Origin of the sequence: Povalibacter sp. (assembly GCF_036520495.1) — a bacterium.
Classification (GTDB): domain Bacteria; phylum Pseudomonadota; class Gammaproteobacteria; order Steroidobacterales; family Steroidobacteraceae; genus Steroidobacter.
In genome coordinates, this window is record NZ_DATDJO010000060.1 from 1 (window position 1) to 56,468 (window position 56,468).

A 56,468-nucleotide genomic window follows, 5' to 3' on the forward strand; every position below is an offset into this window, starting at 1 on the left:
TCAAGCGCGAGCGCGATCGACGTGCCTTGATCGAGGCGGTGACCAGCGACGATCCGCGCTTTTTTCTCGGCACGGACAGCGCCCCGCATGCGAAACACACGAAGGAGCATGCGTGCGGCTGCGCCGGAATTTTCTCCGCGCACGCCGCCATCGAGCTGTATGCAGAAGCATTCGAGCTGGCTGGCCGTCTGGATCGACTGGAAGCGTTCGCTTCGCTGCGCGGGCCGGATTTTTACGGCCTGCCGCGCAACACCAGCCACATCACTCTGGAGCGGTCCGCCTGGACCCCACCGGCCAGCTATCCGTTCGCGACGGATGAACTGGTGCCGTTCCGCGCGGGCGAATCCATCGCCTGGCGCCTGACCTGAAGGAATCGTCCCCTTGATTGAACAGTTGCCGATGGCGCGTCGTTTTCGCGGCTTTCTCCCGGTCGTCGTCGACGTCGAATGCGGTGGATTCAACCCGAATACGGATGCGCTGCTGGAAATCGCGGCGGTTCTGGTGGAGATCCAGGGCGACGGCTCGCTGCGAACGGGTGAAGGCTGGCGCTACCACGTGCAGCCGTTTCCAGGCGCCAAGGTCGAGGCGGCGTCGCTCGCGGTGAACGGTATCGATCCCTATCACCCGCTGCGTCCTGCGATCCCCGAGAAGGATGCGCTCGCCCGCCTGTTTCGCGACATCCGCCAGGCGATGAAGGACAACGACTGCACCCGCGCCGTACTGGTCGGCCACAACGCATCCTTCGATCTGAATTTTCTCAATGCGGCGGTGACACGCTGCGGCATCAAGCGCAATCCATTCCATCCCTTTTCGAGCTTCGACACGGCGACGCTGGCTGGCGTCGTGTACGGGCAAACGGTACTGGCAAAGGCGCTGAACGCCGCAGGGATCGCGTGGGATTCGAACGAAGCGCACTCGGCACTGTACGACGCTCAGCAGACGGCCGAGCTGTTCTGCAAGATCTGCAACCGGATGGGAACCGAGGTGCGGTGATGTGATGAAGTGACGCTACCGTCACCTCATCACCCGGCCGCCTGACTACTTCGCTTCGGCGAGTACTTTCTGCAGCTCACCGCTGTTGTACATCTCCATGATGATGTCCGAACCGCCGATCAGTTCGCCGTTCACATAGAGCTGCGGATAGGTCGGCCAGTTCGAGTACTCCTTCAGCGCTTCGCGCACTTCCGGATCTTCGAAGATGTTCACGTGACCGAACGTCACGCCCGACGCAGAAAGCGCACGCACGGCTGCCGCGGAGAAACCGCACTGGGGAAAGTCCGGCGTGCCCTTCATGTACAGCAGGACGGGGCTGGAAGAGAGCTGGGACTTGATGCGTTCGATGACATCCACTGCAATCACCTCGACGGAATTTCTCAAACTTTCAGGCGGGAACGTTCGCGCCGCTCGTGCGCGCGACGACATACATCCGATTGCTCGGTCGCGGACATGCGCGGCCAGTTGGCAATCTCGCTGAGCTCCCGGCCGCAGCCGATGCAGATGCCCTGCGGATCCAGCGTACAGACCTTGGTACACGGCGAAACGACAGGGGGCTGGGGGGGCTGCAAACTCATGGATACCAGACGCTGGGGCGCGAGGATTATGGGGACGCCACGGTCATTGTTCAATGGACGGGAAAATCAACGGCTTGCGCTGATCATACAGTGTCGTGAGCGCACAGGTTCTGGCCGAGCGGGGCCTATGCTCTAATCCTGCGCATGAAAACCCCTAACCTCCCGGCCGACCTCGGCGAACAGGTCGCCCGAGCCCTGGCTGAAGACAGCGGTACAGGCGACCTGACCGCATCGCTGATCCCGGCTGAAAAGAACGCTCGTGCCACAGTGATCTCACGTGAAACCGCCGTCCTGTGCGGCTGCGACTGGTTCAACGCGGTCTTCAGGCAGCTCGACCCTGCTATCCACATCCAGTGGTTCGCCAACGATGGCGACCGCGTCAATGCCAATCAGACGCTCTGCGAGCTCACTGGCTCGGCAAGAAACCTGCTGACCGGCGAACGCACTGCACTCAATTTCCTGCAGACACTGTCAGCAACCGCCACCAGTACGCGCACCCACGTGGAGGCCATTGCAGGCACGTCCACGCGCGTGCTCGACACTCGCAAGACGGTACCAGGCCTGCGGCTGGCGCAGAAATACGCTGTGGTCTGCGGTGGTGGCGTTAATCACCGGATCGGCCTGTTCGATGCGATCCTGGTGAAAGAGAACCATATCGCCGCCGCCGGGTCGATCGCAGCGGCCGTGGCACATGCACGGCGTGTCGCAGGTGATCGCGTGGTCGAAGTCGAGGTGGAGAGTCTCGACGAACTGCGGCAGGCGCTGGCGACCGATATCGATCGCATCCTGATCGACAACTTCACGCTGGCGATGATGCGCGAAGCCGTCGCCATCAATCGTCAGCACGGCGGGCGGGTGAAGCTCGAAGCCTCGGGCAACGTTTCACTGCAGACGATTCGTGGGATTGCCGACACGGGGGTCGACTTCATCAGCATCGGCGGGCTGACCAAGCATGTGCAGGCCGTCGACCTGTCGATGCGCTTCAGCATGTAGACCCGGACCGGCAGAACGCCGATCCGGATCTCAAAGGATCCTCAGGCCGACTGCAGATTCGCCGCGGCGAATTCGTAGTTGGCAAGACGGTTGAGGAAGTTGTCCGTGAAGTCCGGACGGCGATTGCGGAAATCGACGTAGTACGCGTGTTCCCACACGTCGAGGACCAGCAGCGGCTTGCCCTCGCCCGTCGCGATCGGTGTGCCGGCATTCGGGGACTTGGTGATCTTCAGCTTGCCGTCTTTGCCGAGCACGAGCCAGGCCCAGCCCGAACCGAACTGACCGAGCGCCGCCGCCTTGAACTGCGCCTTGAATTGATCGACACCGCCGAAGTCCGCGGTGAGCTTCTGCTCCAGTGCCGCAGGAATGGCGCCACCGTTCGGCGACAGCGAATTCCAGAAGAAGCTGTGATTCCAATGCTGGCCGGCATTGTTGAAGACGGGCGTCAGGTCGTCCTTGCCGTACGACAGGGTGACCAGCTCTTCGAGTGACTTGCCCTTCAGGGCATCGTTCTTCTCGACCAATCCGTTCAATGCCGTCACGTAGGTCTGATGATGCTTGCCGTGATGCAGCTCGAGGGTTTCCTGGCACATGCCGCGTTCGGCCAGCGCACCGTAGGCATAGGGAAGTGTCGGCAGACTGAAACTCATGGCGATCTCCGATAGGTTTGAAGCCGCGGCACCTGCGAGCCGCAAGCAGATCCTTCTCACGAACGACATGTCCGCAACGGATTGCGTCAACGCATGAACTGTCGGGCGAGAGTGGGAGGTCGGCGCGGAAGGCAGGTGCGCCGGGTCGATCTCCGCAGAGCAAAATAGCAGCGCCCCTCTCATGCCGCAAGCAAAGAAGCCCGAGGCATGTGGGCATCAAACTCGCGCATCGTCCGATGAATTGGCGTAAATTCGCCCGCGATCGTGCCGTTCATCCACGAATAGACGAGCCTCAACGTAAGGCAGCGCATGTATCGGAAGAACGACTGGCATTCAATGCAATTCGTCGACAGCCGAAGCCCCGCCACCCAGCGCGTCCTGATCGTGCGCTTCGGTGCGCTGGGCGACATGGTGCTGCTGACTCCCATGATCCGTCGCCTGCACGAACGATTTGGCGTGCCCGTCGACATCGTGAGCTCAGGCGGCTGGACGCGCCCCCTGCTCGACGGACAGCCGGGCGTGGGCGACATCAGGATCATCGGCAGTAGACGCCGACCGTATCTGCTGAGTCCCGATCAGCAACGCCTAGTGCGCTGGCTGCGCGCCCGCGGCCCGACCCCTACGTGGTTCGCACACCCGCACGATGTGGGTCGCGACCTGCTACGCCGCGGCAACGTGCCGGACGAATTCGTCTGCGACTTCACTAACACCATCCCGGGCGAGCACGACGCCGATCGCTGGGTGCGTTTCGCCGATGAGACACCCGTCGCGCTGGGTAATGTTTATCCACCGGCGCAGCACACCCGTTCGGCGCACGCGTTCCTGCAGGTTACTGCCTCCATGCGCAGCGACCTGCAGCCCTGGCTGGTCCGCCATGGGCTGGAGAGTCAATCGCTGATCGCCATCCAGGCGGGCAACAAGCGCACCATGCGCTCCTGGAAACGACGGCGCGTGACCAACAAGAAATACTGGCCGGAAACGCGCTGGGCCCAGGTGATTCGCGCAGTGCGCAAAGACCGCCCGCATAGTGCCATCGTGCTGCTGGGCGTTCCCCAGGAACACGAACTCAACCAGGACATCATTCGCGAAGCGGGCATCACGAACATCCACAACGTCGCCAACGATCTGCCCGTCCCGATTCTGGTCGCCCTGCTCGAACGCACCGACAGCATGATCTCCGTAGACACCGGCCCGGCCCATGTCGCCGCCGCGGTCGGTTGTTCCGTAGTGACGTTGTTTGCCGATGCCGATCCGCAACGGTATCGGCCAGGAGGCAGAAACACTTTTGCCATCGCGCTGCAGGGCAAGGTTGAAGGACAGCTCAATATCCTGGGGATCGATGCGTCACGGGTGATTGCCGCGTGGCGCCAGCTGCCGAAGCGAGCGCGCCGTTACGGCGCTGAGCAGGAGCTGACTGCGGGCGTCGGGTAGTCAGAAGGAATATTCCACTGGCGCTACGAAGAGATTTTGATCTCCCCGTGCACTCTGCTCGCTGCGTGAAATCCCGTTTCTAACTCGCTACGGCTCGCAACACGCGCTGCGGCGTCGCAATACCGTAGCCCTGTGCATAGTCGACGCCCAGGCTGCGCAGCATCTCGATGATTTCGGCGTTCTCGGCGAACTCGGCGATCGTCTGCTTGCCGGTGAGATGGCCGATCTCGTTGATGGAGCGCACCATCTCGCGATCGATCGGGTCGTGGAGGATTTCCTTGACGAAGCTGCCGTCGATCTTGAGGAAGTCGACGGGAAAGTGCTTCAGGTAACCGAACGAAGACAGCCCGGTACCGAAATCATCCAGCGCAAACCGGCAGCCGAGCTCCTTGAGCGCGTGAATGAAGCGGTTCGCCTGCGAGAAGCTCGCGATTGCCGCCGTCTCCGTGATTTCGAAACAGATCTTCGAGGCGTCGATGCCGCTGCGATGGAAGTGATCGATCACGAACGGCAGGAATTTGTCGTCGCCCAGACTCTGGCCTGACAGATTGATCGAACACATCGAGAGCTTTTCACGCTCGTCGGCTTCCGACACCAGCCAGCGCAGCGCATGCTCGATCATCCAGCGATCGATATTCGGCGTCAGGCCGTAGCGCTCGGCCGCGGCGATGAACTGATCCGGCGTCACGATCTTGCCTGCCTCGTCGCGCATGCGCAGCAGCAACTCGTAGTGCAGGCCGGGGTCTGGTTTCTGCAGCGGCTGGATCACCTGGCGATAGATTTCGAAGCGGTTGTCTTCGAGCGCGTTGTTGATGCGGGCCGCCCACTGCATTTCGCGACGCCGACGCATCAGGTCGATGTCGTTTTCCTGGAAGCTGTAGATGCGGTTGCGGCCGCTTTCTTTCGCGGCGGCGCAGGCGCTGTCTGCCGCCGACAGCAATGAGGCCACGTCTTCATTCTCGGTCGACAGCGGCACCACGCCGATACTCGCGCCCAGCCGGAACGTGCGCTCTTCCCACACGAATTTGTAGTTGCGGATCGCCTCACGCAGCGCTTCCGCATTCCGGACCGCCTCTTCCAGGGAACAGCTTTCGAGCAGCACTCCGAACTCATCACCGCCGAGACGCGCGACCGTATCGCGCCAGCGGATCTTGGATTTCAGCAATGCGCCCACCTGGCCGAGCAGGGCATCGCCGGCGCTGTGTCCGCAGTTGTCGTTGATGATCTTGAACTGATCCAGATCGATGTGGCACAGCGCGAACGAGGCCTCGCGCGCCTTGGAGCTTTTCATCGCGCGTTCGAGCCGCGACTCGAATTCGCGCCGATTCACCAGGCCAGTCAGGATGTCGTGGCTCGCGTGGTAGGAGAGCTTGCGATTCAGTTCGCGGCTCTCGCTCACGTCATGGAACACCAGCACGCCCCCGCAGACGACGCCGGAGCCGTCGCGGATGGGCGAAGCGCAGCTTTCGATGTACAGCTCGTTGCCATCACGACGGATCAGCAACGTCGGCCGGACGGACTTGATCGCGCGCGTGCGGCGAATCGAAACGGCGAGAGGATTCTCCAGCGGCTCGCAGGTTTCCTCGTGGAAGCTGCGGAAGATCTCATCGATGACGCGGCCCTGCGCATGTTCGAGCCGCCAGCCCGTGAGCTGCTCAGCCACCGGGTTCAGATACTCGATCCGGCAGGTCGAATCCGTCGTGATCACGCCGTCGCCAATGGATTGCAGCGTGATCTGGGCGCTTTCCTTTTCGCGGAACAACGCTTCCTCGTAAAGCTTGCGCTCGGTCACGTCCAGATCCACGCCGACGATGCGGCGCGTGCGACCGTGCTCGTCGACGCGCGCCTTGGCGCGACTCACCACCCACAGCCAGAAGCCGTCGCGGTGTTTCAGGCGATGCACGCTTTCGAACATCGGCTCCTTGCCCGACAGATGATCGCGCAGCGCACCCTGAACCCGCGGCAGGTCCTCGGGGTGAACCAGCGGCTGCCAGTCGACCAGCGGCTCCACCTCGTCGTCGGAGTAACCGAGCATCGATTTCCAGCGCGGCGAGAAATAGGAGGAGTTCTTCTCGAGATCGAAATCCCACAACCCGTCGTTGGCCCCGTGCAGGGCCAGTTCACTGCGCTCTTCGAGGTTGTCGAACTGCGCGCGGTATTGTTTGCGCTCCAGGCCACTGGCATAGCTGGAGGCCAGCAGCTTCATCGCCAGATGCAGGTTGGCATCCCAGCTTTCGCGCGGTCGCGTGGAGCACATCGCGAAAAAGCCCCTGATCCGACCCGCTACGGCGAATCCCACCACCAGTACGGCGCCGACCTGGATCGAGGCGAAGCGTGCTGCCTCCGCCGCCAGCTCACGGCGCGGCTGCTGCGTATCGCGGATCTCGATGATGCGGATGTGTTCGAGACGGTCGCGCAGGTACGGCAGCGTCTCGAGCGACTGGCCGCTGAAGACGTCGGGATTGAACGTCGCGAACAGGCTCGCCGAGCCAATGACCTTGCGGATGGTCGGTTCCTGTTCGTCGATCAGCGCGACCAGGAAGGCATCGATGCCAGTCGCGTCGCGCAATGCATCGAGGTTCTGACGCACGAGCTGATCGACATCGGAGGCAGGCGGATTCTGAAAATCGACAGCTGCCTTGGTGAGCAGCACATCCAGCCCCGCCTTCGAACGCTGCTGGGCGCTCGCTGGCGGTCGAGTCACGAACAGACTGCCGCCTGCTGCTCGCGGGATGGGATCAATGACCTTGGTCGGATCGCTCGCCACTGGGTGGAGCCGAATGGATGATCGCTATCGGAACCGCGCGCTCACGCGAATGCTGGCGCAATGGCCGCGCGTTGCTACCCGAAAACTGGTGTGTCGATCCGGCATGCCGGATCGGTCGGTGGCAGTCATTGAACAATCCTCCCGCCGTGTCGCCCGACGGTTTGAATTATGGGCGAACGAAAGCTGCGACCGATTGTGGCACGGCCTTCTGAAGGATCATAGCCGTCAATGACATACGGCGTTTGATCGTGATGGCGACAGCCATTACCCTGAGTCAATGATCAGGGGCATTTGCCGCCTGCTCTTCCGTCGGGTTCGCACGGCAATTGCTTTGGGGAGCCAACGTTGCAGAATTTTCCCGTCGGGCAGGCAGCCCGGTCGCGATCCTGCGACAGCTCCGGCCGGCTACCTATCGCTCGCTGCCCTGCTCCACCACCGTCGGGCGAGGCGGGTTGCGCTTCAATATCCAGCGCACTCCAAACAGATCGACGATTCCGACCCACAGCCTGTTGCGCAGCCCGTACTTCGATACCCCGTGTGAACGTTGGCGGTGACGAACCGGCACAGAGATCACTTCCCACCCGGCATTGAGAAACAGGGCCGGCAGAAAGCGATGCATGTGATCGAACCGCGGCAATTCGAGAAAGGTCGCACGATGCATGAGCTTGATGCCGCAACCGGAGTCGGGTGTGCCGTCGTTGAGAAACCAGCTGCGCACGGCGTTGGCGACGCTCGAGGACACCTTGCGTAACCAGGTGTCCTGGCGCGAAGCCTTGCGATTGCCCATGACCAGCTTCACGCGTTCGCCCCGTGCCTGCCGGGCAGCGACCAGCGCAGGGATATCCGCCGGATCGTTCTGACCGTCGCCGTCGAGGGTTGCAATCCAGTCGGCGTGCGCCGCACGAACGCCATCATGCACAGCGGCGCTTTGCCCGCTGCGCTTCGAATGACGCAGCAGTCGCAGCTCGGGAATTCCCTGAACCTGCGCGGCCAGCACGGCGGCTGCCGTACCGTCGGTGCTGCCATCATCAACGAAAATAATTTCGAAGCGCCGAAATCCGGCGAGTGCCTGGCTGACCTCCCGGGCCAACGAACCGACATTCTCCTCTTCGTTGCAGACCGGGATGACTACCGAGATTTCCATGATTCCTGCGCTGATGGCGTGTGGGGCGTGTCCGTGGAGGGTGGCAAAGAAATAACGTGAGATCGGAAGCGCCGGATTGCGGAGTTGTACGTAGACGCTCCGATCCCATCAGATCAATCGCGACGACTCGCCCGACCCTTGTAATGCCCGAGCGTCGACCTATGCTCCATGGCATGCACGCGCCTCACTCCCACGATGGCCATGGTGACCGGCACGGGTCGCACTCCGGACACGCCAGCGATCATCACGCTCACGATCATGCGCACGGATCGTCCCTGAAACTGCTGGGATTCGCGCTTGCCCTGACGTTCGTGTTCATGCTGGTCGAGTTTGCCGGCGGCCTGATCGCAGGCTCGCTGGCGCTGCTGGCCGATGCCGGGCACATGCTGACCGATGCCGCGGCGCTGGCCCTGGCATGGGCCGCCATCCTGATCGCAAAACGGCCTGCCGATCTGCGTCGCACCTTCGGCTATCAACGCCTGCGCGTGCTCGCGACGTTCATCAACGGCTGCGCGCTCATGTTCATCACGGCCTGGATATGTATCGAAGCCGTGCAGCGATTTATGCAGCCGGTGCCGGTCGACGGGTTCACCATCCTGTGGATCGGGACCATCGGACTGGCGGTGAATCTCATCGTATTCGCCATGCTGCGGCGGGGCGACTCGCACGACATCAACATTGCCGCAGCGACGCTGCATGTGCTCAGCGATCTGCTCGGATCAGCGGCCGCCATCGTTGCGGCCCTGGTGATCATGTACACGGGCTGGACCCCCATCGACCCACTGCTGTCCGTCTTCGTCTGCCTGCTGATCGTGCGCAGCGCCTGGTCACTGATCCGACGCTCGACACACATTCTGATGGAGGGCTCGCCCGACGACCTCGACGTCGCGGAATTACGCAGCACACTCGAAGCGCGCGTACCCGACATTCACGACGTGCACCACATCCACACCTGGCTCGTAGGGCCGCACGACGTGCTGCTGACGATGCACGCAGCGGTCAGCACGACCGCGGATCACGCGCAGGTACTGCGGCAGGCCAAGGCGGTGCTGGCAGAACGCTATGGCATCACCCACGCGACGATTCAAATCGAGGCCGAAGAGTGCGCCGACCCCGATTGCGCCGACGTGTCACCAGCGCACGCCACCAAGGGATGATTATTTCCTGAGTTCGGCCGCGGCCAACCGGTATGTCGCCAGCATGCGGCGTTCCATTTCGCGCTGCGCCTCTGCCATCTGTTCGCCATTCATCTCCGCCGGCGGATAGAACGGTTCGCCGATCGCAATGCAGATACGCCCGAACGGCACCGGGATCACGAATTTGTCCCAGGTTTTCAATACCCAGGCTGGCCTCGCTGCGAAGGCCAGCGGAATGACCGGCTTGCCGGTGGTCTGCGCCGCAAAGATGGCGCCGGGCTTGAACTTGAATCTCGGTCCCTTCGGCCCATCGGGCGTCATGGCAGCGGAAATGCCGTCCCGTTCGATGGCCTGCTTGGCGCCGCGTACGGCACGCAGCCCCGAATAGGTTCCGGAGCCGCGCACGACGTGAGCCCCATACAAGCGGGCGAGCATCGTCGGCGCCTCGCCGTCCACTGACGGCGAAATCATGAAGCCCGCCTTGAGCGGCGGACACACCCGCTTGCTCACCAGAAACCGCGCGCAGATGAGCAGGTGCTGATGCCAGCACACCGGCACCACGGCGCCATGCTCCTGAACCAACTTGTTGAAGGAATCGAGCCCGACGTAGCGGATGCGGCACGTATGCCAGAGGACTTCGAGGATGCCGGCTGCGAGTCCAACGGCGAGCCGGTACAGCAATATCCGACTACGGGTCAGTTTGCGGCTGGATCTGGAGCGTGCAGGTTTGGTCACGTCGCTGCGATGTCCCGAAGGTCGAGCCGGCCGGCGATCCAGCTTGCAGTTCCGGATTCCGGCGCCGGAACGCAAACGCCGCGCAAGGCGCGGCGTTTACGAAAGGGTGGTGCCGGAGAGAGGACTTGAACCCCCGACCCGCGCATTACGAATGCGCTGCTCTACCAACTGAGCTACTCCGGCCCGCGAGGGGGGCGAAGTATAGAGAAAGAATTCCACCAGAGGTAGCGGACGGTTGAAAACCGTGACGTATCAGCGACCCGCACTCCGGCGGCGGATCCGGATCACGACCTCGACGGCCTCGGCCTCCATGCCGTCCGGCAAGGCCGGGAAACGACTGAAGGTGATCTCGTCCGGGTGAATGTCGCACAACTCACCCGTGTCCAGATCATGGAAATGATGATGCGGCGCCCGGGTGGAGTCGTAGACGGATCGCTCCGGATCTACATGGATCTGACGAATCAGGCCGGTCCGGGCCAGCACATTGAGCGTGTTGTAGACCGTCGCCTTGGACACGCGCTCCCCACCCTGCCTGACCGCCGCCAGGATCTGTTCCGCGGTCATGTGGGTGGGCGTCTGCATCAGGATCTGGGCCACCCGTACGCGCTGTCCGGTGGGCTTGAGACCGTGGAGTTGCAGCTCCTCGACGATCGTCTCGCGAGTCATCGGGGACTGCGGATAGGCCTGAAACAAACTGGTCACGGCGGGATGCACTGGGGTTCGGACAACTGGCCGGGAGCATACCCCCGGATGTGGCCGCGTGGGTATGGCATGCGTCTGCGGGCGCACAACGCAATACTGGCTAAATGCCGACAAAATCGGCGTCTTCCGGCCACCGTGCCGCCTAGTCTGGCTGCCACCGCCACCTCAGGAGCACATGGATGCGTGCCAGTCGACGTCGGTCCACCGGAGTCACCCTGCTCGAAATGCTGACGACAGTGGCCATCGTCGCCATCGTAGGCGGCATAGCCGCCCCGTCGTTCGCCGGCATCCTGCGCGATAGCGCACGGACGACGGCCGTCAACAGCTTCGTCCATGCGCTGTATCTGGCGCGCAGCGAAGCGATCAAACGTGGCAAGACGGTCAGCCTCTGCAAATCCTCGGACGGACAAACCTGCAGTAATCGTGCGCAGACATGGAGCAGCGGCTGGATGGTATTCGTGAACAGCGACAGCGACGACCTGCCGCAACGAGACGCCGGCGAGGACATCCTGGTCGCCTACCCGGGATGGCCCAACGGCGAAATCACTTCCAATCGGCAGGCGTATTCATTTCGCGCCTACCGGCAGGGAGTCGTGAATGGCACGCTGCTTTTCTGCGACGATCGCGGCAGCGCACAGGCGCGGGCCATCATCATCAGCCAGACCGGGCGGCCGCGAGTCTCACAACGAGATTCGAGCAACAAGCCTCTGCGATGCGGGTGACAAGCGCTAAGGCCGGGCCGCAGGCTGTCCAGCGGGACTTCCGTTGGTCGTCCGCGTGGGACTTCCGTTGGTCGTCCGCGCGGGACTTCCGTTGGTCGCAGGCTGTACGCTGTAGGCTGTAGCCAGACCAAGAGTTAGATCTTGCAGATTCGACGACTTATTGCTGGTGCTCTCAGCGGCGAGCGGAATATTGAATCCAGCCCACGTCCGTCACGCCTCCAGCCTCCAGCCTCCAGGCTCCGGCCCACAGCCTTTCCCTCCTCCTCCGGCTTCACTCTCGTCGAGGTCATTACGGCGCTGCTGGTCGTCGGTATCGGGCTCATCGGCATCGCGGCTCTCTACGGAGAAGCGCTGCAGACCGATGTCGATACGCACCCTCAGGCGCAGGCGGCGCGACTGGCTCAGGTAATGGCCGACAAGGTGAACACCAACACGGCGGGCCGCACCGGCTATGCCAATGTGATCGGCGTGCTGTGCACGGAGACGCGCGACCCGCGCCCCATCAATGCCGCCTCCCAGGAAGCCGCGTGCTGGCATGAGGAGATCCGCAAGACGCTGCCGAACGGTACTGGCGCCATCACGCGCGACCTGTCCACCAATCCGGCAACGTACGTAGTCTCGGTCAGTTGGTCAGCGGCGGGCGCAGGCGCCGCTTCCTACGTCATGCGCGTTCAGCCCACGAAGTGAGCCCGCGCGGCGTCAGGACATCGACCGTACGAGGCGCAGTTCCCGCGGCAGGCTGAAGACGATGTTTTCCTGCTGGCCGACCAGGTTCACCGGCGCTTCCCCACCCCACTCGCGAATCCGCGCCACGACGCGTTCGACCAGAATCTCCGGCGCTGAGGCACCGGCCGTGACCCCGATGCACTTCCTGCCCTCGAACCATTCGCGCCTCAGGTCTTCAGGTCCGTCGATGAGATACCCCGGAATGCCGGCCTTTTCGGCGATCTCGCGCAATCGATTGGAATTGGAGCTCGTTGGCGAGCCGACCACCAGGATCAGGTCACAGCGTTCAACCAGTTGTTTCACCGCGTCCTGGCGGTTCTGTGTGGCGTAGCAGATATCTTCCTTGCGTGGATTCGCCAGCGCCGGGAAGCGGCGCCGCAGTGTGTCGACCACCAGCTGCGTGTCATCGACTGACAGCGTCGTCTGTGTGACGAAGGCGAGCTGCTCGGGATTGCGCACATCCAGGTGCTCGACATCATCCGGCGTCTCGACCAGCAGGATGCGACCGCCAAACGACGTATCGAACTGTCCCATCGTGCCCTCGACCTCGGGGTGCCCCTCGTGCCCGATCAGGATCACGTCGCGTCCCTCGCGGGCATAACGGGTCACTTCCATATGCACCTTCGTCACCAACGGGCAGGTGGCATCGAACACCTTCAAACCGCGACCGCGGGCCTCGTCCTGAACTGCGCGCGAAACGCCATGCGCGCTGAAAATCACGGTGGCGTCGGCGGGCACTTCGTTGAGTTCCTCGACGAAGATCGCGCCCATGTTGCGCAACCGGTCGACCACGTAACGGTTGTGGACCACTTCATGGCGCACATAGATCGGCGCGCCAAACAACTCGATGGCGCGCTCGACGATGTCGATGGCCCGATCGACGCCGGCACAGAAGCCGCGGGGATTGGCGAGGAGGATCTGCACTACTTTTTCTCCGCCTGTGCGGCTGCATTCACCGCTTTGTCCTTCTCTCGTCCGCTCTCGAAAAATGCGTCGATCAGCAGGCAGACAGCGCCGATGGAAATCGCCGTGTCCGCAATGTTGAAGGCCGGGAAATCCCACGTTCCCCAGTGAAAATAAATGAAGTCGACGACGTAGCCGTGCCACACACGGTCGATCACGTTGCCCAGCGCGCCACCGAGCACCAGCGACAGGCCGACCGCGAGAACGGTCTGCTCAGGAGTGCGCAGCTTGCGTAGCCAGAGCATCAGCACCACGCTGACGACCAGCGCCAGCATGATGAAGAACCAGCGCTGCCAGCCGCCGGCATCGTGCAGGATGCTGAATGCGGCGCCGCGATTCTCGAGATAGACGATCTCGAGAATCGGCAGCAGCGCAAAGCTCGCCTTGCCCTTGACCGATCCCACGACCAGCGCCTTGGTCACCTGATCCATCAGCACCACGAAGGCCGACAGCCACAACCAGTTGCTGGCCCCGCGGGTGGGGTGAAACCAGACTTTCGATATCGATCCGTTGCTCATGCGGGTCCGTCTATCAGGAGAAGCGGCGTGATTCGCCGGGGCCGTCGAGATTCGTCACACAACGTCCGCAGAGTTCCGGATGTTGCGCGCTGACGCCGACATCGGGGCGCTTGTGCCAGCAACGCACGCACTTGGTGGACGTCGTTGGCCGCACGAGGATCCATGCATTGTTGCGATCACCCTCCTGTGCCGGCGCCGCATCGGCCGGCCGCTCCTGCGCAGGATGCACGCGCGCAGCGGACGTGATGAACACGAACCGGAGTTCCTCACCGAACTCGCTCAGCGTGTTCAGCAACGCCGGTGCACAGTAGAGATCGACCTCCGCATCGAGCGGAGCGCCGATGGCGCCGCTGTTGCGCACCTTCTCGATCTCTCGCGCCACAGCACTACGCGCCTCGAGTACCGCATCCCAATCGACATTCGGGCGCACCGCCGCGCCCTGCGGCAGCTGCGCCCAGGTCTCGAAGAACACGGATTGGCCGCGCGGACCCGATCCCGTGGACGCTGGAAGATGACGCCAGATTTCCTCGCTCGTGAACGAAAGAATCGGCGCGAGCCAGCGCACCATGGCTTCGGCGATCCAGAACATCGCCGTCTGCGCCGAACGCCGCGCCGCACTCCTGGCTGGCGTGGTGTAGAGGCGATCCTTGAGCACGTCCAGATAGAAGCCGCCGAGATCGACGCTGCAGAAGTTGTGAACCTTCTGGTAGATCAGGTGGAACTGATAGTCGCGATAGGCGGCGATGACTTCGTCCTGCAACTGCTGCGTGCGCCACAGCGCCCAGCGGTCGATCGCGACCAGTTCGTCCAGCGGCAGCTGATCGGTCGCCGGATCGAAGCCCGTGAGATTGCCGAGCAGGAAGCGCGCCGTATTGCGCATGCGGCGATATGACTCGCCGACGCGCTTCAGGATTTCGTCCGACAGGCTCATTTCATTGGCGTAGTCGGTCGCGGCAATCCACAGTCGCAGCACATCGGCGCCGAGGGCGCCGATCACCTTCTGCGGCACGATCACGTTGCCGAGCGACTTGGACATCTTGCGTCCCTTCTCATCGATCGTGAATCCGTGCGTGAGCACCGCACGATACGGCGCACGATCGTGCAAGGCGGCCGACGTCAGCAGCGAACTATGAAACCAGCCGCGATGCTGGTCGGAGCCTTCGAGATACAGGTCGGCGGGTGCGGTGATTTCCGGGCGCGCCGCTGTCACGCAGTGATGCATCACACCGGAATCGAACCAGACATCCATGATGTCGATGACTTTCTCGTAGTGCGCCGCCTCGTCGCCGAGCAACTGGACGGGATCGAGATCGGCCCAGGCATCGATGCCGTCCTTGTCGACGAGCTTGGCCACTTCATCGACCAGCTCCGGGGAGCGCGGATGCATTTCGCCGGTCGTCTTGTGCGTAAACAACGGGATCGGTACGCCCCAGACGCGCTGCCGCGAAATACACCAGTCCGGCCGATCCGCGATCATGTTGCCGATGCGGCTTTCGCCCCAGGCCGGCATCCATTTCACCTTGCCGATCTCGCGCAGCGCTGACTTGCGCAAACCTGCCTGCTCCATGCTGATGAACCATTGCGCCGTCGCACGGAAGATCACCGGCGTCTTGTGGCGCCAGCAATGCGGATAGCTGTGGCGGAGCGATTCATCGTGCAACAACGCGCCGTGCTCCTTGAGCACTTCAATGACGTGCTTGTTGGCATCGAAGACTTTCTCGCCTTCGAAGAACTGCGTGCCCGCGACAAATCGTCCGTTGCTGCCGACGGGATTGTCGATCCTGAGCTTGTACTTCATGCCCACCGCATAGTCTTCCTGACCATGTCCCGGCGCCGTGTGAACCGCACCCGTACCGGCATCGAGCGTGACGTGATCGCCCAGGATCACGGGCACCGTCCGCTCATAGAACGGATGAGCGAGCTGCAACCCCTCGAGTTCCGCACCGACCACTTCGGCCAGCTGCTTCGATTCCGCGATATTCGCGCGCTTGAGCACGCTGGCCACCAACTCACTTGCAAGGATCAGCAATTCCGATCCGGTGTCGATCAGCGAATACTTGATCTGCGGCCCGAGCGCGACGGCCTGGTTGGCTGGCAGCGTCCACGGCGTGGTCGTCCAGATCACGACGCTGGCGGCAGACGCATCCTCGAGGCCGAAACGACTTGCCAGATCGGCGGGGTCCTTGACGCGGAAACGCACATCGATCGCAGGCGAGGTCTTGTCTTCGTACTCGACCTCGGCTTCCGCGAGCGCCGACCGGCAATCCAGACACCAGTGCACAGGCTTGAGGCCCTTGTAGACGTGGCCGTTGCGCACGATCTGCGCGAACGCACGCAGCTGCTCCGCTTCGTAGCGCGGCTGCATGGTCATGTACGGACGATCCCAGTCGCCCATTACACCCAGACGCTTGAAATCCTCACGCTGGATGTTGACCTGCTCCATCGCGTACTCGCGACAGGCCTGACGGAAAGCGCGCGGCTCCAGCGATTTCACTTCCTTGCCACGGGTTTTCTCGATCTGGTGCTCGATCGGCAGGCCATGGCAATCCCAGCCCGGAACGTAAGGCGCGTCGAAGCCATCGATCGTGCGCGATTTGACGACGATGTCCTTCAGCACCTTGTTGATCGAATGACCCAGGTGAATCGCACCGTTCGCATACGGCGGACCGTCCGCCAGGATGAACGTCGGGCGGCCGCGGGCGACCTCGCGTAACTTCGCGTAAATCGCATTCTCTTCCCACCACCTGAGCATGTCGGGCTCGCGACGGGCGAGATCGGCTTTCATGGGAAAGTCGGTCTGCGGAAGATTGATCGTGTCTTTGTACTCAGCCATATCGTTTCGTTGCCGCGACTCGCGGCATATCGCTACCTCTGTTGCTCGGACAATCGCTGACGCGCCAGCGTCGCATCGCGATGCATCTGCTCGACCAGCGCGTCCATGCTGGGAAACCACAACTCATCGCGCAGCCGGTCGATGAAGTCGACATGCAGATACTGTCGATACAGGTCGCCGCTGAAATCGAACACATGCGCCTCCAGCAGCAATTCCTTGCCGTTCACCACGGGGCGCGTACCCAGACTCGCCACACCCGGCGCATCCTTCAATCCGGCACCGGACACCCGCACGGCAAACACGCCCGCCAGCGGTGTCGCTCGTCTATGCAATCTGAGGTTCGCCGTGGGAAACCCAAGCTTGCGGCCGAGCTTCTGACCATCGACGACCTTGCCAGTGATCCGATACGGCCGACCCAGGAGCTTCCGGGCACTCAGCATGTCGCCCACATCGAGCGTCTGCCGGATCAGGGAACTGCTCACTCGCTCGCCATCGATTTCGAAGGGCGGCACCTCCGTCACCTCGAACCCGTAGCGCGGCCCGGCTTCGCGCAGCGTCGCGACGCTGCCGTCGTTGTCGCGCGCGAAACGAAAGTCGTGTCCGACCACCATGTGTCGCACACCGAGCCCCTGCACCAATACCTGTTCGATGAATTCCTCGCGGCGCATCGCGCGGATTCTTTCATTGAAACGCAGGCAGACGAACCGGTCCAGCCCATAGCTGGCGAACGCCTCGAAACGTTCGCGAAACCGCGTCAACCGTGCCGGTGGCGTGCCACGGGCAAAATACTCGCGTGGGGTCGGCTCGAACGACAGGACCACGGCCGGCAGACCATGGTCGGCGCCCTTCTCGCGCAGGACCCGGATCATCTCCTGATGCCCGCGGTGTACGCCATCGAATGCACCGACGGTCAGTACGCAACCGCGATGTCGTGGACGCAGATTGTGCAGGCCCCGGATCAATTCCATCGTGGCCTCTGAACCCCCGGATCGTCATTGAGAGGGGGCGGATTATAGGGGCCCGCGCTCCCTTGCCTCATGCCGATTTGCCCGGACTGCGAGCCCGATTCAGTGCCTGGCGTGCAACCGAAACTGACCCGGCCGCACACCCATGACGGCCAATGCCACAAAGTAGACGGCGGCGCCGCCCACGACGATCGCGGTCAGCCAGCCGATTCGCTCCATGGTCGAGGCCGCGATCCAGACTGCCACATCGCCGCCGAACCACCACAGAAAGGCAGCCATCAAGGCACTGGCCAGCACGACCCGCAGCAGAAATCGGCGACGGCCGGCCTGCGGCTCGAGGACTCCGGAACGCGTCAGTCCACGGTACAGGAGCGCGGCGTTGAAAATCGCACCGATGCCGTTACTCAGCGCCAGCAAGGCGTGCATGCCGGGATCGGCGATACGACCGGTCAGCCAGAGCGCGACGACGACGATCAGGTTCAGCACCATCGTCAGCCCCAGGGCGCGCATGGCGACCTTCACGGGCCCCTTCGTGTCCTGACGCGCGTAATACCCCGGCGCGAGCACCTTGATAAGGCTCCACCCCAGCAATGCGAAGGAGAACGCCATCAGCGCGAGCTGGGTCATTTCCACGTCGAAGGCCGTGAACTCGCGACGCTGATAGATCGCCACGGTCAGCGGGCCCGCCAGGACGAACAACGCGACCGAGGCAGGAATCACGATCAGGCACACCAGCCGGATCGCCCAGTCGAGAGTGGCAGCAAAGTCCTTCGAGGACTGAGTCGCGTGATGCTTCGACAGGGCGGGCAGGATCACGGTGGCCAGGGCAATGCTGAAAACCCCCAGCGGAAACTCCACGAGCCGGTCCGCGAAATACAGCCAGGTCATGCTGCCATCCGCCAGCAAGGAGGCGATGCCCGTGCTGATCATGACGCTCAGCTGGCCCATCGACGACCCGACGATGGCCGGCCCCATGAGCCTCGCAATGCGACGTACCGCCTCGTGCTGCAGATTCCAGCGCGGCAACCGCAGCAGGTTCATACGCACCAGCGGCGGTATGAGCAGCAGCACCTGCGCCACGCCGCCGACGAATACGCCGATCGCCAACGCCATCGCCGGCTGCTCGAAATACGGCGAGAGCCAGGCAGCAAACACGATCATGACGACATTCAGCAGCACCGAACTGAACGCCGGCAGCGCGAACTTCTGATAGCTGTTGAGCACCCCGCCGGCCAGAGCCGTCAGCGACACGAACAACAGGTAAGGAAACGTCCAGCGCAGCATCTCGACGGCCAGATCGAACTGCCCGGCATCCTTCGTGTGAAACCCCGGAGCAAAGATGAGCACGATCAGCGGCGCAACCAGCACGCCGACGATCGACACCGCCAGCAGGAACAGCCCCATCGTTCCGCTGACGGCGTCCACCAGTCCGCGCACTTCATCCGTCGAACGCTGGGCACGATACTCGGCGACCACCGGCACGAACGCCTGGGAGAACGCGCCTTCGGCGAACAACCGGCGCAGCAGGTTCGGAATCTGATTGGCGAGGACGAACGCCTCGAGCGCGACAGCCGGGATCATCGAGGCAAAGACGACGTCGCGCATCAGACCGGTGATGCGGGAAAGAAGTGTCGTGAACCCTACAACGGCGGTAGTGCGAAAAAAGGCGCGACTCATGCGGCGAGATGCCCGATCGATTCGAGTTCTGAATTCATGGGGCGGCAATGGTACAGGGAAGGCTTACAGCCTCACCGAAGGACTTGCGCGGCGGGCAGCCCGGATTCCGGACCGACAAGATGACCTGTGGCGGGCAAATCAGGGCGTGACATCGGGCAAATGCTGCTCATCCACGACCTCATTTGGCTTCCGGGCGCGATAACCGACTTTTCCCCTTGCCTTGCCGGTTGCCGATCGGCAGAATTCGCGCCTCGTTTTTCCCAGAGTCCCTCGTCCGTGGCCAATATCAAGTCAGCTGAAAAGCGCGCCGAACAGACCATCAAGCGCCGTGCCCGTAATATGGCCGCCCGCTCGAAGCTGCGCACCGCGATCAAGGGTGTTGTGGCTGCTGTGGAGTCGGGCGACCAGACCGTCGCCGCCGCCAAATTGAAGGATGCCGCGCCGATCATCGATTCGATGGTCAACAAGGGCGTGATCCACCGCAACAAGGCTGCTCGGCATAAGAGCCAGCTGAATACCCGCATCAAGGAAATGACTGCCGGCTGACCACAGTCGTCTCTGGATACGAAAAAGCCGGGCAATGCCCGGCTTTTTTATTGGCGAAACTTTCGCTAACCCCTTGAATCTCCTAAGTGGACTCCGCCGCTTTCGCATCGGCAGCCATCTCTTCTATGTGCGTCATCACCGCCTGGCACAGAGCATCAGTGCCCTGCCGGGAGAGACCTGAAATCCGGAAGACTCGCCCCTTCCACCGCAGTCGCCGCACGATGTCCTTGCAGACCTTGTCTGCCTCATCCGGCTGCATCAGGTCCACTTTGTTCAGTACCAGCCAACGCTCCTTCTTGGCGAGATCCGCGCTGAACTTCTTCAACTCTGCTGCAATCGCGCGAACATCCTTCACGGGATCCGCTGCGGGATCCGGAGGCGCAATATCGACCAGATGCAGCAGCACGCGCGTGCGCTGCAGATGCCTCAGGAACTGGATACCCAGACCGGCGCCGTCTGCCGCCCCCTCGATCAGGCCGGGAATGTCCGCCATCACGAAGCTTCTGAGGTCCCCGACCCGCACAACGCCGAGATTGGGGTACAGCGTAGTAAACGGATAGTCGGCAACTTTCGGCTTCGCGGCAGAAACGGCGCGGATCAGCGTGGATTTGCCCGCATTCGGCAACCCGAGCAGGCCGACATCCGCCATGACCTTGAGCTCGAGCCGCAACTCGCGCTTCTCACCCTCGAGGCCAGGCATGGCTTTCCGCGGAGTGCGGTTCGTGCTGGTCTTGAAGCGGGCATTACCCCAGCCTCCCTTGCCACCCTTGGCAACCAGAAGCCGCTGACCTGCCGCCGTGACGTCACCCAACTGCTCCTCGGTATCGACATCGATGATCACAGTGCCGATCGGCACCGGCACCACCAGATCCTCACCACCCGCCCCCGTGCAGTCCGCACTGCCGCCCGGCTCGCCATTGGGACCGCGGAATGCCCGCCTGAAACGGAAATCGGCGAGCGTGTTGATGCCCTCGACACCCTCGACATAGACATCGGCGCCTTTGCCGCCGTCGCCGCCATCCGGCCCGCCGAACGGGATGAATTTTTCGCGACGAAAGCCCATGGCGCCGCGACCGCCGTGGCCGGCACTGACTTTGATGATTGCTTCGTCGACGAAACGCATGGCTGGTGACTACTGACTGACTGACTTGAGTGAAGGCTAACTGGTCAACCGGCTAACTGGCTAACTGGCAAGCAGCGGCTGTTGACGAGGACCGGCGTCCGCCAGCCTGACGCTGCGGGGCCTGCTATAGAAAGGTTTTCGATTCGACCAACAAAAAGCCCCGGACGTGCCGGGGCTTCTCGTAATACTGCAGCGAGCGCCCCTTTACTCGGGAACCACGCTCACGAAGGTGCGCTGCTCGATGCCCTTCTTGCGGAAGTGGACGCGGCCCTCGGCCTTCGCGAACAGCGTGTAGTCCGTGCCCGTACCGACGTTGTCGCCCGCATGGTAAACCGTGCCGCGCTGGCGCACGATGATGTTACCGGCGATCACGCGCTCGCCGCCGAACTTCTTGAGACCAAGTCGCTTCGACTCGGAATCGCGACCGTTCCTGGTACTACCGCCTGCCTTTTTATGTGCCATGACTGAACTCTCTCAATGAATCGACGCCGTTTCAGGCAACGATGCTGGTGATCTTCACTTCGGTGTAGGACTGACGATGTGTGCCCTGACGCAGGTAATGCTTGCGGCGGCGGAATTTCACGATCGTCTTCTTGTCGCTGCGGCCGTGGCTCTGCACCGTGGCAACGACCTTGCCACCGTTCAGATACGGCGTGCCGACCTGCACCGTGTCGCCTTCGCCCACGAGCAGCACCTGGTCGAACTCAACGTTCGCACCGGCTTCGGCTTCCAGCTTTTCAATCCGCACCACCGACCCTTCGGCGACACGATACTGCTTACCACCTGTGGCAATTACGGCGTACATGATTACTAAAGACTCCGGACAACCGGGGAAAACCCGGCGGGGAAAAGGTCGCGAAGTGTACGGACTGAATGCCCCACAGGCAAGCCTTTGAACCGCACTGTATTTACGCCGCTGGACGACTGAGCGAAACCCTGAACATCCGACGCCGACATCCACGTGGACGGTCAGGGCCGCTCGCTTCACCCTTAAGCCATTTGCCCGCAGTCCCTTCGCTTCGGCTACCATGCGCGCTCTTTAAATTTCCCTTCGATTACATGAGCTTCGAGTCCGTTAAACAACTGGTCACCGACGACCTGCAAGCAGTCGATCGCGTCATCCGCAACCGCCTCGCCAGCGACGTCGTACTGGTGAATCAGGTCGCGGAATACATCGTCGGCAGCGGCGGCAAACGCCTGCGCCCCCTGGTCGTTCTGGTCGCCGCCCGCGCTTGTGGGTCAAAAGATCAACGACATACCGAAGCTGCGGCCATCGTCGAGTTCATTCACACGGCAACCCTGCTCCACGACGATGTCGTCGACAACTCCAGCCTGCGCCGCGGCCACGACACAGCCAATGCCGTCTGGGGCAACGAAGCCAGCGTCCTGGTCGGCGATTATGTGTACTCCCGATCCTTCGAAATGATGGTGGCCCTGGGCAGCATGCGAATCATGGATGTCATGGCTCGCGCCACCAACCGGATTGCCGAAGGCGAAGTCCTCCAACTCATGAATGCCCATGACCCGGAAACCACCGAAGAACGGTATTTCGAGGTCATCTACCGCAAAACCGCGCAACTTTTCGAAGCCGGTGCGCAGATTGCCGCGATCCTGACCGACAGCTCTCCCGCGGTGGAAGACGCAATGACGCGCTACGGCAAACATCTCGGCACCGCCTTCCAGCTGGTCGACGACGCCCTCGACTACCGGGCCGACCGCGACGCACTGGGCAAGAACCTCGGCGACGACCTGGCCGAAGGCAAACCCACGCTCCCACTTATATATGCGTTGAAAAACGGCACCGATGCCGAGCGCGCCATGATCCGCAACAGCATCGAAAAGGGTCTCGTCGAGAACCTGCCCCAGATCACTGCCGCAATTGAATCGACTGGGGGCCTTGCGTACACTGCGCGCCTCGCGCGGCAGGAAGCCTCTCTCGCTATCGAGGCGCTCGCCGTACTGCCGGACTCGGCATACAAGCAAGCCCTGCGCGAACTGGCAGATTTCTCCGTCGATCGCACTTACTGATTCCCGACCGCATCGACCCATCCGCCATCTTCTTCAGCTTCGGGGTGTAGCTCAGCCTGGTAGAGCGCTACGTTCGGGACGTATAGGTCGCAGGTTCAAATCCTGTCACCCCGACCAAAATAAATAGATAATCAATAGGTTACGTACACCGTCATCGGTGAAATGCACCGCTTTTTGCGAGCGTGTTCCACGGGTGTAGCCAAACCTCGTCGGATCGAGCGAACGTTTAAAAGCCCTTTCTACACGTGGCTCCACAATGCTTGGAGTTACGAATGGCTTCTGTCGACAATCGCTCGCGCTACATTGTGAGCGTCAAAAACAACGAAACGCTCACGAAAGAATTTGGATTTCGCCGCTTTAAGGAAGCAGAGGGCTATCTCGCAGCGCTAAGGGCGAACGGTTACTCGTCCGCCAAGATCGCGCGCGCTGACGACTGCTTCCTGGTGCGATTCCGCGAGCTGCGCCTCCGAAAGTTCAGCCGGCACGTCGAATCACGTGAAAAGGCACGAGAGTTGATTGAGCTTGTTGAAGCGCAGTCGAACGATGAAACGCCTCTCGACTATCTCGTGGGCGCTGTCTCGTTTGCCAAACTGGCTGACCGGTACATCGAAGAGATCTGCAAAATCCACAAGGGCGGGACGGTGGAGACTTACACCCTCTCGAGCATGCTTCGGGATGCTGGGTACGTATCCAAGTTCGAGGCTCGCATTCGGACGGTACGCGAGAAAAAGAAGCAGGCGTCTGAAGAGGCAAAGCGCCTGGCCGCGGCCCGGCCGAAGAACAAAAACATGGCGCGAGTGAAGAAGAAGGCGGACGCCACTGAGACAAAGAAAAAGGAGAAGAAAGAACCGCGCAAGCGCGGTCACGTGAACTGGATGATCAGGCCGATCAGAGAAGTAACCAACAAGCACATCCAGAGATTCGTTAGCGCAAATACAGGAGAACTGATCTCCGATGAAACGGACACACTGAATGAGAAGGCGACCGTTGTCAGTCTTGCCACTGTAGATCGAGAGCTCGATCTCATCTCACAGGTCATTCGCTGGGCTATCGACAAAGAGGGCCTTGCAATCAAGAACCCAATGCAAGGAGTGACTCGCCCCAAGTACAACAACGAACGCGATGTGCGCCTGCTGGATGGAGAAGAAGAACAGCTCCTCGATGCCGCACGTGAGGAAGACAGAATTCAATCGCGGAATCGCGCAATTCAAAAGTTGCTCGAGCCAGTACGGGCGAAAGCAGCCGCGCTCGATGGGAGCGAATCAACGCGGAAGCGCTACATCGCAGCCGAACGCCGCACCATTGAAACCAACCTGACGACCTTCGAGATCGTTCCCCTCTATGAAACCCTGATCGTCTTCCTGCTGGCAACGGCGGCGCGGCGGGGTGAGGCTCTCGCACTGCTATGGGCCAACACCAACCTTCTCGAACGTACTGCGTTCTTCCCCGAGACCAAAAATGGCACCGCGCGGACTGCCCCTCTGCGGGCACATCTCATTGACCTGCTCAGCAAGCTGTCAAGTACCCGTGACGCGGCTGAGCCGCGCGTATTTCCAGTATCAGGTGACTCGTGGGATGGTGCATGGGACCGAATCCGCGCGCGAGCGGGTCTGGATGAAGATTTTCGGCGGCATGACCTGCGTCATGAGGCCATCAGCCAAATCGCCGAGGCCGGCTACGCGAGCGGAATGCCCTTCGACCTCGTCACATTGGCGGCTATCACCGGGCACCGGGACGTTCGATCACTGCAACGCTATCTAAATCCACACAAGGGAAAATTGGCGACTCACATGGATCGCGTATTCGAAGCTGCTCGTAAAGGTGAACAAATTCACAAGGGGCGCATTCGCCTTACGCGTGAGCAGGAACGACAGCTGATGCAACCAGAGATCGCCACTTCGAAGCATCGACCGCCCATTGAAGAAGCGCCGACGGCTCCCTCAACGTTGAGCTGTCTCATCGCGATCTAGGGAAAATGTATAAACAGCAGCGCTACACGCTTTCATCAACTCAATGGAGAAAGCGTGTATGTCGACTCAACCATTCACCCCTATCACCCGGGAACAAGCTGCCCAGATCCTCTCTGTCAGTATTGCAACGATCGACAATTGGATTGTGAAAGGCATCCTGCCGAAACCGAAGGGAATTGGTGAGCGGCTGGTGTACTGGCATCCGGATACGTTTTATTCAAGACTGCATGCGCTGTTGCAGCCGGAAGTCGCTCAAGGGAGCGAAAAAGCGGCTTTGTCTCCTCCGCAGCAGAGTATGGAGACGAAACGTCCAACTCGAAAAAATGACGCTGTGGATCGTTCCGAACGGGGCGATGCGGCGCGATTGGCTCGGCTGAACCAGAAGTAGGTGTTGCTGGAGCACCAAGCCAAAGCGCTCGCAATTGGCCGCTTCCATAAAAATGCCGGTGCGCACACAAAAGACAGTCGCGCGATCGGGCAACGAACGTACAGATACCGCACGGGATTTGATAGTTGGCTCGCACCCGGCCAGCGATCTCATTCGAGCCGCACGCCGGTGAGCTGCTCGCTCAACTTCCACAGCTTCTGCGCCGCCGCGGGGTCGACCGCCCAAGGTTTGACGCCTGCCTCATTGGCATCATCTGCCTCTGAGACCACGGCGATGTCGACATCCTCGCAATACACACCACCATAGCCGCGCAGTTGAGGGCTCGTCGCGCACCACACTGCGGTCGCGGCGCCCTGTTCGGCAGTCTTGAACATTCCACCCTCTGCTGCAGATTGTCCCTGCGGCACGAATCCTCGAGGTGTATCTCGAGCCAAACCATAGCCGGCGAAATCCTCATCGGTGAGATGTCGTGAGAGCTCAGTGAGGATCGTGCCGGGATGAACTGCGAATGCACGGATACCCCGAGACTCTCCGCGCCGGTCAGCTTCAACAGCGAACAAGACGTTAGCGGTCTTCGACTGTCCATAGGCCTTCCAACGATCGTACGGACGTGCGTTGAAGTTGGGATCCTCAAAGTCGAAAGACGAGAAACGATGCCCTCTCGAGGACATCGCAACGATCCTGGCATGGCCCGCAGCGGCGAGCATAGGCCAAAGCCGTATGGCCAGCTGAAAGTGCCCGAGATGATTGGTCGAGAGCTGACTTTCATTCCCGCGCGCATCTCGGGTCAAAGGATTGGCCATGATACCGGCGCAATTGATCAGCGCGTTGAGCGTCGAATGCTGCCGCGAAAATCTATCGGCGAATGCATCGACTGAATCCGGGTTCATTAAATCGAGCTCTTCGGTCTGTACACCCGGCACTGTTGAAAGCGAATGCCGAGCTCTGGTCGCGTCCCGCGCAGGTACGACTATGGAGACGCCGGCGCGTGCGAGCGCTCGAACCATCTCCAAGCCTAATCCACTGTACCCACCGGTCACGATCATGGTCTGACCGCGCAGATCGATATCGCGAACAACCTCAGCCGCCGTTGAAGCGGCCGAGAACCCGGAATGTATTGGCTGCTGCTTGCTTGTCATTGCGCGTGCTCTCTGGACTGGATCGCAGGATCTTGGCTGCCGATGTGAATCGCACCGGCGCGAAGCTTGACGCGACAATGCTCTCTTCGGCGCGCTGGCTCTTGAACGGCTCGGCGGTGACTTGCGCAAGCGTGCGACGACGCAACAGGTACGGCCCTCGACAGACGACTCCGGATCATTCCTCGGCGCCTTGCGCAACTGCGTGTCGATGAACAACAGCACGGCGCAACAGAACACGGCCAGGGCCGAACAGATCCCAGTTTGCGCACGTTCCTCCAAGCTTCTGACAGCTCCGCCGTTCAAAGTCGGACCAAATCAATCGAGGTGATCCGCATGAAGGCACGAACTGTCTTTAAGGCCGCGATACTGGCTTGCGCCTCGTGCCAGGCGTGTGTGTCCCACGCCGGGGAGAGTCAGTTCTACGGTCTGCTTCGATCTCGTGACCTCACCGCCTTTGGCTTCCTGCGTCTCGACATGCGACCTGCTTACGCGTTGTCGATTGAAGAGGGCACGTGGGCAATCGAGACGGAGCTCGGTTACCAGAACACGTGGGCGCTAAGTGAAGAGGTAGAGAGATATTTGAAGTCGCTGGAGCCCGCCGGAAGACGAGACCTCGGTCCCGAAGACTTACAGGCGATCCGCGATTTGCCAGGCGAGAACTATCTGCTGGATCTCGAATCAGCGTCACTCGACGTGACGTTCCACTACAAGTTGTCCGATGAATGGACCGGCTATCTGATCCTCAGCGCAGTTTCGTATCAAGGCGGCTTTCTCGACAGCACGATCGAGGGTTTCCACGATACGTTCGGTTTCAGTTCGTTCGGGCGTCCGGCAGTAAGCAAGGATGATGTGAATCTCATCTATGACCTGAAGTCGTCGCAAGTCACGAGCTTTGGTGCGCCGACCGACGGCGGATTCATGGACCCGACGATTGGGATCCGCTACGCCGGCTTTCAATTGCCAGAACGCTGGGGCTTGTCTCTTGAGGCAGCAGCGAAGATTCCCATCGATGGAACGCGACAGCTCTTATCTACCGGCAAGGTCGACTATGGTGTCCAGGCGTCCTTGCAGCGTCGCGGCGCACACCACGCGCTCTACCTCAATGTCGCTGCCGTCTCCTACGGCGGCGCAGAATTTCCGGTGCCGCAAGATTCGCAAATCATTCCCACGCTGATCATCGGGTATGAACATCGCCTAACAGAACGGACGCACGTCAACGTGCAAGCCTATATCAGTAAGAGCGTGTACTCCGACGATCAGACGGATCTCGGTGAATTGACCAGCGAGAAGTATCAATACAGCATCGGATTGCGTCATCGGATCAATCGATTCCTGTTCACGTTCGGTTTTACGGAGAACGTACAGAACGTGAACAATACGCCGGACATCGGGTTTCAGTTGGGCGTGGCGTATATCCCGCACGCCGTGCAAAGACCGTAGGGCGACCGGGTCTAGGCACGGCAGCGAGCCTGGCTGCGGGAGCCCTCGCCTACTCCGCGAACGGCGAGTCGAACAGCAGGTCGACCGCAGAGGGGCGTGTGTATCCCGGCACGAAGCGTTCGCCGAAATCGCGCGCGAAGTTGTCGTAGGTCGTTGTGCTGCGTTCTTGAACGATGCGGCACACATCACGCGTGAACTGGCTCTTCATCTGCAGGCGAGGAAAGGCATCGACAATTTCGTCGATCTGCGATTGCGGCAGCGTTTCGTAACCCCAGCCGCCCCAATCCAAGCCGATGCCGGTCGTGCAGAGAGCCACCTCCGGCTCCTTGTGAAGTCCGATGGACGGTGTGGAGTTCAGTGCGACGCCATCCCAGATCAACTGCGCGCGTGACTCTGACATGCCTTGCTTGCGAGCGAACTCGCGTGCAGCGTTGGCACCCTCGACTTCAAACCTGAGAGGTCCAGTGAAGGCCGGCATGAGTCCCAGGTCGTGCAGCAAGGTGGCCACCGCAAGCACTTCTGGGTCATGCGATGAATTTTGCGCCTGCGCTATCGCTTCCGCGAAAAGCCAGGAGCGCATTGAGTGATTGAACAGGTACGGTTTCGAGTTCTCGCGCGCCATATCGATGGCTCTCGACACCAACGGCGTATCGGGCACAGTCACGCCAGCGAGGACGCGAGTGGCAACGACAACTCGACCCGGAACGGCAATGGCGCTCATCTTTCCTACTCCTCGAACTCGATTGTGAAAGTGATGCATGCACAGGCTCAATGGCTGTGTTAGTCGATGCATCCTGATGCGACACAATCCCAGCGTCTTGGCCTTGTCTCGCTGCTTTTGAACACGCGCCACATGGCCGTCGAACGTGAGCGGCCGGTTGAAGTGAACGGTGGTTCTTGCGCCGAGGACATCCCGATCCAACTGTCGCCTCAAAACGTCAAGAACCAGGGAGTCGTTCTCTATAACGATCGAGAACATTCCTGTGCGTTCACGGAGGCAATATGGGCGACCAGACCGAACATTCGATGTCTACGAAGGTCTACACGACCATTGATGGCCGTGTAGTCATCGAGCAACCCCATGGATCCGTCGTGTTGTTCTCCGCAGAACAGATTCTGACCGTCATCAAAGAATTGCATGCGTGCTACGACTATTGCGCTGCGTGGAAAGAGCCGAGCGGGACAACACCATGAGCAGACCGATCCGCGTCCTGCTACAAACGACCATCGAGTACACCGCGAACGATTGGCACATCGGACGCTTTTCGATGCTTCGGGACTATCTCAGGTCGTTGGAGAACACTGATGGCAGTCCTCAGTTCCATGTAACGACAAGGGATCGCGATCCGATCGAAGCCGCGGATTCCGTACTGTCCACGCTCGAACAAGCGGACTTCGACGAACTCTGGCTGTTTGCCGTTGACACGGGCAATGGCCTCCACACAGAGGACCTCGCAGGAATACTGCGATTTTGGGAGCGCGGTGGCGGACTCATGATTGCCCGTGATCATATGGATCTTGGCTGTTCCATCTGTTCACTGGGTTCGGTAGGCGCCGCGAATGTCTTTCACACCCATAATGCAGCGAGCCCCGTGCCTCCTCCCGATGACCGCGGCACGCCGTACATTCTTTGGCCGAACTTCCACTCCGGTGCGAACGGAGATTACCAGCGCGTCCTGGCCGAACTCCCGGTGCATCCCATCATGCGCGATTCCAACTCCCAGAATGGAGCGGTGATGTACCTGCCCGCGCATCCGCACGAAGGCGCGGTAGTGACTCCGCCATCAAGATCGGGCGCGCGCGCAATTGCCACTGGAAGCAGCCTCGCAAGTGGGCAGCGATTCAACATCGCCGTGGCTTTCGAACGATCGAACGATCACGGTCCTGCAGTCACGCAGTCGACGTTTCACCACTTCGCTGACTACAACTGGGACCCGCGCCGCGGCAGCCCCGATTTCGTCACTGAGACACCGGGCGGTAACCTTGCCACCACACCTGATGCGATGGCTTCCGTTCATTGCTACGTGCGCAATGCCGCGTTGTGGCTCGCCGGTAGGCTCTGAGGTAGATGAGTCTCCTCATAGCCACTTGGGCTCGACGGAAGGACGGTGAGTCGCCATGCGCTGAAGCAACGTCGCCGCATCCGAGTCCGTCAGGAGCAGCGATCGATTGTTGGTGCTCAGTAGACCACGCTCCACAGCGCTATTCAGGAATTCGAGCAGCGCGTCATAGTACCGATTGACGTTTAAGAGACCGCAAGGCTTCGGGTGCAGCGCGAGCTGCGCCCAGGTAAGGACTTCAAAGAACTCCTCGAGCGTACCCAGCCCTCCGGGTAACGCAATGAAGCCATCGGACATGTCTGCCATCACGCGCTTGCGTTCGTGCATCGACGTCGTGACCTTCAGTTCTGACAATCCCCTGTGCGCGACTTCCTTTGCGATCAGAAACTGAGGCATGACGCCGACAACGGTCCCTCCGCACTGCAAGGCTGCGTCCGCCACAGCGCCCATGAGCCCCACGCTCGCTCCTCCGTAAACCAGCCTGTAACCTTGAACGGCCAGCGTAGCGCCGAGAGTGCGCGCGGCCTGCGCAAATTCCTCGTCGAAGCCGACGTTCGAACCTGCGAACACACAAAACGTCCTTCCAGTCATCACGTAACCCACAGCTCACTCCCGAAGGGGAGAGTCGAGCAACCTGTCGACCGTTGACGGCGCCTCATAGCCAGGCACGAAGCGCTCGCCGAAGTCTCGCGCGAAATTGTCGTACGTCGATGCCGGGTGCGATTCGACGATGTCACAGACAGCATCTATGAACCGCTCCTTCATGCTCAATCTCGGATAGGCATCGACGATCGCGGCGATCTGGGATGGCGGAATCCCGGCATAGCCCCGTCCGCTCCAATCCAGCCAAACCCCGGCAGCGCACAGTGCTACTTCGGGTTCCTTGTACAAACCAATGGAAGGCGTCGAGCTGAGCGCGACGCTGTCCCAGACCAGTTGTGCGCGGCGCCTGCTCATCCCCGCCGCAGATGCCAAGTCGCGTGCAGTGTTGGCTCCCTTCACTTCGAAGCGCAGCCCGTCAGCGGATGTCGCGGACAATCCTACGTCGTGTAACACACTGGCGATCGCCAGAACCTCCGCATCATGAGTCGCGTTTCTGGCTCGAGCGATGACGGTAGCAAACAGCCACGATCGCATGGCGTGGTTGAACAGGTACGGCTCGCACTGCTCGTGCGCATGCGTCACAGCGTGTGCGATCAGCGGTGTGTAGGGTACGACGATCCCAGCAATCACCCGCGCCGCGGCGTTCAGGTACAGGACCTGCTCGACCGAACTCATTTCAATGCCCTCGTTCGATGACTGACGACAATTCTCATCGACGCCAGCGTCAGATGTTTGAACAACCCGCGCATCACCGTAACGGAATCGACACGGAGAGAAGAGAACGGGTGCGTTCAAGTCGCGAGCGAATTCAGCAATCCCTGTGCGTCATTTCATCGAACAATGCGGCTAAACGCCCAATCAGGAACGTCGTATGAGTCTCGCTGCCCATCAATTCGTCAACGAAGCCGACGAAGTCGAGTCGATCTCAACAAGGCTCGCCGCATGGTACGACGCGCATTCATCAGTACGCCGTCTGTGGGCCATCGAGGATGGCCGCAGTCTTACCGTGTGTGTCTCTCTCGAGCCCACGTCCGATGGCGATGACTCCTTACCGATATGGCTCGCGATGAATCACGAGTGGAACAGCGATCTGCAATCGATCATTCCGCGCGAAATTCAATTGCGGTTCGTTACATCGGACGTTCTGCCATCCTCTTACGTCACCGGCGATGCAGTGATCGTTGCAGAAATCGATTGGCGTGAATCGTGGATCTACTCCTGACCTATCTTCTACCGAGGACTACCCATGTCGATTCGTAAGCGCATTGCTGCCGCCGTCACCGTCGCGTTGAGTGCCGTGATCCCTGTTTCGGGACACGCTTCCGAGGACGTTGCTGTCAACGAGCTCGTGACGAAGCCGCTTCAGGAGTTTCCAGGAAAGGAAGTCCTGATGATCACGGTGACGTACGCCCCGGGTGCTGCCGATCCAGTGCATCGTCACGATGCCCACGGCTTCATCTACGTTCTGCAGGGTTCGATCGTCATGCAGGTCAAGGGTGGCAAGGAAGTCACTCTATCCCCGGGAGACACCTTCTATGAGGGACCTCACGACCTGCACATCATCGGCAGGAACGCGAGCAAGACAGTTCCGGCGAAGTTCCTCGTCGTGCTTGTGAAGAACACCGGTGCACCCGTGTTCACGGTCGAATAGCTTCGATCGCTGCACTCCGTACGGGTCACAACAGTTGAATGGGGGTATGGGAGAACGCCGTGCACACCGAACGTCAGAAAGAACACGATCTGCAACTGGAAAGGGATGATGAATGGTTGGATGAGGCGCTTCGTGAGACCTTTCCAGCCAGTGATCCCATCCCCTCTGTACACCGAGAGCCGCAACCAGGTAAGCGCAGCGGCGAAAACCCGCCGAAGCGCATAGGGACGGGATCCGCCGACGACTGATGCAATGGTACGCCACCGCGCCCCGAGCAGTGTGAGGCGCAGGTCAGACTTCGCGTTCAGTCTGCGGATCAGCGATTCGTGCGTTGATGCTCCAGGTGCTCAGCGACGAACCAGCTTTGCTGTTCATTGCCGCGCACTACCCTGCCAACGATCAGGTCATTGGTACCGTCGTCCTGAATGTCCGCTGCAGCCCGCGCGAGCTCACGCCCTTCACCAAGAATCATGCGGTGCCCCTCGACGAGTCGTTCCAGTTGGCGCGTTACCGACTCCCGTCCGCGTGGCGCACGTGCAATCCGCGACTCCTGCACAACGTCGGCGGCGAGGGCCAGGCAGACGCCCCCGAGCATCTGGATGCGTTCGGCAAGCTCATCGGCGATCGCCGCCTGCTCTTCGGCGTGCTTGTCGTAGAGAAGATGCAGTTGATAGAAAGTGACACCATGCGTCTGCCAATGCGCCTTCTTGTACAAGTCGCGTAGTGCCAGCGTATGTGCAAGCAAGCGGTTTAGCGCCGCTACACTTTTATGCCGGACCTCGGCACTCAAGCCAATGGCAATGGAAAGCAGGTGACCAAACGGTTGAACGATCTCCTCTGCCCTCTCATTGGAAATGTCTTCGCTCATAAGTTTCTCCTCGACAGTCATGAAAGTCAGGAAAGCGGGACTGCGCCGTGCTCAGCGATATTCGACGAGCGCAGTCAGACCAGCGTGAAACCGCCATCGATGTTGAATACCTGCCCGGTGACCCAGTCGGCGTCCCGGCTGGCGAGCGCCACGATCCAGCGCGCCACATCCTCCGGTACGCCTCTGCGACCCAGCGGGATTGTGTCCCGCTCCTGCGCTTTCACTGCTTCGGCTTGCTCGTGCGAAAGGCCCATGCGTTCTTTGAGAAAGTCACTTTCCACCGGACCGGAAGCGACAGCGTTGACCCTGACGCTCTGTGGCGCGAGCTCCAGAGCCCAGCAGCGCGTCAGATGTTCGAGCGCGGCTTTGCTCGCACAGTAGTCGGCAAGCCCCGCGACCGCCTTCGTTGCGAGGCTGCTCGAGATGTTGACGATCGATCCGCGTGACTTGATCAGATGCGGCACGGCGGCAGCCGCAAGCAGCGTTGGCCCCATCGTGTTGACGGCATAGACTGCGTTGACGTGCTCTGCCGTGGTCTCCGCCAATGGCATCGGCACGCCTGCGCCCGCGTTGTTGACCAAGACGTCCAACCTTCCCCACAACTCGATCGCTTTGGCGACGGTGCGTTGGGCGTCCCCGGGCTTGCTGACGTCTGCGGCCAACCACTCGATGCGTGCCTCCACACGTGCAATCTCTTCGAGTCTCGTGGCGCGACGCCCGGTGATAAGGACGTGGGCCCCGTCCACGGCGAACGCTCGGGCTGCTGCCAATCCGATTCCGGCTCCGCCGCCGGTGATGATCACGACCATGTCTTTGACGCTCATTGATTGCATCCTCGATCTGATGAATGACATGACACGGCAGTCGTGGGCACGCCGAGCGCGCGTGTCGCGCGAGCAATTACGTTGCGGGTGAGCCGCAGTGGCCAGAAAATCCAACGCAGCAGGCGATCCACTTGATAACTCCGCTGCTCAGCGTGCACGCACCATTCGCAGAAGTGCTCGCAGTTGTTGCTGAGCACGCGATAGCGGTTTTCGCCGATCCGAGACAGGGCGCGCTGAGCAATCTCGGCGCCGCTGAAACGGGACGTTGCCTCAAGCAGAACCCGAAGCGGATGCCCACGCGTGAACTGCTCTATCGAGACAGTTTCGATGGGCCCGATGCGCAGACCGTGCTCGAAACCACGGTAGTGCGCCACGAGACCATTACCCAGGTAGATGCCGTGATGAATGTAGAAGGCGCGAGGCGTCACCACATGCGCGCCGAGCTGCAACATCGATTCGGCCCTACCCACGTGGTAGGCGCGAACTGCTCCTCGTCCTTCTCTACCGCTCACTGCCGTTCTCCGCATTCAATGCGCTTCTGGCAACCTCAGACGCTTTCGATCGGCTCGCCGATGCGAGCGCGCCGCCAGGCTCTCGGACTCTCGCCAACAACCCTGCGGAATAACCTGCTCAGGTGTGCCTGGTCCGCAAGCCCGCAATCGAGTGCGATCGCACTCAAGGGGGCATCCGTCGACAACATGAGACCTTGTGCTCGCTCGATCCGCCGACGAATCACGTACTCGTGCGGCGGTTCGCCGAAACTGTTGCGAAAGGCGCGGCCGAAGTGCGACGCGTTCAATCGCGCGACTGCGGCGAGGTCCTCGTTCCTGATCGTCCGATCGAGATGCGCATCGACGTAGTTGGCAACCTTGCGGATCTGCCATGGTGCCAGGCCGCCGCGCGCCTGGTCTTTGTCGGGCGCCGTTGTTTCACCCATTCCTCGCAGCATCTCTGCAGCCCGTCGGAGGCTGTCCTCAGCAGTACTGCGCTCGTTGTCCAGTGCACTCCTGACGGCACTGCACAGCTCGGACATTGCCGTTCTGACCGCTCGCAGCGAAAACCCGTGCTTCGCCAGCGGATCCGCCTGCTCAACAATGTCCTCCACTCGCTGGATGGCGCTCCACGATTCATCACCCGACGATGGATCAGTGTCGGAAGTCCGCGATCTGCTGTGTTGTCGTTCGTGACCGGCTTCGGCATCGCAGACTGGTGGAACCAGTCCTGACAGCGCGACCGGAAGGGATAGGTTGTCCATGAGTCACTCCAGAAAGTCGATGTCGTCGAGGCATTCTCTTGGCGATGAGCGCGGCCTCTCCAACTCTGGAGAGGCCGTATCGCTACCAATCAGCTGCGAAGGAACGCCAACAAATCCGCGTTGATTTGATCCTGATGCGTCACCGTCAGACCGTGCGGCGCACCGGGGTAGTAGATGGCTTTGACGTTCTTGAGGATTCGCTCTGCCTTCCTTGCAGAGTCATGGACGGGAACGATCTGATCGTCTTCACCGTGCATGAGCAGGGTGGGGACGTCGATCTTCTTGAGATCCTCCGTGAAATCGGTTTCGGAAAACGCCTTGATACATTCATAAGCATTCTTGAGGCCGACCTGCATGCTCCACAGCCAGAACTGATCGAGTGTGCCCTGAGAGACTTTCGCGCCTTCACGGTTCGCGCCGAAGAACGGGATGGCGAATTCCTTGTAGAACTGCGAACGATCCTTCGCGAGGGAGGTACGCAACCCATCGAAGACCTCGAGAGCAATCCCTTCTGGATTCGCCGCGGTCTTCAGCATGATCGGCGGCACCGCGCCGATCAGTACGGCTTTCGCCACGCGCTTCGATCCGTGACGCGCGATGTAGCGCACAACCTCGCCCCCACCGGTTGAATGTCCGACCATGGTGACGTTCTTGAGATCGAGCGTTTCGATGACGGCCGCGAGATCGTCGGCGTAGCCGTTCATGTCGTTGCTGGAGGACGCTTGCTCCGAGCGACCGTGACCGCGACGGTCATGCGCGATCACGCGGAAGCCTTGCTGCGCAAGGAACTGCATTTGTCCGTCCCACGCGTCGGCGTTGAGCGGCCAGCCGTGCGAGAAGGTGACAACGGGACCTCGGCCCCAGTCCTTGTAGTAGATCTGGGTGCCGTCTTTGGCGGTAATCATGTTCACGGGATGGTTTCCTCTGGATTGGGAAGTAGACGCGGAGTTTTTCCGCGAGGGTTCTGCCAGAGCGGCAACGGGTGCGACAGCACCTGCGGCGACGATGGCTGCGGTGAGGATGTCGCGACGGGTGGTCGTGACTTCCGAGGACGGTGTGTTCATCAAGCTGTCTCCGTGGTGGGTTGAGATCGATCGCTCTGCGTGCGACAGACTCTCCCACCGCCGGGCAGCGGCCCCAAGTTCAGCGGTGTTAAGCCGCGTTAAGCGGTCGCCAGATCGACTCCGTGCCACTCCAACGGTTGTTTTCGCCGGCGTTCTGCGTATTCTTGACTCCGACCTCCGATGTCGGAGTCAGAGGACTCCGACTGAGCTACCGACGTTCCCCTGAGGCTACTGGTCATGACCAGTCCGGATTTCCAGTTCGCATCGTTCGGTCCCTTCCGGCTGTCTGCCAGCACTCGCCAGCTTTTGCGCGATGGCGCTCCTCTCATCTTGGGCGATCGTGCATTCGATATCCTCGCGGTCCTGGTTGAGAACGCGGGCCAGATCGTCAGCCAGAAGGAGTTGATGGCGCGCGTTTGGCGCGATCTCATCGTCACTCCCGGCAATCTGCGTGTTCATATGACCGCGCTGCGCAAGGCGCTCGATGACGGGCAAGCCCGCTACATCCGGAACGTCACTGGCCAGGGGTATTGCTTCGTGGCGCCGGTGACGTACACCAGGCCTCAGGATTCAGTGCCCTGCGGCACTAAGCCTGCCTACGCACACGCGCTGCCACTTGCATTGCGTCGAATGATCGGTCGCGACGAAACCGTTCGCGCCATTGCAGCCGACCTGCGTACGGATCGCTTCGTCACCATCGTCGGGCCAGGCGGGATGGGAAAGACCACGGTGGCCGTGTCCGTCGCACACGCAATGCTGGACGAGTTCGACGATGCAGCGTTTTTTGTCGACCTCGGCGCACTCACTGACCCGGCGCTGATCACCGCGACTGTCGCCTCCACGCTCGGCGTATCAGTTCAATCGGCCGACCCGCTGCCCGCCCTGATGAGCTTTCTGCAGACAAAGCGCGTACTGATCGTCCTGGACAATTGCGAGCATGTGATCGATGCGGCCGCGTCGTTAGCAGAGGCGATGTTCAACGGTGCGACCGATGCGCACATCCTCGCTACCAGCCGTGAAGCGTTGCGAGTGGAAGGTGAGCATGCGCACTGGCTCCACCCTCTGGCGTTTCCCGCGCCCAATGACCGCCTGAGCGCCACGGAGGCGCTGTCCTTTCCGGCGGTCAAACTTTTCGTCGATCGAGCTCTGGCAAGCGATTCTCACTTCGAGCTCACCGACGAAAACGTATCAGTCGTTTCAGAAATCTGTGGCCATGTCGATGGCATCGCGTTGGCAATCGAGATCGTCGCGGGGCGCGTCGGCACCTACGGACTGACGGGAACAGCTGACCTTCTGAAGAAACAGCTCGGTTTGCAATGGCAAGGGCGCCGTACGTCCCTGCCCAGGCATCAGACGCTGCAGAGTCTGATCGATTGGAGTTTTGGCTTGCTCTCGTCACCGGAACAGCAGGCGTTACGCCGACTGTCGATGTTCGTGGGTAGGTTCGACGTGGACGCAGCTCAGGCAGTCGCCTCAGATACCGGAATGCATCCCGGGGAAGTCGCGCACGTGATCGATCAACTGATTGCGAAGTCACTCGTGTCATCCGTGACGACGCCTGAAGGTTCAACGTGCTACCGACTCCTGGAAACCACGCGGCTGTACGCAGCTGAAAAACTGGCAAGGAGTGGGGATGCAGATGCGGCCGCCGAGCGGCATGCGCGGTATTTTTTGAACGTACTACTTGCGGAATCGGATAGCCCGACCCAGCCGCCTTTGCGGCATGATCACTTGGGCAATCTACGCGCGGCGCTCGAGTGGTGCTTCTCCGCGCAGCGCCACCCTGACCTCGGGATCGCCCTCGCCGCAGCCATCGCACCGCTCCTCTTGAATCTCTCGTTGTGGAGCGAGTGCCGCAGATGGAGCGAGTCGGCGCTGTCGCTCCTGCCAGATGCCATGAAGGGCGGCACGTTCGAGCTGGTGTTGCAGGAAGCGCGCTCGATGTCCTTGTTGATGACTGCGGCCGCCGATGCACGTACTGCCATCGATCGCGGCCTGCAGATCGCGCGAGATCTCGGCGAGGCGCAGATTCGCTTCCGACTGCTCGCCGCGCTGCATGTCTATCTGCTTCGCATGACTGACTTCAAAGCAGGTCTCATCGTCGCCGAGGAGATGGATGCCGTCGCGAAAGAGTCCAATGATATTTCACTCCGGGCGATCGCCGATTGGATGCTGGGCTCGTCGCACTTCGTTCTCGGCAATCCAGTCGAGGCAAAGCAGCACTTCGAAGAGGGATTCGCGCTGCCACTGGAAGCCGGCAACCGCCAACAACTCGCCGGAATGTATTTCCGCACGCGGGCGCTCTATGGCCTGGCGCGGGTCCTGTGGCTCTGCGGCTATCCCGATCGCGCTCTGCGACCGGCCCGACAAGCCATTGATGAGGCGGCGGCAACCGATTCCCCTGTCAATGTCAGCTACTCGCTAATCTACAACTGCTACGTGTTCCTCTGGTGCGGTGAACTCGACGCTGCACAGGAAATGATCGAGAAGGTCATGATGCAACCTCATTGGGACGGCCGCCTGATTTGGTTCCACGTCGAGGCGCTTGCGCTGAAGGGCGAGCTGCTCGTACGTCGCGGCCACCTCGACGAGGGAATTACGCTTCTACGACGTGCGCTCGCGGACATGCATGCTGCCAGCCAGAAGCATCTCATGCTGACCGTGACCGCATGCTGGCTGGCCGAAGCGCTGGCCGGAATCGGTCAACTCGGCGAGTCACTCGAGATCATCGATGACGCCGTTGCGCATTCGCCCAGCGGCGAAGCATCGTGGATGGCGCCTGAACTGTTGCGCGTCCGAGGCCGTGTTCTTCTGTCTATGGAGAAACTGCAGGAGGCCGAGCAATCCCTTCTGCACTCGCTCGCACTGGCGCGGCGCCAGGGCGCCAGGGGTTGGGAACTACGCACGGCAACAACGCTCTCGCAGCTCTACTCGGCGCAGCAGCGTGACACCGAAGCCCGCGACCTGCTCTCGACCATCTACGGGCAGTTCACGGAAGGTTTCGACACTCCGGACCTGGTGAATACCCGGCGGCTGCTGCAGGAATTGGAATCGACGGGGAAATCTCCGGTGACACAGATGGATCGGAAGTTGGCGGATCGTTCTGCGTCTTCGAGTAGTGCCTGTGCACGGGCCGAGACAGCATGGCGGAGCGCCTAGGAATGTCTTACATCAGCAACGCCGTGGAATATGCGCTGCATTGCCTGCTGTATCTGGTGGACACGAGGAATCGTCCCGGCAGCGTGAGCACGCGTGACCTTGCCGCTCTGCAGGGTGTATCCACTGAATACCTGGCGAAGATCTTCACCAAATTGCACCGGGCAGGCATCGTCGCGGGCACAGAGGGCGCCGGCGGCGGCTTCGCACTGGCGCGCACGCCCGAGAAGATCAGCGTCCTGGACGTCATCGTCGCGATCGACGGCAAGAAGCCGCTGTTCGACTGCAAGGAAGTTCGCCTGGGCTGTGCACTCTTTGGCTCGTCGGCTCCGCGATGGGCTTCACGAGGCGTGTGTTCGATTCACGCAGTCATGCTGGAAGCCGAGGCCCGGATGCGCACTGTGTTTGCGACCCACACTCTGGCAAGTATCACGAGTCGTGTCGAAGCAAAAGCGCCAGCCAGCTTCTACACAGATGTCTCCGATTGGCTGGCTCGTCGCCCCGTAGCCACTCGTCGCGCGACTCCGCGGCCTTCCAGATCACGGCGCTGATCATAACTACGACACCAACACACTCCCGTTCAACCCTTGCTGCTCCTCTTCAAGTTTCCGGTCTCCCGAACCCGGACACTGCGCATCCAGGCAGTCTGATCACGAGGAGACATCGCATGAAGAGTCCATTTGCCGCCACTCTGCTCGGGTTGCTCGCAGCAACAGGTGCCACGGCAGAACCGACGAAGCCCACCATCGTTCTGGTGCACGGTGCCTTCGCCGATGCATCGAGCTGGAATGGCGTGATCGAGATACTGGAGAAGAATGACTTTCCCGTCGTCGCGGTCGCGAATCCTTTGCGCGGTGTCGCCAGCGATGCGCGGTACGTGTCAGACGTCGTCAAAGGACTGGACACTCCCGTCGTCCTCGTCGGCCACTCTTACGGCGGCTCTGTCATCAGCTCATCGCAGATCGCGACCGATAAGGTGACTGCGCTCGTGTACGTCGCCGCGTTCGCCCCCGAGGCTGGAGAAACCGCGGCCGGCCTTTCGGCGAAGTTTCCGGGAAGCACACTCGGCGCTGCGCTCGCAGCACCTGTGTCGTTATCGGGCGGCGGGAAGGATCTGTACATCCAGCAGTCACGATTCCACGATCAGTTTGCTGCAGACGTATCTATAGGCGAAGCGGCTGGCATGGCTGCAGGTCAGCGCCCCATCACGGAAGCGGCTCTCAATGAAGCTGCGAGTGCGCCAACCTGGAAATCCGTTCCGTCATGGTTCATCTATGGCGATCAGGACAAGAACATTCCGCCGCAAGCTCTGGCGTTCATGGCCGAGCGAGCCAAGGCCAGGAAGACGGAGGTGATCCGCGGCGCATCGCACGTCGTCATGGTTTCGAATCCCGAGCAGGTCGCGAAGATGATCGAGCTTGCGGCCGGCGGACTGCGATGACCTCAGCAGACGCGAGCGACCCGGTCAACTTCCATCGCCGACGCTTCGTGCGAATTGCCTCTGCGGGTTTAGCCCTGTTGCCGACGAGCGCTGTGACGTTCGGAAGTGAGGCACGTGCAGTGACACCAGCCGGACCTGCGATGCCGTCCTTCGGTCCGCTGCGACAGATCGATGCGGGTGGTCTGAGCATCGGCTACGTCGATGCCGGGCCGAGCGATGGACGCCCAGTGATCCTGCTGCACGGTTGGCCGTACGACATCCACAGCTATGCCGAGATAGTCCCAGCACTCGCCAGCAAGGGATTTCGCGTCATCGTTCCCTACTTGCGCGGATTCGGGACGACACGCTTTTTGTCCGGCAGTGCCATGCGCAATGCACAGCAGGCCGCGCTCGCGGTGGATGTCGTCGCATTGATGGATTCGTTGCGACTGGAGAAGGCGCTGCTCGCCGGCTTTGATTGGGGCGCGCGCGCAGCCAACGTCGTCGCCGCACTCTGGCCCGAGCGTTGCCGTGCCATGGTGTCAGTCAGCGGCTACCTGATCGGCAGCCGCGAAGCCAACAGAGCGCCTTTGCCGCCAAAGGCGGAACTTGGCTGGTGGTATCAGTTCTATTTCGCAACGGAGCGCGGGCGCGCCGGTTACGCCGCCAATCGACGCGATTTCGCGAGGCTGATCTGGCAGCTCGGCTCGCCTGCCTGGAATTTCGACGCTGCAACGTTCGATCGCTCCGCGACGGCCCTGGATAACCCGGATCACGTCGACGTCGTGATCCACAACTACCGATGGAGAATCGGAATCGCCCCAGGTGAGGCGAAGTACGACGTGCTCGAAGAACGCCTTGCTGCAAGTCCCCTCATCTCCGCTCCGACCATGACGCTCGAAGGCGACGCCAACGGAGCTCCGCATCCGGACAGCGGGTCCTACGCAAAGAAGTTCACCGGATGGTACGAGCATCGGCTGATCAAGGGAGGTGTCGGACACAACCTCCCGCAAGAGGCTCCACAGGCGTTCGTCGATGCGGTCGTCGATATCGATGGCGTGCGCGCATAGCGACACCGCAGAAGACAGGGCCGGCAGATTGCGCCCGCCCCCTTGCGCGGACCCAGGTGGGTCGGCCCGGTGGCAGGCGGGTTAAGTACCGCGAGCAAATCCTTGCCCGGAGCTCATTTCCGGCGCGGACATGAGCGACCGACTTTGGTGCGGTCCTTCTGCGCTGGGCTGCACAGACGAACGGGGTTATGTTTGCCGTGGATCGCGGTATGCTTAGCGTCTACTCCGACTCGGGGTGTCGGAGTTCGTCCGAGGTTCCAGACTCCCCTACGGATTTCGCTGCCATGACCGGCCCAGACGACGGTATCGCATCCTTCGGACCGTTTCGCCTCTCACCGGCGACTCGCCAGCTCGAACGCGACGGTGTGCCGCTCGCGTTGGGAGATCGCGCGCTGGATATCCTGATCGTGCTGGTCGAACACGCCGGCGAGATCGTGAGTCATCGTGACCTGATCACGCGTGTCTGGCGTGGACTCGTGGTGACCCCAGGAAATCTGCGCGTCCATATGACCGCATTGCGTAAGGCGCTCGGCGACGGAACCGACGAGACTCGTTACATCGAGAACGTCGTTGGCCAGGGCTACTGCTTCGTGGCGCCGGTCACTCTCACGAAGACGGCGACAAGAACTACGCCGGCCCTGCCCTCCGCCGCATCCACCACGGCGCAGCTGCGAGGATTGCCGCCCGTGCTTACACGCATGGTCGGTCGCGAAGATGTGGTTCGCACAATCGTTGCCGACCTGTGGACCGATCGGTTCGTGACGATCGTCGGTCCTGGCGGCGTGGGCAAGACGACGGTGGCCGTATGCGTCGCGCACGCGATGCTCGATGAGTTCTCCGGCAACGTGTGCTTCGTCGATATCGGCGCCATCACGGATCCAGGGCTGCTCGCCACAACCGTTGCATCGACGCTTGGTCTCACCAATCAAAGCCCCGACACGCTTGCGACGCTGATGTCGTCGTTGCAGTCCGAACGTCTGCTGTTGGTCCTCGACAATTGCGAGCACGTCATCGATGCGGCCGCATCACTTGCCGAGTTGATCTTCAGCCAGGCACCCAAGGTCCACATTCTCGCGACCAGTCGTGAAGCGCTTCGCGTCGAGGGTGAACACGCACATTGGCTGCGCCCGCTCGCGAACCCACCGGACGATGCTCCGGTGGATGCGCAAGCGGCGCTCACGTTTCCAGCGATCAAGCTGTTCGTCGAGCGCGCAGTCGCCGGCGACAATCGCTTCGAACTGACTGACGCAAATGCGCCGATCGTGGCAGGACTCTGCCGCCGGCTCGATGGGGTCGCGCTCGCGATCGAGTTCGTTGCGGGCCGGGTAGGCATCTACGGCCTGCAAGGAACGGCGGATCTCTTGGACAAGCGCCTCGGACTGCACTGGCAAGGACGTCGTACGGCGTTGCCAAGGCACAAAACGCTTCATGCACTTCTCGACTGGAGCTACGAGCTGCTGCCGGAATCGGAGCAACGAGCGCTGCGGAGATTCGGGATCTTCGTCGGCCCGTTCAAACTTGAAGCGGCGCACGCGGTTGCATCTGCAGGTTCATCTGCTGACGAATGGGACGAAGCCGGGCTCGCGAGCGCAGTCGACTCGCTGATCGCGAAGTCGCTCGTATCGACGTACGAGACGTTGGAAGGCGGGACGAGTTATAGGCTGCTCGAGACGACGCGCATTTACGCACTCGAGCAGTTGGAAGAAGCCGGCGAAACGGAATCGACCGCTGAGCGACACGCACGCTACTTCGCTGGATGGCTGAGCAAGGCGGCCGAAGCAGCCCGTTCACATCACGAGCAGTTGGGCAACCTGCGCGCGGCGCTCGAATGGTGCTTTGACAATCGCAGCGGAACGTCGCCTGCCAAGACCGAACTCGGCGTCGAGCTGGCCGCCGCCGCCGTTGCTACGCTGCTGCACTTCTCGCTCTGGACCGAATGCCTCACCTGGAGCAAGGCTGCGTTGGCTCGCCTTCCAGATTCGACATGCGGCGGTCGGCGTGAGCTTGTATTGCGGGAAGCGCTCGCGATCTCATCGATGTACACCGGCGCAGCCGATGTTCGGCCTGCGATCCTCCGAGGTATCGAGATCGCTCACCAACTGTCGGAAACAACGATTCACTTGCGGCTGCTCGCCTCCCTGCACTTCCTTTCGCACCGCGTCACAGACTTTCACGCATCGCTCGCCATCAGCGAAGAGATCGGTGCTGTCGCGAGAACGACCGACGACGTGATCTTATGGGCCATTTCGGACTGGCTGCAGGGCTCATCGCAATATTGCCTCGGCAATCAGGCGGCCGCGTTGCAGCTCTTCGAGCGAGGCTTCACGCATGGCGGCGACCATTACACCGCCAGTGCCCGGCAACTCGGGATCTACTACCGTTCGCGAGGGCTGACCGGGCGCGCTCGCGTTCAATGGTTGTGTGGCTACCCAGACCGGGCGTTGCAGACCGCGAGGCAGGCACTGGCGGAGTCTGCAGAAACCGCGCTGGTCAACCGTAGCTACACATTGCTCATCGTTTGTCACGTCTTCCTGTGGCGCGGCGATTTGAACACCGCATGGGACGTGATCGAGAAGGTGATGGCGCAGCCGCATTGGCAAGGCCGCCTCGTATGGTTTCACACGGAGGCACTCGCCTTGAAAGGCGAAGTTCTGCTCCGCCGGGGCGACCTCGCGAAAGGTATCGAACTGCTGCGCACAGCCTTGAACGACATGAAGACGAAGAACCAGAAGAACCTCATGCTGACCGTTACCGCATGTGCTCTCGCAGAAGGCCTGGCCGCGGCGGGACACCTCGAAGAAGCACTGGCTGTAATCACCGACACGCTCGCTCATCCGCCGGGCAACGCGGAGACTTGGGAAGCACCGGAGCTGCTGCGAGTCAGGGCGAACATTCTTCTGTCGATGCCACAGTCGGACGAAGGCGACGCCGAGCGTTGTCTGCTCCATTCGCTCGCGCTCGCGCGGCGTCAATGTGCGAAGGGATGGGAGCTACGCACGACGACAACTTTGGCGCAGCTTCGCGCACGACAGGGGCGCGACGCCGAGGCTCGAGAAGTGCTTGCGAATCTATACGCTCAGTTCACCGAAGGCTTCGATACTCGGGATCTCAAAGCGGCCGAGCGGCTTCTCGCAGAACTTGATCGCAGGATCACCTCCGAAGAGCGCGCCATCGACCTTAGTGTCGCAACGCCAAGTGATGCGCGTACGATTCCCAGCGCCGCGACATGAGAGACTGCCAGGCTGCTGCATTTCCGGCTCATTGTCGTGTGAGACGCGAATGATGCGCTACAACCCGGCGCTCGATGGTATTCGCGCTCTGTCGATCCTCGCAGTCATTCTTTTCCACTGTGACGTTCCGTGGGGTGGCGGCGGCTTCATCGGGCTGGATGTGTTCTTCGTCCTTTCCGGCTATCTCATCACTTCGCTCCTTGCGGCTGAACACCATAGCGGGGGCATCGCGATCGGGCAGTTCTATGCTCGACGTGCGCTGAGACTTTACCCGACGCTACTGCTTCTCATCGCAGCCTACGTCCTGCTTGCGCCTGCGCTGTGGCCGACCGACAACAAGTGGTTGATTGCCGGCCTCACCGGTTTCTATCTGATGGACTACGCGCTTGCCTTTTGGAATCTGCCGCTGACGATCGGGCACACGTGGTCGCTGGGAATCGAAGAAAAATTCTACTTGCTATGGCCGCTCGTGCTGCCCTTCCTATTACGAACGCGGCGTCCGATTGTGTGGCTCTTTGCGGCATTCATTGCCGTAACTGCGTGGCGCTATTACGTGACGGTGACGTGGGGATGGCAGCAAGGCTATTTCTCTTTCGACACACGCATGAGCGGCATTCTGATCGGAGCCATTGCTGCTTTGCTGCCGCTCAAGATGTCGAGGCATGCGGTCATCGTTGCGTGCGGCGCGCTCATCATCGTCGTTGCCGCGCCGTTCATGCCTTCCGTGCCAGCGCGGCTCGCCGCAGAGGGTGTAACACTCATCGTCACATTGGCGGAGCTCTCAGCGTTCGTCATCGTGCGGTATGCAGCCGACCATGGAACAGGCAGCCTCCTTCTCGCTTCACCGCCGTTGGTCTACATCGGCCGGTTGTCCTATGGCATCTACCTGTGGCACTGGCCTGTCGTCTTCCTGCTCAAAGACGTCCATCACCAACCTTGGTGGATCTCGCTGAGCGCAACCGTCATGTTCTCATTCGCAATGGCAGTGCTTTGTCTGAAATTCGTTGACATGCCGATCAAGCGCTGGCGTGAACGTGCGTGGGCACCGAGGCAGCGCGCTACTGCCACGGCGGCCTGAGACCGGACACACCCTCAACGTGCGCGGATCATCGATTCGAACGCGGTCAGAAAATCCGAGAGGAATCTGCGTCTGGTTTCGTCGGCAATGTGACCCGTGTCGTCGACCAGCGTCGCGACGCCGCCGATGTACGCCTCCGGCTGCCGCAGCGTCGGCATGTCGAGAAACACGAGGGACTGACGCAGGTGATGGTTGGCCCCGAAGCCTCCAACAGTACCCTGTGACACGCTGATCACAGCCGCGGGCTTTCCTGCCCAAACGCTCTGCCCGTACGGCCGAGAGCCGACATCGATCGCATTCTTCAGCACGCCGGGCACCGATCGGTTGTATTCGGGCGTGGCGAATAGCACGGCATCGGCTCGCTCGATGCGTTCTCGAAATGCCGTCCATTCCATAGGCGGCATACGATCGAGATCTTCGTTGTAAATCTGCAGTCCGCCGATCTCCACGATGCCGATGCGCATCGAAGGCGGCGCAAGTGGCTCCAACGCATGGACGAGGCGGCGGGTATATGACCCGCGGCGCAGGCTACCGATGATGGCCGCGACGTCGAATGAAGTGGACATGTGAACCTCGAAGTGATTGCTCGTGGTTCACGGTACGACAGCAGATGCGGAGGTTCTTGGCTGAACTGTGCTCGACTATTCCGGTTCGCCGCAGTTCTATTCTGCAAGCCAGATGCGTGCGATTTGCGGCGCACGACATCTACAACTCACGAGCGACTGGTCCAGGTGAGCGATCGCAGAGTGACTGTAGTGTTCTCACATCCGATAACAGTCCACGCGGCAACGACTGACGAGAGAACAGTCCATGAGCATCCACAGACGAACGGATTTGGTCGACATTGTCGATGCAACTGATCACATTCGAGGCCCCATACACGCCCCGATCACGCTGCTCGAGTACGGCGACTTCGAATGTCCCGGCTGCAAACAAGCCAGCGGCGCACTGAAGATCATGCTGGCGCGTTTTCCCGAGCAGGTGCGTCTCGTGTTTCGCCATTATCCTTTGGAGTCTTCGCACCCACATGCATTAATGTCCGCGCAAGCCGCCGAGGCCGCAGCAGCACAAGGAAGATTCTGGCAGATGCACGATCTCCTGTTTGCCAACCAGCGCCATCTCGAAACGAAACGCCTGCATGGCTATGCGCGAGACCTTGGGCTCGACATGGCGCGATTCGTTGCCGAGATGGACGATGCCGTGTACCTGCAGCGCGTCCGTGAGCATATCGACAGCGGCAAGCGCAGCGGCGTTCGGGCGACACCGGCATTCTTCGTGAATGGCGTGATCAAGGACGTCTCGTTTGGAATGGCCGGGCTGTTCGACGCGGTTGAGCATGAAGTTGAGAGTAACGTGCCCTACGCCTCGGGTTATCGAATCTGTCCAGTGTCACGTCGATTCGAGAACGGGTATTGAAGGTTCGATCAGTTCCGCCCAGGTGCCACGGGAAACCGTCCAAGGCAGCGTTGCAACGGCACACCAGGCTGCCGCCTGCTTTGGACCCGATTCCGGGCGTCCAAGATAAGCGCGCAATCGGCAGCTCGCGAACGTCCGGCGATCTCGTCCCCTACTCATCCGGCCGACTCGACGGCTCCCATTGCGCCGGACTCGACCTCACGAGATCCTTCAGATCTTCCACACTCGCCGCCCCCGCCACTTCTCGCTTACCCAGTACCGCCGCGGTCGAGAACGAGACCATGCGTGCCGTGACGTACTCGCTGTTCTCCACGCCAGAATCGACCTCAGCATGCGGCCCGCGGACGACGACGATCTCTTTCAATCCTTTCGCACGCCGATAGGAATCGAACGTCGCCTCCAGCGATTCGGCGAAGTCCCACAGCCCCCGGGCAAAGAAGACCGCCGGCCATTCATCGATATGCGCCATCGGTTCCGAGGAGGGCAGCATCACGACCTTCTTCTCGATCCGTGCGCGCGCTTCGTCGAGCACACCGGCATCGATATCGACCGGCGCTGGCCGGGCGCCGACGCCGCCACCGACAGTTGCCAGGAGCAGTGCGGCTTTGACGTTGTAGCGATGCGGCGGTAAGCAGTGCACTTTCGGTAGGTCGTAGCTGCAGTCCTCTGCAAAGTTCTGATGCATTGCCCAGGCGGTCGTGATGGAGCCCTGCGAAGATCCGCCGAAGATGACGGGGATCTGCTTCGCTTTCATTCCGGCAAGCAATCGTCCTCGCAGAGCCGCTCCTTCCAACACATGTCCTGACGGCGACAACGCTCGCAGTCCCTCTCCCGACTCCAGCGCATCGAGAGCGCGCCACATGTCGCGCCCCTGCTCGAGCGTGTTCACGGCGTTGTAGCCGCCGGAGATACCGTGGCCGCGCTTGTCGAATGTGAGAACGTCGAAGCCGGCGCGGTTCAGTTCGTAGATGTGATTGCGCCAACCTCGTGCGCCGAACTGCTCGGTCGCGGCATCTGGAAAGGTGCGCGCAACGTACGCAGCCTTCGCTGGGTCGTAATCGTAGGGTCGCGCGTTTGCTGCCTGAATCGCCGTCGTTTCGACACTGCGGCCGCCCATGAGCACCGCGAGCGCCCGCATCCTTCCACCCTTCTCGTCTGGTACACCCATTCCTTCGAGATACCAGCCACGCAGTGCGACCGGATCGGTTCGCTTCATGTGCAGGCGTTCATACGCTTCACGCGGTACCCGGAATTCGATTGTCCAGGTTCGCGCTTCGGTTTCAGCGATCGGCTCACGATACTTCGCTGTCCCAAAGTATCTCGGACGCCGGATGTGCTTCAGATCGACCACACCGTGCGGATCGATCTTGCCGGCAGGATCTACCGCTCCCGTCGCACGGAACTCGCCGGGTACCTTGTTCAGCGGCGGAATGCTGGCGAGCTTCTCAATGCATGCGCGGTCCTTCTTGCAGGCTCTGTACTTCGCTTTGATCTTCGCGTCGGTGAACTCGGCGGCGAAGTAGTCAACACCCCTGTAGTCGGGTGGCGCGAAGCGAGCGCGGTACGTGAACGGCACGCACACTTTGCCAGCCGGGTCCTGAACAAAATAGCCCGGCAGGTCCATGAAGAGATCGTAGTTGACGCGCGCGACGCACTCGACCGGAGGCGCTCCGGGCGAAACGTACGTCGGCTTCGTCTCGGCCGTATGAGCGAACTGCGCAATGACAGCTGAAACAAACAGCGAGAGAGCAATGGTTACGTTGCGGGCGGGATGCATAGTCTTGTGCTGAAAGTTAAGTAACAGAATGCCTCCGGCCAGGTCGGCCTCACGAAATGCCTGCCGCTTCATCGCGCACGCGTCGGTTGCTCGCAACCGAACGGACCGGACAGCCATCCCAACGCGCCGCGATGAGCACGTCCGTCCTCGTGCGAACCGATCGCGATCATGGGCTGCACGGACATTCCGCCGGCGAGCCGTTCGAGCCCCGCCTGTGCCGGATCCAAGAGTATTCGAATTGTGAAGCGCCGAACGATCTTGGTGAAGTTGCCAGTGGCGTTGTCCGGTGGCAGCAATGCGAACTCCGATCCGCTCGCACCCGAGACACTCTCGACGATGCCGCAATAGGTGTGGTCCCGAACAGCATCGACATCGACGCGTACCCGATCGCCAGGGCGTACGCGCGCAAGCTGCGTCTCACGCAGATTCGCCTCCACCCAGAGATCTCTGGTCGGCGCCACCGCCATCAGGCGCGTGCTGGCCGTGACGTATTCACCGACGCGAACGTTGCGGCCCGCGATCAGTCCTTCGCGTGGCGCACGGATCGTGGTCGCTTCGAGATCGTTTTGGGCCCGTAGAAGCTTAGCCTCCGCTCCGAGGAGCGCGGCCGACACGGACTGCCTTTGCGCGGCGAGCACATCGAGCTGGCGTCGCGCGAACTGCGCCTGCGCGGTCGCCTGATCAAGCGCGGCGCGTGTTCGAACACCTTCGGCTACCCTGGTGTCGTAGACGGACTGGCTGACGGCGTGCTCCTTCACCAGAGCGGTCGCCCGTTTCAACTCCGCATCTGCACGCTGCAGTTGCGCCTTTGCATTCTCGACCGCTGCATCGGCGATTCGAATCTGAGAGCGCTGGAGTCGCTCCTGCGCATCGATCTGGATCAGTGCAGCGCGTTCGCGTGCGACGCTTGCCCGCGCATCGCGCTCGGCTGCTTCGAAGTCCCGTGGATCAATGCGCGCGATCACCTGTTCCGGTGCGACGCGCTGATGATTCTCCGTCAGTACCTCACTGATGAACCCAGGCACTTTCGTCGACACGAACGTGAGGTCGCCCTTGATATAGGCGTTGTCGGTCTTCTCAAACGGTGTCACACCATGCCAGACAGCGTAGCCGCCATAGATCAGCAAACCGGCGCCTGTCACCACGAAGCCCGCCATCATCAATCGCTTGATGGTCGGCAATGGCGCCGATGAGTCCGCCGCGCGTTGAGAAGTGGGCGTCGCCGGTACAGTGGCACCGCGGGCTTCTGCGTTCATTGACTGGACCCTGGTGGAGGCAGCAGGAGCAGCGTACTCGCGCGCGGTAGTGCAGGCAGCACCCAGACAAAGATGGCCGCGACTGTGAGTACGATGGCCGTGACGAAGAAGGCATCCTGATACGCAAGCGTAAACGCCTGCCTGGCCGTTCCCTGTGCGAGCGCAGCGAACGCTCCTCGCTGCGTTCCGGAGGTATCCGACAACCATGGGTCGAGAGCGCGTGTCATCGCCGCGAGCCTTTCGGCAGTGGCAGGAGCGAAAGCTGTGATCGATTCCGCCAGCATCGCCGAATGAAACTTCTCGCGTTCAACCACCGCGTGAGTGACCAGCGCGAGGCCGCCGACGAGTCCGAACGTTCGCGCAATATTGAATGCGATGCCGTGCGATGGGCCATCTTGAAAATTTGCGCCGAAGACGGCGTAGCGCATCGTTGCGACCGCGAACAGCGCCTGACCAACTCCAGCGAGCAGCAGCGGCACGATGAACTCATGGCTCGCCCACTCGGATGTGATCTGCACACACATTGCGGCCGCGAGCGCCATCGCCGCCAACCCGACGGATAGTGCGATCCGTGGGTCCGACCTCGCCGCCAGCCAGTACGCCATGGGCGTGGTAAGGAGTGTCGCCGCCGCCATAACCAGCATGACACTCCCGAGCTGCTCGGTGCGGAACCCCTGAATACGCGCGAGGTATTGAGGTGCAATGAACACCGCGAGCAACGTGCCGAATCGAAACGCCAGCTGCAGAATCAGACTCCAGGAAAGCGTCGGGCGGCGGAAGATCGAGAGGACAAGCAGCGGTCGCTCTGCGCGGCGCATGCTCTGGACTGCGAATGCGATACACAGCAGCCCGCACACCAGGGTCGCTGCTATCCACCATTTCTCGAACCAGAAACGCCGTTCTCCTTCGGCCAGAAATATAAGAACGAGACCAAGTCCGATTGACAGCAACAAGAAGCTCGGCCAGTCGAAACTTTTCAGCAGAGCACGATTGCCGCGGTCGGAACGGAGTACGAAGAGCGCAAGCAGCGTATAGATCGCGCCCGCAACAGCCTGCGATGTGAACAGTGCACGCCAGCCGCCGAAAGCGACCAATGCATCGGCAACCCACGCCGCGATACCTGCCCCGATGGACGTCGCAACGGCGAACAAGGTGAGGCCTTCGAGTTGCCCTCTTCCTGGCGGCAGACTCGTCAGCACGATGAGCATCATGAGCAGAGGCAGCGCGCCACCGAAGAATCCTTCCACAAATCTCGCAAGGAACACCCACGGCAAGCTGTGGCCCAATCCGATCGCCAGACTCGAAAGCGCAAAGCCAAGCCCGAAGATCCACATCGTTCGGCCGCGTCCAGTGACTCCCGCAACTCCGACAGCCGCCGGAATACCCGCCAGCGTTCCAACGTTGTATAGCGTCGTGATCCAGCTCGCCTCATCGGCACTCACGGAAAGGCCACCAGCGATATCCGGCATGGACAGGATTACGGCGAGCGGCATGGTCGCCGCCACCACAGCGCCGAATGTGCTGACCGCAATCGCGCCGAACGGTGTTGCCGACGATCGGCTGGGAATGATGGCCGAGTTCAACGCCGTGCCGTCTGCAGCATGCATGTCGCTCTCAATTTCTTAGTCGAAGAAGCGGCCGGCTGCAGTTCCGCCGCCGGCCAAAATCACGTGCTGCACTTGGGGTTGGGGAGTGGCGCACGTGGGGGACTCGTTGGCGACATTCTTGAGCCAGACGCACACATGTTCTTGCATGCGTTTGATGCGAATTGAATGACCAACGCCACCATCCGCGCTATGACGACTGCGGCTGGACATGTGCTCTCAACTGCGACGCTGCTCGCGTCCAAACCATCAACAGCTCGCTCAAGAACGCTGAATGGATCTTGGCTGAACTTACGTCGCAACGGCGTCTGATGGACTACCTGAAAGGCGCCACTGAGTCGCTTGCAGTGAAGGAGATCGGAAAAGATGAGAATCGTAGTTGTCGGCGGCACCGGGCTCGTGGGCGAAAAGCTAGTGAACATCCTGCGTCATCGTGGTCACGACGTCGTGGTGGCATCGCGAAAGACTGGCGTCAACACGCTGACAGGCGAAGGGTTGAGCAACGCGATCGACGGTTCGCGAGTCGTTATCGACGTCACGAACTCGCCGACTCTGGATGGCAAGTCGGTGATGGAATTCTTTGGAACGTCTAGCCGCAACCTTCTAGCAACCGAAGAAGCGGCACGCGTCAAGCACCACGTCGTACTGTCTGTCGTGGGGACAGATCGACTTCTCAACAGCGCCTACTTCCGAGCGAAGATGATGCAGGAGGACCTGGTGCGGCACTCCCCAATACCCCACACCATTCTGCGCTCGACACAGTTTTTCGATTTCCTGCGACGCATCCCGGAGCCGCATCTGAACGGAACCGCTGTGCGCGTCTCGCCTGCATTCGTCCAGCCAATCGCTGCAGATGAAGTGGCTGCGGCGCTCGCCGACCTCGCGCTCGCTTCACCTCGCAATGACATGATCGAACATGCCGGGCCGGAGCTCTTCCATCTGGATGACATCGTGCGGCACGTCATGGCAGCTTCGGGAGACCCGCGCGCCGTCATCGCAGACTCGCGTGCGCGCTACTTCGGCGCAGAACTGAGCAATGACTCGTTGACGCCCGATGAGGGCGCGATCATCGGAGTGACGCGTTTCGACGCATGGCTCGAGCAACACGCATCGACACTGCGCGCTGAGGATCTCACTCTCGCGTCCTCACTTCTTCATGGCGCCACGCGCAAGCGGGACTTCCATACGCAATTTCCACGCCCGCGCGGCGCCCGCAAGATACTTTCCTTGAACCGATGATCACTGCCCGCCCTCGCCACGAAGAAGACGGGATGTCAGTTCGTCGAGGGGCTGATCCGGGAGCGCGCATTTTCCGCCCGTTCATGCGCGGAGTTTCCCTGGAGGGGTCAATGCCTCTGGAGCCGGACAGTCACACGACGATGCGCAGGGCGGGCAATCCTGCACACGAGATGCTCCCAACGATATTTCTCAGCGAGATCAGCAACCCATGGAAACGATTTCTCACGAACCATCACGCATCGACCTCCTCGCCACCGTCGCCCACGAGCTACGAAATCCGCTGGCGGCAATCCAGGCAGCCGTTCGGGTGCTCGACACCCACGAGTCCGCTTCACCAAGCAGGAAAGAAGCTCGCGCATTGATTGATCGGCAGGTATTGCGGATCGCTCGTCTCTCAGACGACCTGCTGGACGCGGGTTACCTGACTTCCGGAAAACCTGAACTGCGAAAGGAACTCATCGACCTCAGGAATCTCGTCAACGTCGCAACGGAGACCTGCCGCCCTCAGGTGGAGGCAGGTCATTTCGCGATGGTCGTGCTGGTGCCACCGGAGCCCGTGATGATTGAAGCCGATCCGTTGCGGATCAGCCAGGTGCTCATCAATCTTCTCGACAACGCCACGAAGTTCAGCGAGCCCTACGGGATGATCGTCATCGGCATCGAGGACACTCCTGGCGTTGTCAGCGTACGCGTTGTCGATCACGGAATTGGCATCCCACCTGAGGTACTTCCGCGCATCTTCGATCCGTTCGTGCAGGCCGATTCAGCACGGACGCGGTCCAGATGCGGAATAGGAATCGGCCTGAATGTCGTCAAGCGCATCGTCGAGTTGCACCGAGGCACCGTACAGGCGTTCAGTGCTGGCCCGGAGTTGGGAAGTACCTTCACAGTTCGATTACCGAGGCACGCATGAGCACACGTGCATACACTTTGCTGCCGTACAGACCAATGTGCCCACCTCGCGCGGTTGCGAGGAGTGCCTTCGACTCGGCGATACCTGGGTTCATCTGCGTGTGTGCCGTACATGCGGGCAGGTGGGATGCTGCGACGACTCGAAGAATCGTCACGCTCGGAAGCACTTTCATGCCACATCGCATCCCATCGTTACCTCAATGGAGCGTGGCGAAACATGGAGCTGGTGTTTCGTGGATGGAATTTTCATCAAGAACCTGCCGCCGCTGACTGGCGTTGAGTTGGAGACCTAAGATGCACAATGTTGATCTGATCCCGGGAGATTCACTCCTGACGAAGACACCCGATGAAGGACGTCAGCTTGCGATTGCGATCGCGCGGCGCGTCGTCAAGGCTACGCAGCCAGATGCCGCGACTCGCGAGCGCTTGCGCGAGGTGTACGCCGGTGATGCCGCTCTGTTGCTCCAGGTGTGCCAGATTGTCGCAACCGAGTTCGCCACAATCGCCGCCGCAAACGGCTACTGGAGGACTCGCCACGATGAGCCGTGAGTCGAAAGCCACGGTCTTCGTCGCATTACGCATCCAAATTGCCGCATCAGGTGCCAAGACCTACCCCCGTGTCTCGGTGAATGCTGTTCGCCCGAAGCGCGATACCGCTTCAGTTTCATCGAACACAGAGTAGGAGCAACACAGATGAAGATCGTCGTTATTGGTGGTAGCGGCCTCATTGGATCGAGGCTGGTGAGTATTCTGCGCGACAAGGGACATGATGTTCTCGCCGCGTCTCCCGATTCAGGCGTCAATACGATCACGGGCGAAGGCCTCGATGCGGCATTGACTGGCGCGCAGGTCGTCGTCGACGTCGCCAACTCGCCATCCTTCGAGGACGCAGCGGTTCTGAAGTTCTTCCAGACATCAGGAACTAACTTGCTCGCCGCCGAAGCGCGCACGGGCGTCAAGCATCATGTCGCTCTGTCGATTGTCGGAACTGATCGCCTACCAGAGAGCGGCTATCTGCGCGCCAAGGTGGCTCAGGAAAATCTGATCAAGGAGTCCAAGATCCCCTATTCGATCCTGCGCTCGACACAGTTCTTCGAGTTCATCGGCCGGATCGCACAGTCGGCAGATGGTGGAGAGTCCGTTCGCATTTCGAGCGCCCTCTTCCAGCCCATCCTGTCGGCCGACGTCGTTGCCGCACTCGCTGATGTCACACTGGGCCCGCCGCTCAACGGCACAGTGGAGGTCGGCGGTCCGGAACGCTTTCAAATGGATGAGTTGGTTCGGCGCGTCCTTAAGGCCACCGGCGACAAGCGCGAAGTAATCGCAGATCCCCGAGCTCGCTACTTTGGCGCGGAGCTCAATGACCAGAGTCTCGTGGCAGGTCCTGGCGCTCGTATCGGATCAAAGCGATTCGAAGACTGGCTGAAGGAGTCTGCAGCACAGCCACGTGGGAAGGTTGCGTAGCGGTTGTATCGAGATCATTCGAGGCTCTGCCTCCTTGCGCCGCTCCTGGAAGGACGGGACGGGTCGTTGCACCGGACACGCCCGTGCCTGCGTCAGCCCACTCGTCCTTCCTGCGACCGCGGAAATGCAATTCAGACCGCGGAGAAACTTATGCAGCTTTACTACTTCCCAGGTGCATGTTCGCTCGCCGATCACATCGTTCTCGAATGGATCGACGTGCCGTACGAAACGATCAGAATGGATCGCAACGGCATCAGATCACTCGAGTACCTGGCACTCAATCCGACCGGGACCGTGCCGCTACTCGTTGATGGCGATTTCCATCTCACACAGAACGCGGCAATCCTGTGGTAC

General features: G+C 61.0%; 57 protein-coding genes, 2 tRNA genes and 1 pseudogene (1 of these 60 running past the window's edge). 31 read left to right on the forward strand and 29 right to left on the reverse strand.

Features of this window, described 5'->3' with window-relative positions:
- A pseudogene (locus tag VIZ63_RS20130) lies at positions 1-368 on the forward strand (dihydroorotase); the annotation flags it as partial.
- A 31-nt stretch (positions 369-399) separates the two neighbouring features.
- Positions 400-993, forward strand: coding sequence for a ribonuclease T (rnt, locus tag VIZ63_RS20135; protein WP_349261237.1), 594 nt, complete (start codon positions 400-402; stop codon positions 991-993).
- A gap of 45 nt (positions 994-1,038) precedes the next feature.
- Here rnt and grxD read toward each other — a convergent pair whose 3' ends face one another.
- The gene (gene grxD / locus VIZ63_RS20140) at positions 1,039-1,350 is read right to left on the reverse strand and encodes a Grx4 family monothiol glutaredoxin (RefSeq protein ID WP_331611557.1); all 312 of its coding nucleotides are present in this window, start codon (positions 1,348-1,350) and stop codon (positions 1,039-1,041) included.
- Between the two features lie 23 nt (positions 1,351-1,373).
- Complete coding sequence (locus VIZ63_RS20145) at positions 1,374-1,571, reverse strand: DUF1289 domain-containing protein (protein WP_331611558.1); 198 nt, start codon at positions 1,569-1,571, stop codon at positions 1,374-1,376.
- A gap of 144 nt (positions 1,572-1,715) precedes the next feature.
- On the opposite strand from VIZ63_RS20145, the gene nadC reads away from it, so the two are divergent.
- Positions 1,716-2,564, forward strand: a complete 849-nt coding sequence (gene nadC / locus VIZ63_RS20150; RefSeq protein WP_331611560.1) for a carboxylating nicotinate-nucleotide diphosphorylase — start codon at positions 1,716-1,718, stop codon at positions 2,562-2,564.
- Positions 2,565-2,605: 41 nt separating this feature from the next.
- Here nadC and VIZ63_RS20155 read toward each other — a convergent pair whose 3' ends face one another.
- The gene (locus VIZ63_RS20155; RefSeq protein WP_331611561.1) at positions 2,606-3,214 is read right to left on the reverse strand and encodes a superoxide dismutase; all 609 of its coding nucleotides are present in this window, start codon (positions 3,212-3,214) and stop codon (positions 2,606-2,608) included.
- Between the two features lie 336 nt (positions 3,215-3,550).
- Between VIZ63_RS20155 and VIZ63_RS20160 the strand changes: the two genes are divergently transcribed.
- Complete coding sequence (locus VIZ63_RS20160) at positions 3,551-4,645, forward strand: glycosyltransferase family 9 protein (protein ID WP_331611562.1); 1,095 nt, start codon at positions 3,551-3,553, stop codon at positions 4,643-4,645.
- Positions 4,646-4,724: 79 nt separating this feature from the next.
- Here the strand turns inward: VIZ63_RS20160 and VIZ63_RS20165 are convergent, their stop codons facing one another.
- Together VIZ63_RS20165 and VIZ63_RS20170 are read right to left on the reverse strand one after the other, a co-directional pair.
- Positions 4,725-7,349 (reverse strand): EAL domain-containing protein, encoded by a 2,625-nt coding sequence (locus tag VIZ63_RS20165; RefSeq protein ID WP_331611563.1) that lies wholly within the window; start codon positions 7,347-7,349, stop codon positions 4,725-4,727.
- Positions 7,350-7,821: 472 nt separating this feature from the next.
- Positions 7,822-8,556 (reverse strand): glycosyltransferase family 2 protein, encoded by a 735-nt coding sequence (locus tag VIZ63_RS20170; protein ID WP_331611564.1) that lies wholly within the window; start codon positions 8,554-8,556, stop codon positions 7,822-7,824.
- 173 nt (positions 8,557-8,729) lie between these two features.
- Between VIZ63_RS20170 and VIZ63_RS20175 the strand changes: the two genes are divergently transcribed.
- Positions 8,730-9,713, forward strand: coding sequence for a cation diffusion facilitator family transporter (locus VIZ63_RS20175; protein ID WP_331611565.1), 984 nt, complete (start codon positions 8,730-8,732; stop codon positions 9,711-9,713).
- Here the strand turns inward: VIZ63_RS20175 and VIZ63_RS20180 are convergent, their stop codons facing one another.
- The 3 genes from VIZ63_RS20180 to VIZ63_RS20190 all read right to left on the reverse strand — a co-directional run bounded on the left by VIZ63_RS20180 (position 9,714) and on the right by VIZ63_RS20190 (position 11,129).
- Entirely contained in the window at positions 9,714-10,427 is a 714-nt protein-coding gene (locus VIZ63_RS20180; RefSeq protein WP_331611566.1) for a lysophospholipid acyltransferase family protein, read from the reverse strand.
- A gap of 107 nt (positions 10,428-10,534) precedes the next feature.
- Positions 10,535-10,610: transfer RNA gene (locus tag VIZ63_RS20185), tRNA-Thr, on the reverse strand.
- Positions 10,611-10,679: 69 nt separating this feature from the next.
- Positions 10,680-11,129 carry a Fur family transcriptional regulator gene (locus tag VIZ63_RS20190; protein WP_331611567.1) on the reverse strand — a complete coding sequence of 150 codons (450 nt, stop codon included), beginning with the start codon at positions 11,127-11,129 and terminating at the stop codon, positions 10,680-10,682.
- A 179-nt stretch (positions 11,130-11,308) separates the two neighbouring features.
- Here VIZ63_RS20190 and VIZ63_RS20195 point away from each other — a divergent pair, with 179 nt between their 5' ends.
- A complete protein-coding gene (locus VIZ63_RS20195) occupies positions 11,309-11,851 on the forward strand; it encodes a GspH/FimT family pseudopilin (protein ID WP_331611568.1) in 543 nt (180 codons plus the stop codon).
- A gap of 141 nt (positions 11,852-11,992) precedes the next feature.
- Positions 11,993-12,538: a type IV pilus modification protein PilV gene (gene pilV / locus VIZ63_RS20200; RefSeq protein ID WP_331611569.1), complete on the forward strand. Its 546-nt coding sequence runs from the start codon at positions 11,993-11,995 to the stop codon at positions 12,536-12,538.
- Between the two features lie 12 nt (positions 12,539-12,550).
- Here the strand turns inward: pilV and ispH are convergent, their stop codons facing one another.
- The 5 genes from ispH to murJ all read right to left on the reverse strand — a co-directional run bounded on the left by ispH (position 12,551) and on the right by murJ (position 19,533).
- On the reverse strand, positions 12,551-13,501 hold the full coding sequence (ispH, locus tag VIZ63_RS20205; RefSeq protein WP_331611570.1) for a 4-hydroxy-3-methylbut-2-enyl diphosphate reductase: 951 nt from the start codon (positions 13,499-13,501) through the stop codon (positions 12,551-12,553).
- Positions 13,501-14,058 carry a signal peptidase II gene (gene lspA / locus VIZ63_RS20210; RefSeq protein ID WP_331611571.1) on the reverse strand — a complete coding sequence of 186 codons (558 nt, stop codon included), beginning with the start codon at positions 14,056-14,058 and terminating at the stop codon, positions 13,501-13,503. Before lspA ends, ispH begins: the two co-directional genes overlap by 1 nt.
- Positions 14,059-14,071: 13 nt before the next feature.
- A complete protein-coding gene (gene ileS / locus VIZ63_RS20215; RefSeq protein ID WP_331611572.1) occupies positions 14,072-16,891 on the reverse strand; it encodes an isoleucine--tRNA ligase in 2,820 nt (939 codons plus the stop codon).
- 32 nt (positions 16,892-16,923) lie between these two features.
- Positions 16,924-17,859 carry a bifunctional riboflavin kinase/FAD synthetase gene (gene ribF / locus VIZ63_RS20220; protein ID WP_331611573.1) on the reverse strand — a complete coding sequence of 312 codons (936 nt, stop codon included), beginning with the start codon at positions 17,857-17,859 and terminating at the stop codon, positions 16,924-16,926.
- Between the two features lie 99 nt (positions 17,860-17,958).
- Complete coding sequence (gene murJ, locus VIZ63_RS20225; RefSeq protein ID WP_331611574.1) at positions 17,959-19,533, reverse strand: murein biosynthesis integral membrane protein MurJ; 1,575 nt, start codon at positions 19,531-19,533, stop codon at positions 17,959-17,961.
- A 276-nt stretch (positions 19,534-19,809) separates the two neighbouring features.
- On the opposite strand from murJ, the gene rpsT reads away from it, so the two are divergent.
- Positions 19,810-20,079: a 30S ribosomal protein S20 gene (rpsT, locus tag VIZ63_RS20230; protein ID WP_331611576.1), complete on the forward strand. Its 270-nt coding sequence runs from the start codon at positions 19,810-19,812 to the stop codon at positions 20,077-20,079.
- An 82-nt stretch (positions 20,080-20,161) separates the two neighbouring features.
- Here the strand turns inward: rpsT and cgtA are convergent, their stop codons facing one another.
- The 3 genes from cgtA to rplU all read right to left on the reverse strand — a co-directional run bounded on the left by cgtA (position 20,162) and on the right by rplU (position 22,007).
- Positions 20,162-21,202 carry an Obg family GTPase CgtA gene (gene cgtA / locus VIZ63_RS20235; RefSeq protein ID WP_331611578.1) on the reverse strand — a complete coding sequence of 347 codons (1,041 nt, stop codon included), beginning with the start codon at positions 21,200-21,202 and terminating at the stop codon, positions 20,162-20,164.
- Between the two features lie 204 nt (positions 21,203-21,406).
- Positions 21,407-21,664 carry a 50S ribosomal protein L27 gene (gene rpmA / locus VIZ63_RS20240; RefSeq protein WP_331611579.1) on the reverse strand — a complete coding sequence of 86 codons (258 nt, stop codon included), beginning with the start codon at positions 21,662-21,664 and terminating at the stop codon, positions 21,407-21,409.
- Positions 21,665-21,695: 31 nt separating this feature from the next.
- Positions 21,696-22,007, reverse strand: a complete 312-nt coding sequence (gene rplU / locus VIZ63_RS20245) for a 50S ribosomal protein L21 (RefSeq protein WP_331611580.1) — start codon at positions 22,005-22,007, stop codon at positions 21,696-21,698.
- Between the two features lie 254 nt (positions 22,008-22,261).
- On the opposite strand from rplU, the gene ispB reads away from it, so the two are divergent.
- The 4 genes from ispB (at position 22,262) to VIZ63_RS20265 (ending at position 25,588) form a co-directional block, all read left to right on the forward strand.
- Positions 22,262-23,230 carry an octaprenyl diphosphate synthase gene (gene ispB / locus VIZ63_RS20250; RefSeq protein WP_331611648.1) on the forward strand — a complete coding sequence of 323 codons (969 nt, stop codon included), beginning with the start codon at positions 22,262-22,264 and terminating at the stop codon, positions 23,228-23,230.
- 40 nt (positions 23,231-23,270) lie between these two features.
- Positions 23,271-23,347, forward strand: a tRNA-Pro gene (locus VIZ63_RS20255).
- Positions 23,348-23,502: 155 nt separating this feature from the next.
- Positions 23,503-25,200, forward strand: a complete 1,698-nt coding sequence (locus VIZ63_RS20260; protein ID WP_331611582.1) for a site-specific integrase — start codon at positions 23,503-23,505, stop codon at positions 25,198-25,200.
- A 58-nt stretch (positions 25,201-25,258) separates the two neighbouring features.
- Positions 25,259-25,588, forward strand: coding sequence for a hypothetical protein (locus VIZ63_RS20265; protein WP_331611583.1), 330 nt, complete (start codon positions 25,259-25,261; stop codon positions 25,586-25,588).
- Between the two features lie 149 nt (positions 25,589-25,737).
- Here the strand turns inward: VIZ63_RS20265 and VIZ63_RS20270 are convergent, their stop codons facing one another.
- Positions 25,738-26,727 carry an oxidoreductase gene (locus VIZ63_RS20270; RefSeq protein WP_331611586.1) on the reverse strand — a complete coding sequence of 330 codons (990 nt, stop codon included), beginning with the start codon at positions 26,725-26,727 and terminating at the stop codon, positions 25,738-25,740.
- Between the two features lie 333 nt (positions 26,728-27,060).
- On the opposite strand from VIZ63_RS20270, the gene VIZ63_RS20275 reads away from it, so the two are divergent.
- Complete coding sequence (locus tag VIZ63_RS20275) at positions 27,061-28,167, forward strand: DUF3187 family protein (RefSeq protein ID WP_331611588.1); 1,107 nt, start codon at positions 27,061-27,063, stop codon at positions 28,165-28,167.
- 49 nt (positions 28,168-28,216) lie between these two features.
- Here VIZ63_RS20275 and VIZ63_RS20280 read toward each other — a convergent pair whose 3' ends face one another.
- A complete protein-coding gene (locus tag VIZ63_RS20280; RefSeq protein WP_331611589.1) occupies positions 28,217-28,888 on the reverse strand; it encodes an HD domain-containing protein in 672 nt (223 codons plus the stop codon).
- 305 nt (positions 28,889-29,193) lie between these two features.
- On the opposite strand from VIZ63_RS20280, the gene VIZ63_RS20285 reads away from it, so the two are divergent.
- Both VIZ63_RS20285 and VIZ63_RS20290 read left to right on the forward strand, forming a co-directional pair.
- A complete protein-coding gene (locus VIZ63_RS20285) occupies positions 29,194-29,361 on the forward strand; it encodes a hypothetical protein (protein ID WP_331611590.1) in 168 nt (55 codons plus the stop codon).
- Entirely contained in the window at positions 29,358-30,230 is an 873-nt protein-coding gene (locus VIZ63_RS20290) for a hypothetical protein (protein WP_331611591.1), read from the forward strand. Before VIZ63_RS20285 ends, VIZ63_RS20290 begins: the two co-directional genes overlap by 4 nt.
- A 15-nt stretch (positions 30,231-30,245) precedes the next feature.
- Here VIZ63_RS20290 and VIZ63_RS20295 read toward each other — a convergent pair whose 3' ends face one another.
- The gene (locus VIZ63_RS20295) at positions 30,246-30,818 is read right to left on the reverse strand and encodes a TIGR00730 family Rossman fold protein (RefSeq protein ID WP_349261235.1); all 573 of its coding nucleotides are present in this window, start codon (positions 30,816-30,818) and stop codon (positions 30,246-30,248) included.
- A 15-nt stretch (positions 30,819-30,833) separates the two neighbouring features.
- Positions 30,834-31,505 (reverse strand): hypothetical protein, encoded by a 672-nt coding sequence (locus VIZ63_RS20300; protein WP_331611594.1) that lies wholly within the window; start codon positions 31,503-31,505, stop codon positions 30,834-30,836.
- 196 nt (positions 31,506-31,701) lie between these two features.
- On the opposite strand from VIZ63_RS20300, the gene VIZ63_RS20305 reads away from it, so the two are divergent.
- The 3 genes from VIZ63_RS20305 to VIZ63_RS20315 are packed head-to-tail and all read left to right on the forward strand — an operon-like array spanning position 31,702 to position 32,729.
- Complete coding sequence (locus VIZ63_RS20305) at positions 31,702-32,052, forward strand: hypothetical protein (protein WP_331611596.1); 351 nt, start codon at positions 31,702-31,704, stop codon at positions 32,050-32,052.
- A 24-nt stretch (positions 32,053-32,076) separates the two neighbouring features.
- Positions 32,077-32,481, forward strand: a complete 405-nt coding sequence (locus VIZ63_RS20310; protein ID WP_331611597.1) for a cupin domain-containing protein — start codon at positions 32,077-32,079, stop codon at positions 32,479-32,481.
- Between the two features lie 59 nt (positions 32,482-32,540).
- A complete protein-coding gene (locus VIZ63_RS20315; RefSeq protein ID WP_331611598.1) occupies positions 32,541-32,729 on the forward strand; it encodes a hypothetical protein in 189 nt (62 codons plus the stop codon).
- Positions 32,730-32,797: 68 nt separating this feature from the next.
- Here VIZ63_RS20315 and VIZ63_RS20320 read toward each other — a convergent pair whose 3' ends face one another.
- From VIZ63_RS20320 to VIZ63_RS20340, 5 genes are all read right to left on the reverse strand, one after another.
- Positions 32,798-33,349 carry a DNA starvation/stationary phase protection protein gene (locus VIZ63_RS20320; RefSeq protein ID WP_331611599.1) on the reverse strand — a complete coding sequence of 184 codons (552 nt, stop codon included), beginning with the start codon at positions 33,347-33,349 and terminating at the stop codon, positions 32,798-32,800.
- Positions 33,350-33,423: 74 nt separating this feature from the next.
- Positions 33,424-34,173, reverse strand: a complete 750-nt coding sequence (locus VIZ63_RS20325) for an SDR family NAD(P)-dependent oxidoreductase (RefSeq protein ID WP_331611600.1) — start codon at positions 34,171-34,173, stop codon at positions 33,424-33,426.
- Positions 34,170-34,622, reverse strand: coding sequence for a lecithin retinol acyltransferase family protein (locus VIZ63_RS20330; RefSeq protein WP_331611601.1), 453 nt, complete (start codon positions 34,620-34,622; stop codon positions 34,170-34,172). Before VIZ63_RS20330 ends, VIZ63_RS20325 begins: the two co-directional genes overlap by 4 nt.
- Positions 34,623-34,720: 98 nt before the next feature.
- A complete protein-coding gene (locus VIZ63_RS20335) occupies positions 34,721-35,110 on the reverse strand; it encodes an AraC family transcriptional regulator (protein WP_331611602.1) in 390 nt (129 codons plus the stop codon).
- A 407-nt stretch (positions 35,111-35,517) separates the two neighbouring features.
- Positions 35,518-36,333, reverse strand: coding sequence for an alpha/beta fold hydrolase (locus VIZ63_RS20340; protein WP_414703822.1), 816 nt, complete (start codon positions 36,331-36,333; stop codon positions 35,518-35,520).
- Between the two features lie 396 nt (positions 36,334-36,729).
- Here VIZ63_RS20340 and VIZ63_RS20345 point away from each other — a divergent pair, with 396 nt between their 5' ends.
- The 6 genes from VIZ63_RS20345 (at position 36,730) to VIZ63_RS20370 (ending at position 46,446) form a co-directional block, all read left to right on the forward strand.
- Entirely contained in the window at positions 36,730-39,651 is a 2,922-nt protein-coding gene (locus tag VIZ63_RS20345) for an ATP-binding protein (protein WP_331611604.1), read from the forward strand.
- A 2-nt stretch (positions 39,652-39,653) separates the two neighbouring features.
- A complete protein-coding gene (locus VIZ63_RS20350) occupies positions 39,654-40,199 on the forward strand; it encodes an Rrf2 family transcriptional regulator (RefSeq protein WP_331611605.1) in 546 nt (181 codons plus the stop codon).
- A gap of 116 nt (positions 40,200-40,315) precedes the next feature.
- Positions 40,316-41,089 (forward strand): alpha/beta hydrolase, encoded by a 774-nt coding sequence (locus VIZ63_RS20355; RefSeq protein ID WP_331611606.1) that lies wholly within the window; start codon positions 40,316-40,318, stop codon positions 41,087-41,089.
- On the forward strand, positions 41,086-42,138 hold the full coding sequence (locus VIZ63_RS20360; protein WP_331611607.1) for an alpha/beta hydrolase: 1,053 nt from the start codon (positions 41,086-41,088) through the stop codon (positions 42,136-42,138). The genes VIZ63_RS20355 and VIZ63_RS20360 overlap by 4 nt, the downstream gene beginning before the upstream one ends.
- Positions 42,139-42,422: 284 nt before the next feature.
- Positions 42,423-45,368 (forward strand): ATP-binding protein, encoded by a 2,946-nt coding sequence (locus VIZ63_RS20365; protein ID WP_331611608.1) that lies wholly within the window; start codon positions 42,423-42,425, stop codon positions 45,366-45,368.
- Positions 45,369-45,417: 49 nt separating this feature from the next.
- The gene (locus tag VIZ63_RS20370) at positions 45,418-46,446 is read left to right on the forward strand and encodes an acyltransferase (protein ID WP_331611609.1); all 1,029 of its coding nucleotides are present in this window, start codon (positions 45,418-45,420) and stop codon (positions 46,444-46,446) included.
- 14 nt (positions 46,447-46,460) lie between these two features.
- On the opposite strand, the gene VIZ63_RS20375 is transcribed toward VIZ63_RS20370, so the two are convergent.
- Positions 46,461-47,012: an NAD(P)H-dependent oxidoreductase gene (locus tag VIZ63_RS20375; protein ID WP_331611611.1), complete on the reverse strand. Its 552-nt coding sequence runs from the start codon at positions 47,010-47,012 to the stop codon at positions 46,461-46,463.
- Positions 47,013-47,256: 244 nt separating this feature from the next.
- Between VIZ63_RS20375 and VIZ63_RS20380 the strand changes: the two genes are divergently transcribed.
- Positions 47,257-47,862, forward strand: coding sequence for a DsbA family protein (locus VIZ63_RS20380; protein WP_331611612.1), 606 nt, complete (start codon positions 47,257-47,259; stop codon positions 47,860-47,862).
- A 151-nt stretch (positions 47,863-48,013) separates the two neighbouring features.
- On the opposite strand, the gene VIZ63_RS20385 is transcribed toward VIZ63_RS20380, so the two are convergent.
- The 3 genes from VIZ63_RS20385 to VIZ63_RS20395 form a co-directional block, all read right to left on the reverse strand.
- Positions 48,014-49,639 (reverse strand): hypothetical protein, encoded by a 1,626-nt coding sequence (locus VIZ63_RS20385; RefSeq protein WP_331611613.1) that lies wholly within the window; start codon positions 49,637-49,639, stop codon positions 48,014-48,016.
- Between the two features lie 68 nt (positions 49,640-49,707).
- Positions 49,708-50,895, reverse strand: coding sequence for an HlyD family secretion protein (locus VIZ63_RS20390; protein ID WP_331611614.1), 1,188 nt, complete (start codon positions 50,893-50,895; stop codon positions 49,708-49,710).
- Positions 50,892-52,502, reverse strand: coding sequence for an MFS transporter (locus VIZ63_RS20395; protein WP_331611615.1), 1,611 nt, complete (start codon positions 52,500-52,502; stop codon positions 50,892-50,894). Before VIZ63_RS20395 ends, VIZ63_RS20390 begins: the two co-directional genes overlap by 4 nt.
- Positions 52,503-52,865: 363 nt before the next feature.
- Between VIZ63_RS20395 and VIZ63_RS20400 the strand changes: the two genes are divergently transcribed.
- The 6 genes from VIZ63_RS20400 to VIZ63_RS20420 form a co-directional block, all read left to right on the forward strand.
- Positions 52,866-53,738 (forward strand): SDR family oxidoreductase, encoded by an 873-nt coding sequence (locus VIZ63_RS20400; protein ID WP_331611617.1) that lies wholly within the window; start codon positions 52,866-52,868, stop codon positions 53,736-53,738.
- A 208-nt stretch (positions 53,739-53,946) separates the two neighbouring features.
- Positions 53,947-54,651, forward strand: a complete 705-nt coding sequence (locus VIZ63_RS20405) for a HAMP domain-containing sensor histidine kinase (protein WP_331611618.1) — start codon at positions 53,947-53,949, stop codon at positions 54,649-54,651.
- A gap of 10 nt (positions 54,652-54,661) precedes the next feature.
- Complete coding sequence (locus tag VIZ63_RS25485; protein WP_349261239.1) at positions 54,662-54,943, forward strand: UBP-type zinc finger domain-containing protein; 282 nt, start codon at positions 54,662-54,664, stop codon at positions 54,941-54,943.
- A 1-nt stretch (position 54,944) separates the two neighbouring features.
- Positions 54,945-55,199, forward strand: a complete 255-nt coding sequence (locus tag VIZ63_RS25490; RefSeq protein WP_349261236.1) for a hexameric tyrosine-coordinated heme protein — start codon at positions 54,945-54,947, stop codon at positions 55,197-55,199.
- Positions 55,200-55,343: 144 nt separating this feature from the next.
- Entirely contained in the window at positions 55,344-56,114 is a 771-nt protein-coding gene (locus VIZ63_RS20415) for an SDR family oxidoreductase (RefSeq protein WP_331611620.1), read from the forward strand.
- Positions 56,115-56,264: 150 nt separating this feature from the next.
- Positions 56,265-56,468, forward strand: partial view of a glutathione S-transferase family protein gene (locus VIZ63_RS20420; RefSeq protein WP_331611621.1) — the start only. The gene runs 435 nt beyond the window's last position; only the first 204 of its 639 coding nucleotides appear in the window; its start codon is at positions 56,265-56,267; its stop codon lies beyond the right edge, outside the window.

Bases quoted from the DNA above. Each gene is read 5' to 3' on its own strand.
- rnt (WP_349261237.1), top strand. From the start codon at position 400: ATGGCGCGTCGTTTTCGCGGCTTTCTCCCGGTCGTCGTCGACGTCGAA.
- VIZ63_RS20145 (WP_331611558.1), bottom strand. From the start codon at position 1,571: ATGAGTTTGCAGCCCCCCCAGCCCCCTGTCGTTTCGCCGTGTACCAAG.
- nadC (WP_331611560.1), top strand. From the start codon at position 1,716: ATGAAAACCCCTAACCTCCCGGCCGACCTCGGCGAACAGGTCGCCCGA.
- VIZ63_RS20155 (WP_331611561.1), bottom strand. From the start codon at position 3,214: ATGAGTTTCAGTCTGCCGACACTTCCCTATGCCTACGGTGCGCTGGCC.
- VIZ63_RS20160 (WP_331611562.1), top strand. From the start codon at position 3,551: ATGCAATTCGTCGACAGCCGAAGCCCCGCCACCCAGCGCGTCCTGATC.
- VIZ63_RS20170 (WP_331611564.1), bottom strand. From the start codon at position 8,556: ATGGAAATCTCGGTAGTCATCCCGGTCTGCAACGAAGAGGAGAATGTC.
- VIZ63_RS20175 (WP_331611565.1), top strand. From the start codon at position 8,730: ATGCACGCGCCTCACTCCCACGATGGCCATGGTGACCGGCACGGGTCG.
- VIZ63_RS20195 (WP_331611568.1), top strand. From the start codon at position 11,309: ATGCGTGCCAGTCGACGTCGGTCCACCGGAGTCACCCTGCTCGAAATG.
- lspA (WP_331611571.1), bottom strand. From the start codon at position 14,058: ATGAGCAACGGATCGATATCGAAAGTCTGGTTTCACCCCACCCGCGGG.
- ileS (WP_331611572.1), bottom strand. From the start codon at position 16,891: ATGGCTGAGTACAAAGACACGATCAATCTTCCGCAGACCGACTTTCCC.
- ribF (WP_331611573.1), bottom strand. From the start codon at position 17,859: ATGGAATTGATCCGGGGCCTGCACAATCTGCGTCCACGACATCGCGGT.
- murJ (WP_331611574.1), bottom strand. From the start codon at position 19,533: ATGAGTCGCGCCTTTTTTCGCACTACCGCCGTTGTAGGGTTCACGACA.
- cgtA (WP_331611578.1), bottom strand. From the start codon at position 21,202: ATGCGTTTCGTCGACGAAGCAATCATCAAAGTCAGTGCCGGCCACGGC.
- rpmA (WP_331611579.1), bottom strand. From the start codon at position 21,664: ATGGCACATAAAAAGGCAGGCGGTAGTACCAGGAACGGTCGCGATTCC.
- rplU (WP_331611580.1), bottom strand. From the start codon at position 22,007: ATGTACGCCGTAATTGCCACAGGTGGTAAGCAGTATCGTGTCGCCGAA.
- ispB (WP_331611648.1), top strand. From the start codon at position 22,262: ATGAGCTTCGAGTCCGTTAAACAACTGGTCACCGACGACCTGCAAGCA.
- VIZ63_RS20260 (WP_331611582.1), top strand. From the start codon at position 23,503: ATGGCTTCTGTCGACAATCGCTCGCGCTACATTGTGAGCGTCAAAAAC.
- VIZ63_RS20265 (WP_331611583.1), top strand. From the start codon at position 25,259: ATGTCGACTCAACCATTCACCCCTATCACCCGGGAACAAGCTGCCCAG.
- VIZ63_RS20270 (WP_331611586.1), bottom strand. From the start codon at position 26,727: ATGACAAGCAAGCAGCAGCCAATACATTCCGGGTTCTCGGCCGCTTCA.
- VIZ63_RS20275 (WP_331611588.1), top strand. From the start codon at position 27,061: ATGAAGGCACGAACTGTCTTTAAGGCCGCGATACTGGCTTGCGCCTCG.
- VIZ63_RS20280 (WP_331611589.1), bottom strand. From the start codon at position 28,888: ATGAGCGCCATTGCCGTTCCGGGTCGAGTTGTCGTTGCCACTCGCGTC.
- VIZ63_RS20285 (WP_331611590.1), top strand. From the start codon at position 29,194: ATGTCTACGAAGGTCTACACGACCATTGATGGCCGTGTAGTCATCGAG.
- VIZ63_RS20290 (WP_331611591.1), top strand. From the start codon at position 29,358: ATGAGCAGACCGATCCGCGTCCTGCTACAAACGACCATCGAGTACACC.
- VIZ63_RS20295 (WP_349261235.1), bottom strand. From the start codon at position 30,818: ATGACTGGAAGGACGTTTTGTGTGTTCGCAGGTTCGAACGTCGGCTTC.
- VIZ63_RS20300 (WP_331611594.1), bottom strand. From the start codon at position 31,505: ATGAGTTCGGTCGAGCAGGTCCTGTACCTGAACGCCGCGGCGCGGGTG.
- VIZ63_RS20305 (WP_331611596.1), top strand. From the start codon at position 31,702: ATGAGTCTCGCTGCCCATCAATTCGTCAACGAAGCCGACGAAGTCGAG.
- VIZ63_RS20310 (WP_331611597.1), top strand. From the start codon at position 32,077: ATGTCGATTCGTAAGCGCATTGCTGCCGCCGTCACCGTCGCGTTGAGT.
- VIZ63_RS20320 (WP_331611599.1), bottom strand. From the start codon at position 33,349: ATGAGCGAAGACATTTCCAATGAGAGGGCAGAGGAGATCGTTCAACCG.
- VIZ63_RS20325 (WP_331611600.1), bottom strand. From the start codon at position 34,173: ATGAGCGTCAAAGACATGGTCGTGATCATCACCGGCGGCGGAGCCGGA.
- VIZ63_RS20335 (WP_331611602.1), bottom strand. From the start codon at position 35,110: ATGGGTGAAACAACGGCGCCCGACAAAGACCAGGCGCGCGGCGGCCTG.
- VIZ63_RS20340 (WP_414703822.1), bottom strand. From the start codon at position 36,333: ATGATTACCGCCAAAGACGGCACCCAGATCTACTACAAGGACTGGGGC.
- VIZ63_RS20345 (WP_331611604.1), top strand. From the start codon at position 36,730: ATGACCAGTCCGGATTTCCAGTTCGCATCGTTCGGTCCCTTCCGGCTG.
- VIZ63_RS20350 (WP_331611605.1), top strand. From the start codon at position 39,654: ATGTCTTACATCAGCAACGCCGTGGAATATGCGCTGCATTGCCTGCTG.
- VIZ63_RS20355 (WP_331611606.1), top strand. From the start codon at position 40,316: ATGAAGAGTCCATTTGCCGCCACTCTGCTCGGGTTGCTCGCAGCAACA.
- VIZ63_RS20360 (WP_331611607.1), top strand. From the start codon at position 41,086: ATGACCTCAGCAGACGCGAGCGACCCGGTCAACTTCCATCGCCGACGC.
- VIZ63_RS20365 (WP_331611608.1), top strand. From the start codon at position 42,423: ATGACCGGCCCAGACGACGGTATCGCATCCTTCGGACCGTTTCGCCTC.
- VIZ63_RS20370 (WP_331611609.1), top strand. From the start codon at position 45,418: ATGATGCGCTACAACCCGGCGCTCGATGGTATTCGCGCTCTGTCGATC.
- VIZ63_RS20375 (WP_331611611.1), bottom strand. From the start codon at position 47,012: ATGTCCACTTCATTCGACGTCGCGGCCATCATCGGTAGCCTGCGCCGC.
- VIZ63_RS20380 (WP_331611612.1), top strand. From the start codon at position 47,257: ATGAGCATCCACAGACGAACGGATTTGGTCGACATTGTCGATGCAACT.
- VIZ63_RS20385 (WP_331611613.1), bottom strand. From the start codon at position 49,639: ATGCATCCCGCCCGCAACGTAACCATTGCTCTCTCGCTGTTTGTTTCA.
- VIZ63_RS20390 (WP_331611614.1), bottom strand. From the start codon at position 50,895: ATGAACGCAGAAGCCCGCGGTGCCACTGTACCGGCGACGCCCACTTCT.
- VIZ63_RS20395 (WP_331611615.1), bottom strand. From the start codon at position 52,502: ATGCATGCTGCAGACGGCACGGCGTTGAACTCGGCCATCATTCCCAGC.
- VIZ63_RS20400 (WP_331611617.1), top strand. From the start codon at position 52,866: ATGAGAATCGTAGTTGTCGGCGGCACCGGGCTCGTGGGCGAAAAGCTA.
- VIZ63_RS20405 (WP_331611618.1), top strand. From the start codon at position 53,947: ATGGAAACGATTTCTCACGAACCATCACGCATCGACCTCCTCGCCACC.
- VIZ63_RS25490 (WP_349261236.1), top strand. From the start codon at position 54,945: ATGCACAATGTTGATCTGATCCCGGGAGATTCACTCCTGACGAAGACA.
- VIZ63_RS20415 (WP_331611620.1), top strand. From the start codon at position 55,344: ATGAAGATCGTCGTTATTGGTGGTAGCGGCCTCATTGGATCGAGGCTG.